This window comes from Bacillus sp. RC51, from assembly GCF_044908115.1.
GTDB classification, from domain to species: Bacteria; Bacillota; Bacilli; order Bacillales; family Bacillaceae_G; genus Bacillus_A; species Bacillus_A mycoides.
In genome coordinates, this window is record NZ_JBIYCW010000015.1 from 57,672 (window position 1) to 115,342 (window position 57,671).

The 57,671-nt window shown below is 33.2% G+C and carries 52 protein-coding genes, 14 pseudogenes and 1 riboswitch (2 of these 67 cut by a window edge); of the genes and pseudogenes, 38 read left to right on the forward strand and 28 right to left on the reverse strand.

What is annotated here, in order from left to right; genetic code table 11:
• Positions 1–269: the 3' portion of a disulfide bond formation protein B gene (locus ABH959_RS23900; protein WP_201053761.1), read on the forward strand. Its footprint begins 163 nt before the window's first position; the window shows 269 of its 432 coding nt (coding positions 164–432); its start codon lies off the left edge, out of view; its stop codon occupies positions 267–269.
• An 89-nt stretch (positions 270–358) separates the two neighbouring features.
• Positions 359–652, forward strand: coding sequence for an ArsR/SmtB family transcription factor (locus ABH959_RS23905; RefSeq protein ID WP_113937286.1), 294 nt, complete (start codon positions 359–361; stop codon positions 650–652).
• Positions 653–767: 115 nt separating this feature from the next.
• On the opposite strand, the gene ABH959_RS23910 is transcribed toward ABH959_RS23905, so the two are convergent.
• Together ABH959_RS23910 and ABH959_RS23915 are read right to left on the reverse strand one after the other, a co-directional pair.
• The gene (locus tag ABH959_RS23910) at positions 768–899 is read right to left on the reverse strand and encodes a Phr family secreted Rap phosphatase inhibitor (protein WP_113937285.1); all 132 of its coding nucleotides are present in this window, start codon (positions 897–899) and stop codon (positions 768–770) included.
• Positions 896–1,990: a Rap family tetratricopeptide repeat protein gene (locus tag ABH959_RS23915; RefSeq protein ID WP_181777928.1), complete on the reverse strand. Its 1,095-nt coding sequence runs from the start codon at positions 1,988–1,990 to the stop codon at positions 896–898. The genes ABH959_RS23910 and ABH959_RS23915 overlap by 4 nt, the downstream gene beginning before the upstream one ends.
• Positions 1,991–2,276: 286 nt before the next feature.
• Here ABH959_RS23915 and ABH959_RS23920 point away from each other — a divergent pair.
• The 3 genes and pseudogenes from ABH959_RS23920 to ABH959_RS23930 all read left to right on the forward strand — a co-directional run.
• Positions 2,277–2,570 (forward strand): annotated as a pseudogene (locus tag ABH959_RS23920) (tyrosine recombinase XerS); the annotation flags it as partial.
• Between the two features lie 289 nt (positions 2,571–2,859).
• A complete protein-coding gene (locus tag ABH959_RS23925) occupies positions 2,860–4,065 on the forward strand; it encodes a macrolide family glycosyltransferase (protein ID WP_404493268.1) in 1,206 nt (401 codons plus the stop codon).
• A gap of 72 nt (positions 4,066–4,137) precedes the next feature.
• Complete coding sequence (locus tag ABH959_RS23930) at positions 4,138–4,272, forward strand: cytochrome c biogenesis protein ResB (protein WP_215586163.1); 135 nt, start codon at positions 4,138–4,140, stop codon at positions 4,270–4,272.
• Between the two features lie 477 nt (positions 4,273–4,749).
• Here the strand turns inward: ABH959_RS23930 and ABH959_RS23935 are convergent, their stop codons facing one another.
• The 3 genes from ABH959_RS23935 to ABH959_RS23945 all read right to left on the reverse strand — a co-directional run bounded on the left by ABH959_RS23935 (position 4,750) and on the right by ABH959_RS23945 (position 6,691).
• Complete coding sequence (locus tag ABH959_RS23935) at positions 4,750–5,091, reverse strand: YolD-like family protein (RefSeq protein ID WP_404493269.1); 342 nt, start codon at positions 5,089–5,091, stop codon at positions 4,750–4,752.
• Positions 5,088–6,353 (reverse strand): Y-family DNA polymerase, encoded by a 1,266-nt coding sequence (locus ABH959_RS23940; RefSeq protein WP_404493270.1) that lies wholly within the window; start codon positions 6,351–6,353, stop codon positions 5,088–5,090. Before ABH959_RS23940 ends, ABH959_RS23935 begins: the two co-directional genes overlap by 4 nt.
• A gap of 107 nt (positions 6,354–6,460) precedes the next feature.
• A complete protein-coding gene (locus ABH959_RS23945; RefSeq protein WP_002090389.1) occupies positions 6,461–6,691 on the reverse strand; it encodes a helix-turn-helix domain-containing protein in 231 nt (76 codons plus the stop codon).
• A 291-nt stretch (positions 6,692–6,982) separates the two neighbouring features.
• Here ABH959_RS23945 and ABH959_RS23950 point away from each other — a divergent pair, with 291 nt between their 5' ends.
• The 4 genes from ABH959_RS23950 to ABH959_RS23965 all read left to right on the forward strand — a co-directional run bounded on the left by ABH959_RS23950 (position 6,983) and on the right by ABH959_RS23965 (position 10,367).
• Positions 6,983–7,303, forward strand: a complete 321-nt coding sequence (locus tag ABH959_RS23950; protein WP_404493271.1) for a hypothetical protein — start codon at positions 6,983–6,985, stop codon at positions 7,301–7,303.
• A 15-nt stretch (positions 7,304–7,318) separates the two neighbouring features.
• Positions 7,319–8,485 (forward strand): FtsK/SpoIIIE domain-containing protein, encoded by a 1,167-nt coding sequence (locus ABH959_RS23955; RefSeq protein WP_404493272.1) that lies wholly within the window; start codon positions 7,319–7,321, stop codon positions 8,483–8,485.
• Positions 8,486–8,507: 22 nt separating this feature from the next.
• Positions 8,508–9,083: a replication-relaxation family protein gene (locus ABH959_RS23960; RefSeq protein ID WP_404493295.1), complete on the forward strand. Its 576-nt coding sequence runs from the start codon at positions 8,508–8,510 to the stop codon at positions 9,081–9,083.
• Positions 9,084–9,719: 636 nt separating this feature from the next.
• Positions 9,720–10,367, forward strand: coding sequence for a lysozyme family protein (locus ABH959_RS23965; RefSeq protein ID WP_404493274.1), 648 nt, complete (start codon positions 9,720–9,722; stop codon positions 10,365–10,367).
• 115 nt (positions 10,368–10,482) lie between these two features.
• Here ABH959_RS23965 and tnpB read toward each other — a convergent pair.
• Positions 10,483–11,591, reverse strand: a pseudogene (gene tnpB / locus ABH959_RS23970) (IS200/IS605 family element RNA-guided endonuclease TnpB).
• A 292-nt stretch (positions 11,592–11,883) separates the two neighbouring features.
• On the opposite strand from tnpB, the gene ABH959_RS23975 reads away from it, so the two are divergent.
• A complete protein-coding gene (locus ABH959_RS23975) occupies positions 11,884–13,311 on the forward strand; it encodes an ABC transporter permease (protein WP_002090396.1) in 1,428 nt (475 codons plus the stop codon).
• 11 nt (positions 13,312–13,322) lie between these two features.
• A complete protein-coding gene (locus tag ABH959_RS23980) occupies positions 13,323–14,009 on the forward strand; it encodes an ABC transporter ATP-binding protein (protein ID WP_002090397.1) in 687 nt (228 codons plus the stop codon).
• 275 nt (positions 14,010–14,284) lie between these two features.
• On the opposite strand, the pseudogene ABH959_RS23985 reads toward ABH959_RS23980, so the two are convergent.
• Positions 14,285–14,523, reverse strand: a pseudogene (locus ABH959_RS23985) (SunI/YnzG family protein).
• Positions 14,524–15,255: 732 nt separating this feature from the next.
• Positions 15,256–15,705, reverse strand: a complete 450-nt coding sequence (locus ABH959_RS23990; RefSeq protein WP_201055213.1) for a MarR family winged helix-turn-helix transcriptional regulator — start codon at positions 15,703–15,705, stop codon at positions 15,256–15,258.
• 262 nt (positions 15,706–15,967) lie between these two features.
• On the opposite strand from ABH959_RS23990, the gene ABH959_RS23995 reads away from it, so the two are divergent.
• The gene (locus tag ABH959_RS23995) at positions 15,968–17,242 is read left to right on the forward strand and encodes an alpha/beta hydrolase (protein ID WP_151304105.1); all 1,275 of its coding nucleotides are present in this window, start codon (positions 15,968–15,970) and stop codon (positions 17,240–17,242) included.
• A 163-nt stretch (positions 17,243–17,405) separates the two neighbouring features.
• Here the strand turns inward: ABH959_RS23995 and ABH959_RS24000 are convergent, their stop codons facing one another.
• Positions 17,406–18,278: a LysR family transcriptional regulator gene (locus ABH959_RS24000; protein ID WP_404493275.1), complete on the reverse strand. Its 873-nt coding sequence runs from the start codon at positions 18,276–18,278 to the stop codon at positions 17,406–17,408.
• A gap of 109 nt (positions 18,279–18,387) precedes the next feature.
• Between ABH959_RS24000 and ABH959_RS24005 the strand changes: the two genes are divergently transcribed.
• Both ABH959_RS24005 and ABH959_RS24010 read left to right on the forward strand, forming a co-directional pair.
• The gene (locus tag ABH959_RS24005) at positions 18,388–18,792 is read left to right on the forward strand and encodes a tautomerase family protein (RefSeq protein ID WP_201055215.1); all 405 of its coding nucleotides are present in this window, start codon (positions 18,388–18,390) and stop codon (positions 18,790–18,792) included.
• A 7-nt stretch (positions 18,793–18,799) separates the two neighbouring features.
• The gene (locus ABH959_RS24010; protein WP_012259796.1) at positions 18,800–19,132 is read left to right on the forward strand and encodes a carboxymuconolactone decarboxylase family protein; all 333 of its coding nucleotides are present in this window, start codon (positions 18,800–18,802) and stop codon (positions 19,130–19,132) included.
• A 50-nt stretch (positions 19,133–19,182) separates the two neighbouring features.
• On the opposite strand, the pseudogene ABH959_RS24015 reads toward ABH959_RS24010, so the two are convergent.
• A pseudogene (locus tag ABH959_RS24015) lies at positions 19,183–19,347 on the reverse strand (IS4 family transposase); the annotation flags it as partial.
• A gap of 343 nt (positions 19,348–19,690) precedes the next feature.
• Positions 19,691–19,798: riboswitch (SAM riboswitch) on the forward strand.
• Positions 19,799–19,882: 84 nt separating this feature from the next.
• Between ABH959_RS24015 and mmuP the strand changes: the two are divergent.
• Complete coding sequence (mmuP, locus tag ABH959_RS24020) at positions 19,883–21,292, forward strand: S-methylmethionine permease (RefSeq protein WP_078205350.1); 1,410 nt, start codon at positions 19,883–19,885, stop codon at positions 21,290–21,292.
• Positions 21,267–22,244, forward strand: coding sequence for a homocysteine S-methyltransferase (mmuM, locus tag ABH959_RS24025; RefSeq protein ID WP_201055218.1), 978 nt, complete (start codon positions 21,267–21,269; stop codon positions 22,242–22,244). The genes mmuP and mmuM overlap by 26 nt, the downstream gene beginning before the upstream one ends.
• 871 nt (positions 22,245–23,115) lie before the next feature.
• On the opposite strand, the gene ABH959_RS24030 is transcribed toward mmuM, so the two are convergent.
• Positions 23,116–24,546: an IS4 family transposase gene (locus ABH959_RS24030; protein WP_404493276.1), complete on the reverse strand. Its 1,431-nt coding sequence runs from the start codon at positions 24,544–24,546 to the stop codon at positions 23,116–23,118.
• Positions 24,547–25,198: 652 nt separating this feature from the next.
• Between ABH959_RS24030 and ABH959_RS24035 the strand changes: the two genes are divergently transcribed.
• The gene (locus ABH959_RS24035) at positions 25,199–25,492 is read left to right on the forward strand and encodes an ArsR/SmtB family transcription factor (protein ID WP_078205348.1); all 294 of its coding nucleotides are present in this window, start codon (positions 25,199–25,201) and stop codon (positions 25,490–25,492) included.
• 125 nt (positions 25,493–25,617) lie between these two features.
• Here the strand turns inward: ABH959_RS24035 and ABH959_RS24040 are convergent.
• A pseudogene (locus tag ABH959_RS24040) lies at positions 25,618–25,743 on the reverse strand (IS6 family transposase); the annotation flags it as partial.
• Positions 25,744–25,954: 211 nt separating this feature from the next.
• Between ABH959_RS24040 and ABH959_RS24045 the strand changes: the two are divergent.
• On the forward strand, positions 25,955–27,154 hold the full coding sequence (locus tag ABH959_RS24045; RefSeq protein ID WP_404493278.1) for a S1C family serine protease: 1,200 nt from the start codon (positions 25,955–25,957) through the stop codon (positions 27,152–27,154).
• 350 nt (positions 27,155–27,504) lie between these two features.
• Here ABH959_RS24045 and ABH959_RS24050 read toward each other — a convergent pair.
• From ABH959_RS24050 to ABH959_RS24060, 3 genes and pseudogenes are all read right to left on the reverse strand, one after another.
• Positions 27,505–28,554: pseudogene (locus ABH959_RS24050) on the reverse strand (sensor histidine kinase); the annotation flags it as partial.
• A 116-nt stretch (positions 28,555–28,670) separates the two neighbouring features.
• Positions 28,671–28,929 (reverse strand): annotated as a pseudogene (locus ABH959_RS24055) (two-component sensor histidine kinase); the annotation flags it as partial.
• Positions 28,922–29,587: a response regulator transcription factor gene (locus ABH959_RS24060; protein WP_201055223.1), complete on the reverse strand. Its 666-nt coding sequence runs from the start codon at positions 29,585–29,587 to the stop codon at positions 28,922–28,924. The pseudogene ABH959_RS24055 and the gene ABH959_RS24060, both read right to left, overlap by 8 nt.
• 168 nt (positions 29,588–29,755) lie before the next feature.
• On the opposite strand from ABH959_RS24060, the gene ABH959_RS24065 reads away from it, so the two are divergent.
• The gene (locus tag ABH959_RS24065) at positions 29,756–29,935 is read left to right on the forward strand and encodes a hypothetical protein (RefSeq protein WP_404493280.1); all 180 of its coding nucleotides are present in this window, start codon (positions 29,756–29,758) and stop codon (positions 29,933–29,935) included.
• Between the two features lie 303 nt (positions 29,936–30,238).
• Here the strand turns inward: ABH959_RS24065 and ABH959_RS24070 are convergent, their stop codons facing one another.
• Positions 30,239–31,144 (reverse strand): TetR/AcrR family transcriptional regulator, encoded by a 906-nt coding sequence (locus tag ABH959_RS24070; RefSeq protein ID WP_404493282.1) that lies wholly within the window; start codon positions 31,142–31,144, stop codon positions 30,239–30,241.
• Between the two features lie 185 nt (positions 31,145–31,329).
• Between ABH959_RS24070 and ABH959_RS24075 the strand changes: the two genes are divergently transcribed.
• From ABH959_RS24075 to ABH959_RS24100, 6 genes and pseudogenes are all read left to right on the forward strand, one after another.
• On the forward strand, positions 31,330–32,829 hold the full coding sequence (locus tag ABH959_RS24075) for a DHA2 family efflux MFS transporter permease subunit (RefSeq protein ID WP_404493283.1): 1,500 nt from the start codon (positions 31,330–31,332) through the stop codon (positions 32,827–32,829).
• Between the two features lie 126 nt (positions 32,830–32,955).
• The gene (locus ABH959_RS24080; RefSeq protein ID WP_016096720.1) at positions 32,956–33,567 is read left to right on the forward strand and encodes a GTP pyrophosphokinase; all 612 of its coding nucleotides are present in this window, start codon (positions 32,956–32,958) and stop codon (positions 33,565–33,567) included.
• Between the two features lie 1,617 nt (positions 33,568–35,184).
• Positions 35,185–37,548 (forward strand): putative mucin/carbohydrate-binding domain-containing protein, encoded by a 2,364-nt coding sequence (locus ABH959_RS24085; RefSeq protein ID WP_404468093.1) that lies wholly within the window; start codon positions 35,185–35,187, stop codon positions 37,546–37,548.
• A gap of 183 nt (positions 37,549–37,731) precedes the next feature.
• A pseudogene (locus ABH959_RS24090) lies at positions 37,732–38,439 on the forward strand (IS6 family transposase).
• Positions 38,440–38,568: 129 nt separating this feature from the next.
• Positions 38,569–38,931, forward strand: coding sequence for a cell division protein SepF (locus ABH959_RS24095; protein ID WP_078179031.1), 363 nt, complete (start codon positions 38,569–38,571; stop codon positions 38,929–38,931).
• A gap of 74 nt (positions 38,932–39,005) precedes the next feature.
• The gene (locus ABH959_RS24100; protein WP_404493285.1) at positions 39,006–39,164 is read left to right on the forward strand and encodes a DUF3954 domain-containing protein; all 159 of its coding nucleotides are present in this window, start codon (positions 39,006–39,008) and stop codon (positions 39,162–39,164) included.
• Positions 39,165–39,602: 438 nt separating this feature from the next.
• Here ABH959_RS24100 and ABH959_RS24105 read toward each other — a convergent pair whose 3' ends face one another.
• Positions 39,603–40,202, reverse strand: coding sequence for an undecaprenyl-diphosphatase (locus ABH959_RS24105; protein ID WP_016096718.1), 600 nt, complete (start codon positions 40,200–40,202; stop codon positions 39,603–39,605).
• A 193-nt stretch (positions 40,203–40,395) separates the two neighbouring features.
• A complete protein-coding gene (locus ABH959_RS24110; RefSeq protein ID WP_000141885.1) occupies positions 40,396–40,644 on the reverse strand; it encodes a hypothetical protein in 249 nt (82 codons plus the stop codon).
• A 1,580-nt stretch (positions 40,645–42,224) separates the two neighbouring features.
• Here ABH959_RS24110 and ABH959_RS29430 point away from each other — a divergent pair.
• From ABH959_RS29430 to ABH959_RS24125, 4 genes and pseudogenes are all read left to right on the forward strand, one after another.
• Positions 42,225–42,293, forward strand: a pseudogene (locus ABH959_RS29430) (DUF6944 family repetitive protein); the annotation flags it as partial.
• Positions 42,294–42,471: 178 nt separating this feature from the next.
• Complete coding sequence (locus ABH959_RS24115; protein ID WP_002204055.1) at positions 42,472–42,681, forward strand: hypothetical protein; 210 nt, start codon at positions 42,472–42,474, stop codon at positions 42,679–42,681.
• 385 nt (positions 42,682–43,066) lie between these two features.
• Complete coding sequence (locus ABH959_RS24120) at positions 43,067–43,261, forward strand: hypothetical protein (protein WP_229168235.1); 195 nt, start codon at positions 43,067–43,069, stop codon at positions 43,259–43,261.
• Between the two features lie 380 nt (positions 43,262–43,641).
• A pseudogene (locus tag ABH959_RS24125) lies at positions 43,642–43,862 on the forward strand (recombinase family protein); the annotation flags it as partial.
• 143 nt (positions 43,863–44,005) lie between these two features.
• On the opposite strand, the gene ABH959_RS24130 reads toward ABH959_RS24125, so the two are convergent.
• Entirely contained in the window at positions 44,006–44,200 is a 195-nt protein-coding gene (locus ABH959_RS24130; RefSeq protein WP_404476817.1) for a hypothetical protein, read from the reverse strand.
• Positions 44,201–45,017: 817 nt separating this feature from the next.
• Here ABH959_RS24130 and ABH959_RS24135 point away from each other — a divergent pair.
• Positions 45,018–45,185, forward strand: coding sequence for a hypothetical protein (locus ABH959_RS24135; RefSeq protein ID WP_154214060.1), 168 nt, complete (start codon positions 45,018–45,020; stop codon positions 45,183–45,185).
• A 135-nt stretch (positions 45,186–45,320) separates the two neighbouring features.
• The gene (locus ABH959_RS24140) at positions 45,321–45,560 is read left to right on the forward strand and encodes a hypothetical protein (protein WP_404493286.1); all 240 of its coding nucleotides are present in this window, start codon (positions 45,321–45,323) and stop codon (positions 45,558–45,560) included.
• Between the two features lie 1,401 nt (positions 45,561–46,961).
• Here ABH959_RS24140 and ABH959_RS24145 read toward each other — a convergent pair.
• Together ABH959_RS24145 and ABH959_RS24150 are read right to left on the reverse strand one after the other, a co-directional pair.
• Positions 46,962–47,657: an IS6 family transposase gene (locus ABH959_RS24145; protein ID WP_404493296.1), complete on the reverse strand. Its 696-nt coding sequence runs from the start codon at positions 47,655–47,657 to the stop codon at positions 46,962–46,964.
• A 100-nt stretch (positions 47,658–47,757) separates the two neighbouring features.
• Positions 47,758–48,615 carry a glycine betaine ABC transporter substrate-binding protein gene (locus ABH959_RS24150; RefSeq protein ID WP_002187328.1) on the reverse strand — a complete coding sequence of 286 codons (858 nt, stop codon included), beginning with the start codon at positions 48,613–48,615 and terminating at the stop codon, positions 47,758–47,760.
• A gap of 247 nt (positions 48,616–48,862) precedes the next feature.
• On the opposite strand from ABH959_RS24150, the gene ABH959_RS24155 reads away from it, so the two are divergent.
• Positions 48,863–50,068: a quaternary amine ABC transporter ATP-binding protein gene (locus ABH959_RS24155; RefSeq protein ID WP_113937273.1), complete on the forward strand. Its 1,206-nt coding sequence runs from the start codon at positions 48,863–48,865 to the stop codon at positions 50,066–50,068.
• Positions 50,061–50,891, forward strand: coding sequence for an ABC transporter permease (locus ABH959_RS24160; protein ID WP_404493288.1), 831 nt, complete (start codon positions 50,061–50,063; stop codon positions 50,889–50,891). Before ABH959_RS24155 ends, ABH959_RS24160 begins: the two co-directional genes overlap by 8 nt.
• A 252-nt stretch (positions 50,892–51,143) precedes the next feature.
• Here the strand turns inward: ABH959_RS24160 and ABH959_RS24165 are convergent, their stop codons facing one another.
• The 3 genes and pseudogenes from ABH959_RS24165 to ABH959_RS24175 all read right to left on the reverse strand — a co-directional run bounded on the left by ABH959_RS24165 (position 51,144) and on the right by ABH959_RS24175 (position 52,469).
• Entirely contained in the window at positions 51,144–51,374 is a 231-nt protein-coding gene (locus ABH959_RS24165) for a transposase (RefSeq protein WP_404493289.1), read from the reverse strand.
• A gap of 62 nt (positions 51,375–51,436) precedes the next feature.
• Positions 51,437–51,632: pseudogene (locus ABH959_RS24170) on the reverse strand (IS3 family transposase); the annotation flags it as partial.
• Positions 51,633–52,093: 461 nt separating this feature from the next.
• Positions 52,094–52,469: pseudogene (locus tag ABH959_RS24175) on the reverse strand (hypothetical protein).
• A gap of 203 nt (positions 52,470–52,672) precedes the next feature.
• Here ABH959_RS24175 and ABH959_RS24180 point away from each other — a divergent pair.
• The 4 genes and pseudogenes from ABH959_RS24180 to ABH959_RS24195 all read left to right on the forward strand — a co-directional run.
• A pseudogene (locus ABH959_RS24180) lies at positions 52,673–53,230 on the forward strand (recombinase family protein); the annotation flags it as partial.
• 84 nt (positions 53,231–53,314) lie between these two features.
• Entirely contained in the window at positions 53,315–54,205 is an 891-nt protein-coding gene (locus tag ABH959_RS24185) for an Rpn family recombination-promoting nuclease/putative transposase (RefSeq protein ID WP_404493290.1), read from the forward strand.
• A 524-nt stretch (positions 54,206–54,729) separates the two neighbouring features.
• Positions 54,730–55,182 (forward strand): hypothetical protein, encoded by a 453-nt coding sequence (locus tag ABH959_RS24190; protein ID WP_113937269.1) that lies wholly within the window; start codon positions 54,730–54,732, stop codon positions 55,180–55,182.
• A gap of 15 nt (positions 55,183–55,197) precedes the next feature.
• A pseudogene (locus ABH959_RS24195) lies at positions 55,198–55,320 on the forward strand (recombinase family protein); the annotation flags it as partial.
• Between the two features lie 122 nt (positions 55,321–55,442).
• On the opposite strand, the gene ABH959_RS24200 reads toward ABH959_RS24195, so the two are convergent.
• From ABH959_RS24200 to ABH959_RS24215, 4 genes are all read right to left on the reverse strand, one after another.
• Entirely contained in the window at positions 55,443–55,787 is a 345-nt protein-coding gene (locus tag ABH959_RS24200) for a DUF378 domain-containing protein (RefSeq protein ID WP_404493291.1), read from the reverse strand.
• A 544-nt stretch (positions 55,788–56,331) separates the two neighbouring features.
• Positions 56,332–56,535 carry a homing endonuclease associated repeat-containing protein gene (locus tag ABH959_RS24205; RefSeq protein ID WP_113937267.1) on the reverse strand — a complete coding sequence of 68 codons (204 nt, stop codon included), beginning with the start codon at positions 56,533–56,535 and terminating at the stop codon, positions 56,332–56,334.
• Between the two features lie 111 nt (positions 56,536–56,646).
• A complete protein-coding gene (locus tag ABH959_RS24210; protein WP_001025956.1) occupies positions 56,647–56,820 on the reverse strand; it encodes a hypothetical protein in 174 nt (57 codons plus the stop codon).
• A gap of 154 nt (positions 56,821–56,974) precedes the next feature.
• Complete coding sequence (locus ABH959_RS24215) at positions 56,975–57,403, reverse strand: ferritin-like domain-containing protein (protein WP_201055228.1); 429 nt, start codon at positions 57,401–57,403, stop codon at positions 56,975–56,977.
• Between the two features lie 217 nt (positions 57,404–57,620).
• On the opposite strand from ABH959_RS24215, the gene ABH959_RS24220 reads away from it, so the two are divergent.
• Positions 57,621–57,671 carry the 5' end (the start) of a carboxymuconolactone decarboxylase family protein gene (locus ABH959_RS24220; protein ID WP_113937265.1) on the forward strand. It continues 306 nt past the right edge of the window, so the window shows 51 of its 357 coding nt (coding positions 1–51); it begins with the start codon at positions 57,621–57,623; its stop codon lies off the right edge, out of view.

Below are 57,671 nucleotides of genomic sequence, written 5' to 3' on the forward strand. Positions count from 1 at the left end.
GTATGTATAGAAAAGACCCATTGGTAAGTACATATGCATTCCCATTTGCACTTTGTGGTTTATTGCTAGCTGTTTATCAAATAACGATTCAAACCTTCCCTGCGAGTGAGATGAAAATATGTTCTGTAGGAGTTTCTTGTACGGAAGATCGCTTAAATTTATTTGGTTTCATCTCAATACCTATGCTATCTTTTGTTGGATTTTTAGCCATTATAATACTTCTATATATTAAACCTGACAGAGAGACAAAAGACCAAATAAAACACTGATTATTATCTAAATACACTTGTACAAATATAAAATGCTCATAAATTGATATTAAAAATAAAAAAGGAATTTAGAAAAGGAGAAATTAAAAATGACAACAATGCAAGTAAGTAATGAAATGTACAAAATCCCAGAGGCGGATGTAGAATTATTAAAGATTATGGCTCATCCAGTTAGATTACAAATTGTGAAGGAACTAGAACGTCACAAAATCTGTAATGTAACACAGTTAACAGAGTTATTAGATGTGCCTCAATCTACCGTATCTCAGCATTTATCTAAAATGCGAGGGAAGATTTTGCGTTCAGAAAGAAGGGGATTAGAGATGTACTATCATATTGTAAATTCCAAAGCATGCCAGATTGTTAGTGTACTAGGTTTATAGGGTGAGAGAATAAATAATAATAGTATATAAAAGATAAAACAATCTAAAAAAGGGAAGAAATTTTTCTTCCCTTTTTATAATGCATTAACCATTCTAAATTCATTAAATCTAAATTTTAACCACCATGATTTCCGTGTGCGTATTGAACAACATCAATAGCTTTTTGCGTTTCCATAGGGGATTGGGCACCAAACATTAAAGTTAAAGCAGTAATTACACCAACTAAACCAAAAAATGTTTTTTTCATTTTAATGCCTCCTTCTCAAAAGCTTTTTTTCCTGCCTGAGAACTTGAATAAAAATATTGACTTGCTTTAACATGATTATCTTCTTTATAGAGTGCAATAGCAAGATTTTCTTCATATTCTTTGATGTATTCAAAAAGTTCTTGCTCTTTAAAATATGATACGCCTTCTAGCACTGTTCTTTCAAGCGCTTCGGCAGGAAAATCTGCATTCATTGCGTCTAAGATTTTAAAATGGTGAAGATATTCTATATTATCAACCTCTTCACAAATAGAATATCCTTTTGCTATGAGATCTTTTGCAACGGAATGATCCCCATTCTTCATATGCTCTCTTGCCTCAATAAAAAGTGCCTTATAATTGTTAGGCATTTTTTGATTTACTTCTGAGAGATATCTAATAGCTAATGGTGAAAGGTTTTGAGTAGCATACATTAACCCTAAATTTTGACGCACCATTAAAATGAATTGCTCTTCATCTGTTTTTTGGAACATATCCATTGCTTTCGTGAAATATTCTTCGGCTAGTTCCCATTCTCTCAAATGAGTACAAGCTAAGCCTATAAGATTATCACAAAACGCTACATTAATCTCATACCCAGCATGTTGAGCAAAGATTTCTCGTGCCTCTGTTACCTTTTTGTAAGACAGGAGCCCTTGATATATATCATAATGAAAAGCTCCAACTTTATAATAAAATTCAGCTTTTTCTAATTCATCAGGAACGCAGTCTAAAAGTGTTTCCGCTTTTTCATAACTCTCTTTTGCGATTTGATATTCGCCAATAGTAGAGGCATGAATCCCTTTGAAAAAGTGATAATAATAGGCTAAGAAATTATCTGTAGGCATATCAAAAGCCTCAACTTTGTCAAAACTTCTTTTTGAAACGCTTAAATTATCAATGACAAATTGATATCTAAAATCTAGTAGTGAGTAGTAGAGCAATAAATTCTGATCTTCTTCGATGCTATGAATCTTAGAATCAATTAATTCTTTCAATCGATGAGCATTTCCTATACGTCTTGAGCGGATTTCAATATACCACTCATTTAAAAGTTTTGTAATTTCATTATTCCCCTTTGTAGAAACAATCATTATATATTCCCCCATCCTATAGAAGTATCTTAATACTATTTATTACCATCATAGCAAACTAGCAACATTATTTGAGTGATTTCAATTTATTTTTCAACAAAATTCAGAAAAAATAGTTATTTTATATTTTTTCTTATATTAATATTTTGACCTATACCAATTCACGTTTGCTTGAAAAGAGAGTGTTTAAAAAATTATTAGAGATTTCAAAACAAAGTCCTAAAATATGAACTCCCCCTAATTGTTAGACACAATCTGATAATTAGGGGGAGTTTTGTATGACTAGAATAAAATAAAGACAGTTATACGAACATCTTTAGCTCTAAAGTTATTATTTAACTATCTAACAAGCAACATTGAAGATAATAATGGAAAGTGTTACTTTTATAGAAATGTTAAGGCCAAAATGGAAATTCATAAAGAAAAAATTGACGCTGCAGCGAGAGCAAAAGAAATTTCATAAGTTATTTTCCGCAATATTGGTGACATTAAATTTATGCGCTTTTTTTCTAATTAATATGAGCAAATGCTGCAAGAAAACGCTTCTGGTAAGTTAAGAATCTTCAAACGCGATAGAGAACTTGGCGGTACCTTAATTATTGTTAGAATTATAAAAATAACTATTTATATATAAATGGTTTAAAATATACAAGTCTTATATACGGGATATAAAAAGTAAAGGTTGAATTTATTAGGTGTTATTAAGATCTTGTGCTCGTAATAGTATTAGTAGTAGCAGTAGAAAATATTTCTCAATAGTAAAATGAAGAGAAATATATGAAGGAATAGAATAGATTGGTTTATAATAGATATTGATTAACATAATTAATTATTAATTTAACTATATTAAATGAAAGAGAGAGAGTGTAATGGCGAATGTACTCGTAATAAATTTTCCCGGAGAAGGTCATATTAATCCGACATTAGCAATTGTTAGTGAGTTAATTCAGCGTGGAGAAACAGTTGTTGCATATTGTATTGAGGATTATAGAAAGAAGATTGAAGCAACAGGTGCGGAATTTCGAGCATTTGAGAATTTTCTTTCACAAATCAATATTATGGAACGAGTGAATGAAGGCGGTAGTCCTTTAACGATGCTATCTCATATGATAGAAGCATCAGAACGTATTGTTACTCAAATTGTAGATGAAACAGAAGGAGAAAAGTACAATTATTTGATATATGATAATCATTTTCCAGTAGGACGTATTATAGCGAATATCTTACAATTACCAAGCGTTTCTTCCTGTACGACTTTTGCTTTTAATCAATACATTACATTTAATGATGAACAAGAATCGAGACAAATAGATGAAAATGATCCACTATACCAATCGTGTTTAGCTGGAATGGAACAATGGAAAGAGCGATATGGAATGGACTGTAATAGTCTATATGATATTATGAATCATCCTGGAGATATTACAATTGTATATACTTCTAAAGAGTATCAGCCGTATTCGGATGTATTTGATGAATCGTATAAATTTATCGGTCCATCAATTGCCACTCGTAAAGAGATAGGAAGTTTTCCTATTGAAGATTTAAAGAACAAAAAAGTTGTTTTCATTTCTATGGGAACAGTTTTTAATGAGCAGCCAGAGTTTTATGAGAAATGTTTTGAAGCTTTTAAAGGTATCGATGCGACTGTTATATTAGTTGTTGGGAAAAAAATAAATATAAACCAATTTAAGGATATTCCCTATAACTTTAAAGTGTATAATTATGTCCCGCAATTAGAAGTATTGAAACATACTGATGTATTTGTTACACATGGCGGTATGAATAGCTCAAGTGAAGCATTATATTATGGTGTTCCGTTAGTTGTAGTTCCAGTGACAGGAGATCAACCATTAGTTGCACAACGAGTAGCCGAGGTAGGGGCTGGAATAAGACTGGATCGTAAAGAATTAACGCCGGAGTTGTTACGTGAAGCTGTAAAGAAAGTAATGGATGATGCAACATTTAAGGAGAAGAGTCGTAAAGTCGGAGAGACGCTTCGAGATGCTGGAGGATACAAAAAAGCTATTGAAGAAATTGAGAAATTTGTTTCTAATTACCAAATTTCGAAATAATATAAATTTCAATCTAAGATGACAACTAGAAATCTACTCTAACTAAAATATATAGAAATGGAGAGATTTTTTATGTCAAAAGCGATAGTTATAAATTTTCCAGCTGAAGGAACTAAGTATGTGTACTTCTTTATAGCAGTTATTTCGCTCATTGGACTTGTGTTGTCATTATTTGTAAAACGCGTGCGTATAGAAAAAATTGATTAGTAAAAGGGAATAAATAAGAATTTTAAACTGCTAATTAACTAACGCACCCTTTAGTTTAGTAAGAGACAGCGATTGCTGTCTCTTTTTTATGTTCTATGTATCAAAGTTTACTTCCATAACTTTATTATAAAATTTTCATATAATTTACTAGTTCTGTACTTACTGTTTTGCGTAATTTTTTGTTTTCATCTTCCAACTCTTCAATTCTTTCTTTAAATTTCTTAATTTTCCGTCTAAAAGAAGCGATCATAGCGTTTTGGTGAACAATTAATTACTTAAGTTGATGGCGATGGGGTATCGCCACATCGCTATCAAGCTAACAAAACAAGAGTCACTTTTGTTATAAGATATTTTTGACTTATGTTTCATTTATTATATCTTTAAAATATAGTTTCATATCCTTAGCTTCGAATTCATTTATTTCAAGGGGGGAGCGCAATCATCACATTTAGTATTTATACTTTGCATTGAATGCTTTTATTTTGCATCAACAACATCCATAAATTTAAGAGTAATCCTGTTATAAAAAGCATCTGTACATAGTATAGAACAATTCAATGGATCAATATCAGTCACGGTCATGTAGTTAGTAAGCAGATAGCCATCTTCGTAATATGTAATCAACACCTCTTCTTCAGATAGTAATGAGCATAATAACATGTTCTCGATAAGTTCTATTTCTTCAGAAGTTAAGATTGGACGTGCTACTTTATTCTTTTCCTTAATAATCTCACGTATACCGTCAAATTGTTCTGTCATTGCAGTAAAGGGCGTCCATTTCACCATTCCTCGTCCCTTTGGCATATTAGTGTTGTTCATGATTTGTGTCCTCCTAACAATGTGTTTCTGTATCTTGCTGTAGCACTATTTGTATAAGAAATTCCTCTTAATATGCTGTTCTTACCAAACTTAGTGCGTATTTCATCCATTACCTTCGTTAATTTCATTTCTTTTTCTCGTTGTATTACATTGTCAAAAAGAGATATTTGTTCTTCACCTTCATTGATTAAATTGGTTAAAGAAACATTGATAGATCTAATTGGTTCCCCGGTATAAAACTTATGTAAAAAATATGTACAAATATGATAGATATCCATTGTTAAATTAGTTGGTCGGTTCATAGTGTGAGTTTTTCTGAAACCACCAGCGTAATTTTTACTGTAACCAATGGAAAAATGGATTGTTTGAGCTAGTTTGTTTTGTCTTCTCATCCGATAACAAATTTCTTCGATATGTTCCAGAAGGATAATTGGAAATTCTTCTATTGTGTAATCACGCATGAGTATTTGGCTCTTACCCATTGAAGTTGTTGTTGGTATGTATTTTTCTGCAATACGGCTAAAATCAATGCCGTTGCTATGTAAGTGTAATTCTTCGCCAATAACCCCAAAGCTTTGTTTTAAGTATTTGAGCGGGTATTGCGCTAAGTCTCCAATTGAATGTATTCCTTTTCGATTTAACTTTACTTCTGTTTTACTCGAAATCCCCCAAAACTTACTAAGTGGTCGTATCGGCCATAATTTTATGGGTACATCTTCGTACTTCCAATATGCGATGCAGTCTTTTGTCTTCTTCGCTTCCACATCTAAAGCAATCTTACTCATTAAAGGATTAGGCCCAATCCCAATTGTGCATTCAATTCTTGTTTTCTCATATATTTCACGTTTGAATTTCAACGCAAATTCATATGGCTCATTCGCAAACAGATGGATACTATTTGTAATATCCATAAAGAATTCATCGATGCTGTATTGGTGGGAATCCTCAATCGGAACGTATTGTAAAGCTAATTTTGTTATGTAATTTGAGCATTTTATATAAGTTCCCATGATTGGGTTTACTACAAGAATGTCTTTACGCCGTGGTATTTCGTACAACCTTGCCATTTTCTTAACACCTAATGCCTTTAATGGTGGTGTTGCAGCCAAAACAATGGAGCCACTCCTGTTCACATCTCCTACTACAGCTAATTTAGTATGCAGTGGATCTAAGCCCATCTTGATACAGGACACGCTTGCATAAAAGCTGCGAAGATCTACACATAAAACAATTCGATTTGGCAAAATTGAGTAGTCATACACCGTTATGCCTCCTTAAATAAGAACGTCTGTTCTTATTATATACGAATATGCGTTCTGTTATAAAGGTTTTTTTAAAAAAAATAAAACTGACTCTAGTTAGCCAGTTTTTACATATCCCAAAAATCGGTGGATTTAACGTTGGGCTTTATTTGCCTAATAACTTTTAAAATTTTTTTCATTACAGTTGGACTAGGTATGTATTCTTTATCATTGCACGCCTTTGAAACTGTAGGGCGACTTAATTTCGCGTTCTTTTCTAAATCATTTTGGGTGAAGCCATTCCGATCTAAAAAATTACCTAATTTCGTTCGGTTTTTACCTCCGAATTTCCAAAACACTTAAATCCCTCCTGAACCCATTTTCAACATTGTGGACATAAATGTAAAAAACTATTCGCATAGACGGAAAAAGTTTTTTACATAATGTACAAGCTGTCCACAATATGATGTATCAAAGCAGCTACCACGGTATTTATTAAGGTAGAAGAATAAGAGGTTACCAAAGTAAGTTGCGAATGATTACCACATTATTTATCAAGATTTCTACCAAGGTAAAACTACCACGGTATTAAGTAGATGAAGCTATGTAATATCTATATTCTAAATTCTGTTTATAAAGGGGGCATTTAAATGCGTGCTAGGAAAGAAACAATTCCTTTTCGCGAGTTTATGGATCGGTCATACAAAGATAAAGAAAAGAAAATACGTAAATACAATTCATTAAGTCCTTTCGCATTCCTTCATATGTCGGATCGGGTATTACATACTTACATTGCATTAGGAGTTATGGGAACGATTTTAATCGGAGCAGTCATGTTAGAAAAATACTTGGTGCGACATGACTATATATCGGCAGCTAAATTTGTAAGTGAAGGTATTTATCACGGAACGCGAATTGGTGGAGTTTGCTTGATTGGATATGTATTTGTTCGTATCGTAATCATGTTTTAAGGAGGGAAGGGAGTAATGGGGATTATAAAGGAGTGGCTTCGTACGCAAAGGTTAAGGAATCAGCTTATGGAGGTGTTCGGAAAAGCAGGTTTATATACGGAACATCAAACACGCGGGGGAAAAGTGTCTATTTATCCAAAGGTACATAATGTTTCTTCTTCAGCAGAAAGCGTGAGGTATGTTTTTACCATACCAAGCGGATTAGATCCACAGAAGATTGAAAAGAAGTGGTTTTGTTTTCAGCAAATATTAGGACGGAATATTACGATTGAAGGTGATGTGAAAAGATTTGTCCTACATGTATTCCGTTCAAATGCTGGGCTAAAATCGTACAATTATTGTTATAAAGAGTGGCAGCCACTATTAAAAGGTTACCGTTTACCTGTTGTGGTTGGCAGGGACCAATTCGGAAAAATGATTGCGTACGATATGATTGACTCCAATTCACCGCACTTATTAATTGCAGGGGAAACGGGAAGCGGGAAAAGTAGTATGGTACGTGTTGTACTATCCACACTCATTCAATATATGTCTCCTGATACGTTGCATTTGTATCTTGGAGATTTAAAAAACTCTGAATTTCATTTCTTGCGAAGAGTGAAGCATGTAAAAGAAGTTTGTATGGAAGAAATTGAAATGAAAATAATGCTTCAAAAGGTGTGGAAGGAAATTAGAGAACGAAGAAAACTTATGGAAGAATATGAGGTTGATCATATTGATGCCTACAACAAATTAAATCCAGATCATCAAAAACCATATATTCTACTTGCTATCGATGAAGTGGCTATGCTTAAAGATGAAAAAGAGTGTATGACTACAATTGAAAAGATTTCAGCAGTCGGTCGATCACTTGGAGTTTTTCTTATGCTTAGTATGCAGCGGCCAGATGCGAAAGTGTTAGATGGTAAGTTAAAACTAAATATGACCGTTAGAATCGGCTTTAAATGTGATAGTGCAATTAATAGTAATATCATGGGTACTCCTGGTTCAGAGCACTTAGAGCAATCTGGCCAAATGATTTTAAAACGCAATGGATTAAAGAAAGTGCAAGCTCCTTATTTGGAATTAAGTAAGGCGAAACAAATTGTTAAACCATATTGCACGTCTAAAGAGGAGAAAATACTTCAGAATTCATCGCAAGAAGAAATTCCGTTATTTGGGGTGTTAGATGATGAAGAGTAGAGATAAAGGGATTTTGAATGATTTGAAGCGATTTAGATGCATGTCCCGTGATGATATTATTGACTTGCATTTTCAAGGCTTAAAGAATGCGGTAACTTGCTGTAATACGGTTATGAAACGATTAAGAAGAGATGGCTATGTTGATGCGAATGTTTGGCAGCACCCATACATTTATTTTCCGCAACCGAGTTCTATCAGAAAGACAAGTCAAAAAACCCCTCATTTCCTTGGTATTGTGGACGTATACAAACAACTCGTTCATTATGAAAATCCTAAACTATTCAAAGTTGAACCAAAGTATGGGAAAGAATATATGGAGCCGGATGCTTTTACTATATGGCGTAGATCACCATTCTTTATTGAAGTTCAAAAATCAGTGTACAGTAAAAAAATAATGCAAGATAAGATAAACAGATACGAGTTATACTTCCATAGCCAAGAATGGCACAATGAATCTTGGCAACCGAAAACTTCTAAATTCTTTCCTTCAATCCTTATCATTACTGACAAGCATTACGACGTTCAATCTTCTTATTTCCGTGTATTCCAGGCGAATTCTATAGAGAGTTTTATAAAAAATTTAGCGGTAAAATCATAAAGAAAGCCTGCATAGTGTAGAACTGTTTCTTTTCAATAATGTATTAAGTCATGTGTGATGATGATTGTTAGACGGCAATAAATGCGATGAGTAAATTTGAAGCAAGTTATGAAATAGTAAAAAAATGAAGAAAGTAATCCTTTAAATAATTTTTAATGGTTAAACGAATATCTCATTGTATAGCGCTAAGGGTGATAATATCTCAAGTATGAAATAATTAGTTATTTGTGATGGCTGATTCTCTTACGTGGAGGGTTAGCCGTTTTTTATTATATTTTATCTCTTAATTTTCTATATAAAGTATATTAAAAAGACAGGGTAAATCTTCTTCTAAAATGATATCTCCAAAACTAATAACTTGTACGATAACCTCTCGCTTATCACTATATCCATTCATATCAACAAGTTGTCCCACATATTTGTTTGTACCAATACCTTTTTAAAGTACGCTAAAAAATGCCCTTTATCTTAACTTTATCTTATCTTCACCTTATCTTTAAATTTTTATATTAAACTTTAAACCTTAAAGAATTGATGTTTCAGTCTAAAAAGGAGCGGGGGATAGATGGTCACTACATATTTTATAAATAACCAATTGCCATTGAAAAATAGAATTTCTTATACGAGGAGGAATATATGAAGAATACGAGTAAAATACGAATTATTATATTATTATTTATTAGTATTTTAGGTTTAGGAACAATGCTTGGAATACTATATTTTAATCATAAAACCAATATTCATAAAAATAAAGTGCTTGCTACCGAAAAACGTTTATTGCAATATGAGCCTACCTTGAAAAAAGAATTAGAAAAATATGATTTAGGAGGGAAAACTGCAGTTTTGTTAGGAATTATGTACCAAGAGAGTAGAGGTGAGGGCAACGACCCTATGCAGTCTTCTGAGTCACTTGGATTAAGGCCAAATGAACTTCAAGAGATAAGCCTGAGTATTAAACAAGGGGTAAAACACTTTGCTCAAATGTACAAATATGGAACGGAAAAAGATGTTAGCATGGATACAATTATTCAAAGCTATAATATGGGACCAGGGTATATTGATTTTATTGCCAGCCAAGAAGATAAACAACACTCGGAAGATTCGGCTAAAAAGTTTTCTAAGATGAAAGTTGATCAAAATCCAGAGATGTACACTTGTGGTGGAAATCAAAATAATTTTAGGTATCCATATTGTTATGGTGATTTCACATATGCATCAAAGGTGAATGAAAAAACAAAACTTATTCAAGAACGTCTTCGAAATGTACATGACTCTTCTAAATAAGCTGTAGAATTAAATATTATGATACCGTCAGTTATCAACATTGAACTACCCCCATTTTTACTTCGTTTAGAAGAGGGGGATTCCTAAGTAAAGAGTTCTATCGAACTCTAATTTATTAGGCTAGCTCCACAGTCCTTGCGGTTAGAAGCCTTATCGCTTCATTCTTTAGATTGATACTTGCGTTAATATCCCTATCATGATGTGTATGACAAGAAGGGCAACCCCATTTGCGTAGGTTTAGATTTTTAACGTCTTTGTTTTGATATCCACAACAAGAACATAATTGGCTTGAAGCAAATGTTTTCGATACGACAATGATTTGTTTGCCGTACCATTTCGCTTTATATTCCAACATGGTTCGAAACTGTGACCATGATACCTCACTAATCGCTTTTGCTAACTTATGATTCTTTAACATATTCGATACTTGCAAATCTTCTATACCGATAACATCGTGGTTTTTGATGATTTCAGTTGAGATTTTGTCCAAGTAATCTTTTCTGGCATTTGCCATGTATTCATGAATTCTAGCTACCTTTACTCGTTGTTTATTCCAGCGAGAAGATCCATTCATTCTTCTAGAAAGAACACGCTGTGCTTTTACCAACTTCTCTTCTAACGATCGAAAAAACTTTGGATTTTTATAGATTGTTCCATCTGACAAAATGGCGAAATCTTTTAGTCCCACATCCATTCCAATGTAAGAATTTGTTTTCGGAAGTTCTTGCACTTCTGTTTCAACTAACAATGACACAAAGTATTTGCCAGAAGGGTTTCGTCTAACTGTAGCATTTAAAATACGTCCCTTTACTTCACGACTTTTGGCAAATCGAACAAGACCGAGTTTTGGCAATTTCATTTTGTTTCCTACAACGGCAATGTTTTCATTTGTTTGTTTTGTGGTGTAAGATTGTACGTTGTTTTTCTTAGATTTGAAATGCGGGGCACTGTTTTGTTTTTTGAAAAAGCGTGTATAAGCATCCGCAAGGTTGCGAACAGACGACTGAATCGCAATACTATCCACTTCTTTTAGCCAAACAAACTCTTTCTTCATGGCAGGAAGTTACCATATGTCAAACCTTTTCCTGTTTCTTTGTATGCATTATCCCATAGAGATAGGAAATGATTGAATACAAAACGAGAACAGCCAATTGTTTTATTGATTAGGTTCGCTTGTGCTTTATTTGGATAGATACGAAATTTATATGCTTTATTGATTATCATTCGTTTCACCCCCCATTTCGATATGTGTCTATTATACAACAAACGTATATTCGATAGGTAGTGAAGTAACAGTTTATGTATGTCGAACAATTAAGATGGCTTCCTGCCATCCCTTGTCCGAAGCAAATTCATCTCCCACCTACTCACTTCGCATTCCTGGAGGAAGGAGTCTTCTTGGCTAAAATGATAAATACACATAAACTCCTTATATCTCCAGATAAACTATGGAATAGCTCCATACAAACTCCAGATAGCGTATATACAATAACAACTATCAAGGAGGTTAGGAAAAATGAATTTTATAAAACGCGCAATTCTCAGTATGAAAAAAAGAATAGGAACATCATTAATTTTGATGGCGGTCTTTCTGATTGTTACAAACTTAGTGCTGGCAGGATTCACAATCCAAAATGCATCAAAAAAAGCTGCTGATTCAGCAAGAAAAAAACTGGGTGCTGATGTTACTTTAGGTCTTGATTTTGATAAATTAGGAAAACAAGCAAGGGAAACTGGAGAAGCGCCTAATCCGCCGCAGCTCAATACAAAAGAAACAGATCAATTAGCGAAGTCCAAGCATGTAAAAGACTATAATTATATAACCCATAATTTCGGAATTGCAGATGGATTTAAATTAGTAGGAGTTTCAGAAGGCGAAGGAGAAGGAAAAGGAAATGCTAGAGTGGCAACGGCGGGAGGATCAGGTTCAGGTACAGAAATAGATATGAATTCTTCTCTTATGATAGAAGGAGTTCGCAAGACTTTATTACAAGAAAGCTTTGAAAATGGAAAAAATAAAATCGTTGATGGAAAACCAATTACAGAACAGATGCAAGATCAGAATGTAGCTTTAATGGAAAAACGATTAGCGGAACAAAACAATTTGAAAGTAGGAGATAAAGTTAAAGTTCAATCAGGGGATAAAAAGGAAACTCTTGAAATTGAAATTATCGGTATTTACGAAACGAATGAGCAACCAATGGGTCAAAATCCCCCTCCTATGATGAATCCAGCTAATAAACTATATATGCCTTACTCTACTTTAAAAAAATTAGAAGTAGATGAAGGTATGAGTAGTATTCAAGTTGTGTACTTATTGAACGACCCACAATACATTGATGCATTTAAAAAAGAAGCAAAAAAATCTGATATTGATTTTAATTATTTTAAGTTAGATGCACATGATTCATTGTACAAACAAATGATTGGTCCTATCGAAAATATCGCTTCTACTTCTCAAATGATTATCTATATGGTATCTATTGCAGGTGCGATTATCTTAGGATTAATCATTATGTTATCGATTAAAGCACGTCGTAAGGAAATGGGGATTTTATTGTCCATTGGAGAGAAAAAATGGAAACTGATGGCGCAGTTCGTAGTAGAAGTAGTATGTATTGCTATTTTAGCATTTGGATTATCCATAACAACAGGAGCTAAAGTTTCTCAATTCGTAGGGAATAACTTACTTTCGAGTGAAATTGCTACAGCAAGCGAAGAAACAGACACCCCACAAAATGGTACTGTAATGATGTCTGGACCTGGTGGTACGCTACAAGACCAAAAAGAAGATCCAATTGATAAAATTGATGTAAGTGTAACAGGAGAAGATGTAGGGAAAATGGGGGGAATTGGACTAGCTATTGCTATATTAGCAACGCTTCTTCCAGCATTATCTATTCTACGCTTAAATCCAAAACAAATCCTTTTAAAAGATGAATAAGGAGGCTCGACATGGAGACGATTTTACAATTTAAAAACTTAGATTATTACTATGAAAGTAACGGAAAAAAAGTAACGATACTAGATAATGTTAATTTTTCTTTTCAAAAAGGGCATTTCTACACGATTTTAGGGCCATCTGGATCTGGTAAAACCACAACTCTTAGCTTAGGTTGTGGTCTAGATATACCTAAAAATGGTTATGTACTGTTTAATGGCAAGGATATTCGAAAAATTGGCTTGGATCGATACCGTAATCAAAATGTATCCGTAATTTTCCAATCCTATAATTTGATTACCTATATGACTGCTCTTCAAAATGTACTAACGGCAATGGAAATTACAGGTGTGAAGGTACAGAATAAAAAAGCAAGAGCATTAGAATTATTAGAGAAGGTAGGACTCACAGAAGTAGAAGCGAAACGAAACGTCTTGCAACTAAGTGGCGGGCAACAACAGCGTGTAGCAATTGCTAGGGCACTATCTTGCAATGTTGATTTACTTATTGCGGATGAACCAACAGGAAACCTTGATGGAGAAACAGCAAAAGAGATTATTGAGTTGTTTCAAGAGCTTGCTCATCAAGAGAATAAATGTGTAATTGTTGTTACGCATTCACAAGAAGTTGCAAAAAAATCGGATCGAGCAGTGTATTTAAGTAAAAAGAAGTTAGTAGTAAACGAAATTAATAATAGCTAAGAAAAAAGCTACTTTCGTTCTTAATTCACATAATTTTCAAAATTAAAATCTATGGATGTTAATATTTGTTATATAATATATTTGTCAAAGCATTACCCCTGTAGTTTCTATGATGAATCTGTAAGATAGTTTGTTTGTCCCGTATATTCACCTGAAACTAAAAAGAACTTGTAGAGATTCCTACAAGTTCTTTTTGTTTTAAGGGTTAAATGTGGATTTGAAATAAAGTTACGATTTTTTGAAGAGGGAAAGTAAATGGGTTCTGTTGCAAAAGTTTAGCTTAGTTTTAAACACTGTGCAACAGAACATAGATAAGTATACTTTATGATTTTAATTAAACTACGATCAGTTGTCCCGTATGCTGTTCCAATTCGGAATACTTCTGCTTTTTCAACACCAGCATACGTATTATCTTCGGTTACCTCAATAATTTCACTCAATGGAATACAAACCTTTGCTAATTGCAATATAATTAGTAATTTTTCTTCTATGTTTTTACATCAATACCTAGCACTTTACCAAAACCTTACCATATTTAAATTACAAATTGATTATCTAGTTATATAAATTGATTAATTAAAAAACAAACTTTTTGCGCTCTTAAATTCAATTTTCAGGTTCTTTAAGCAACAAAGCATCCTTCGAAAAAAGGAAGAAAGATAGTACTGGGGCAATGGTAAACTGTAAGGGAAGAATCGTATAAGTGGGGGGAGTTCAAATGAATAGGAATTGGAGCGATTTTATCGATTTCTAAAAAAAGACTCCTTTCTTAAAAATGTGAAGGTGTAAAACGTCAATTTTAAGTGGGGGATGCATGTCGGTTGGTGTAAGCCAAAATGTTTTTTACCATATACTTGTACAGATTGATCTTTGAAAACTGAAGATATGAGGTTGGTTGCAGAAAATTCGTTGCAATCGTAAAATTTTCAACGTCCTATCGTCCCGCGCTTGCCGAAATTGCGAAAATCAAGCTAAAGTAGGAAGCGTGGTGAGGCAACGTAAAAGACACTTCAGTTCCCACCATAGGAACTACGGACGGATCCTGCTAAGATAACTGGTGGATACACCGATGTTCACAGAAATCTCCCACTTCAAAAAGGCCGCAAAGTCGTTAAGTGGGAGTAGTTCAAAATCTTACAGTTATATTTGAGTATTCAGCCCATTTTTCAATTTTGCTGGTGATATATTGCTTAACTTAATGGCGATGGAGTTAGTTCTAAGAACCTAAGAAAGCTTTAGAATACTATTATAGTTGATCAAGCACATGAACTAGGCACCTAATTATTTCAGAAGATTTCTCGATTTGTTCTGCATCAAAATCTGAAAGGTTCGCATTAAGAATATGTTTTAGTTTTTCCTCCCTTTCTAAATGACAATTTAAACCACTAGGCGTAAGCCGGACTTTGACAACTCTCCGGTCGTTATTTGAACGAACACGCTCAACGTAGCCTGCTTGTTGTAATCCATTGATTAATTGAGTAATACCAGCGGCGGTAGTTTCTGCTCGATCAGCTAATTCTTTGACTGATAATTCGCCTTCTTCAGCTAATACTTTAAGAGTTCGAGCATGGACCATTGAAACTGCTCCTAATGTACGAGTAGCTCGCCCTCTTAAACGTCCATCGGCTGCAGTCAGACTATATATAGCCTGACTAAGTTCGTCTATTGCATTTATCTTATTTATAGAATTTGTCATAATATCACCATTTTCTTATTAACTAAGTACTTAATTATATGGAGTTAACAATAACATATGGAAAAGAGTAGAGTCAAATTAAGTATAGATTTGCTGTTCTTTTCCAAGCAATAGTATATCTACTTATTTTGAATCCTAAATAAAACGACTTAGTTTATAGACTTGACAAAAGTAGATAGTATACTTCATCATATTAATTAAGTACTTAATAATTAAGTACTTAATTATTAAGTACTTAATTATATTGTAAAGGATGATTATTATGACTCAACGTTCACAATCTCAAGGATGGGCTTTAGATATAGCTCTTGCACTTGGTGGTTTTGATGCTTTGCACCCTGAAGCAAAGGCAACTATGGAACAGTTAGGACACGACCACACTGATTTTGATAAAGTATTTTCTCAAGTAAAGAGTGGAGCAATGATACCAAAAGCATGGGCCACGGTTGCTGCTCAAGCTCAAGAACGAGCAAAACATTATGAACAAAAAGGATTTACAGTTACTGCCCGTGATTTGTATCAGCGAGCTGCTGTTATGTGGGGACGTGCACAATATTCATATTTTAATGATGATCCACGAAAGTTAGCGTTTCGAGAGCGTTGTAACGAATGTGTGGCAGCTATTTCGTCACTTGGAGGGGGAACGGTACAACGTATAGTATTAGAATTTGAAGGCAAACAGATATATGCACTACTTCATTTACCTTCAGGTGAAATTCGTAATGCACCAGCAGTAATATTAGGCCCAGGTATGGATATGATTAAGGAAGACTATATACAGATTGCGCAACGCTATTATACGTCTCGTGGTATCGTAGCTCTATCAATTGAAGGACCAGGTCAAGGTGAATCTGTATCAGGAGGTCTAAAAGTTGATTTGACTAATTACGAACGCGCCGTTAGTTGTTATATCGATTTTCTATCCAAACGACCTGAGGTTGATTCAAATCGGATTGGATTTTTTGGTATCAGTATGAGTGGGTATTGGGGGATGCGCGCTGCTGCGAGTGATAATCGTATAAACGCTATAGCAACCTTTGAAGGTGTATATGGCGAATTTGATACCATCTTCAACCGAGCACAGCCGAGTTTCAAAGCAAACTTTATGTACATGTCTGGCTACACTGATGAGGTTGCCTTTGAAAACGAGCTGAGTAGCCAGATGAACCTATGGAAATTGGCTCCAAAGATTACTTGTCCAGTCTTCATGGGTATAGGAGAATTTGATGAACTAACCCGTTTGGAAGAAGCATTAAGTCTTTATGAGCTTGTAGAAGCACCAAAGGAGCTGCGCGTCTACGAGAATGAATTCCATCCGCTTGGTGGAGTAGCTGCAGAAATTTTCCGTTTTGGTGCAGAATGGGTAGAACTTGCACTTGAAGGGAACTTTAAAAATGATTATGATGAACGTTATTACATGCATCGTGATGGCGGTGTCACCGAGGGGACTGCATTTCCAACTTATTGGCTTGGTGCTCAGCCGGCTGAAATTAAAGCACGTAAAAAATGTAACACATTAAACGCTTGTAAGAGTTAACAAATGTACACCGATTCAAAAAAGGATCTGCAGTAAGTAGCAGATCCTTTTTTGTTGTGTATCTATTATTTAATTGCTGTTTTAATTATTCTCCGGCTTTAAAAGCTGTTTTGAAAAATTAATCAAACAAATATAGATAATTATTAAGAGAAATCATTATTTATCACAATAACGATTCAATTAATTTCATAAGTCGTTGTTTTGTCTGGCTCAAATAATTGTTGTTTTTAGAAGAAATTAATAATCCTATAGGCATCTGGGGATCAAATCCTTTAACCTTAAATGATATATTACCTTTGTTTAAAATAGTTCCCTTAGGAATAATACCTATTGCATTTCCAAAAACCATTTGTGGAATAAGATGTAATGCACTACAATTGTAAACTCTTTTAAAAGATAAATTATTTTCTGATAAAAAGGCATTCACAGATTGATAATAATAACAACTATTCTCTCCAATTAAAATAGGATAATTAATGATATCGAATACTTCAATTGACTCTTTGTGTAATATTGGATGGTGAGGGTTATTGACAATAAATTCAATTTGTTCATTGTAAAGTGGAGTGAAGTTCATATTGGAACTATTTTTGTTGTTTCCGCAAACAGCAAAATCAATTTTATTTTGTTCTAATAGTTGTGATAAAAGTGCTGTATTCCCTACAACAAAATCACAATGTATATATGGTTTCTCATTGTCTAAATAGTTTAATATAGGTGGCATCAACTTTTTTGCAACAGATTCTGTTAGCCCTATTCTTATTCTCCCTTTTTCCTCATTACTTATGCGCTGTGCTTGAGATATTGAATAATCCCAATGCATTAATAAGTTATCTACCTCCTTTGCAAATAAAGTACCTTCCTCTGTTAATCGCGCATCCCACCCTCGATCAAATAGAAGGAAGCCAAGTTCATTCTCCAGCTTTTTTATATGTGTTGTTACAGTTGATTGAGCATAGTTTAATTTTTTTGCTGCCAGTGAAAAAGTACCTTCTTCGACAATCATCTTAAATGTATTTAACTCTTTTATTTCCATCTTCACACCCCATCTTCATCGGTTTTATTGATAATTATACGATGTATTTTCAATTATACAAATCGAGGTAATGGAAGTAAAATAAGGTCATAAGAAAGGGAGTGAAAATATGCCGTTTGTTAATGTTTATTATCCAGATGGTCAATTGAATAAAGAAGAGCTAAAAACGGTAAGTAATAGTATTCATCATTCATTGATTGAACATTTTAAAATCCCAGAAAATGATTACTTTCAAATGTTTTTACCTTACCCCCCTAATCAATTTTTTTACGATCCACATTATCTCTTAGAAGGAGAGGAAAAGAGAACAGAAAAAATAATGCATGTTTCTATTACATGTGGGCTAGGAAGAACAATAAATCAGAAAAAGAGTTTGTATCAATCCATATCAAAAACTATTTCTAATCATTTAAACATCTCTACAACAGATATTTTTATTACATTAAACGAGACATCTGTTGAAAACTGGTCATTTGGTCAAGGTATAGCACAAATGGTTAATATAAGGGAGTGAAAAAATAGTGAATGATCGTATCGAGTCCAATATACGAAAGAAAATGAGAGATATGGCTCCCGATTTTGTTGATTATAGTGAAAACATATTATTCGAAAAAGTATGGAGAGATCCTATTTTAACATCCAGAGAAAGAAGTTTATGTACACTATCTGCTCTAATTAGTATCGGTAATACTGAGCAACTACCATTTCATCTACAATTAGCTGAAAAGAATGGAATTAACGAAACGGAAATTATTGCTTTGATAACACATATGGCCTTTTACGTTGGATGGCCTAAAGCGGCTGCAACGCTAAACATGATATTGAACAAAAATGAGAATACGGTATCTAAATAATCAATCTTCTATAAAAAACAAAAATGAAATCTGCTAGATAAGAAACTAGTTTGACTAATCCAAATGCAAATAGCAGCTAATTCTGATCCAGAAAACTTACGTTTTCGCTTTATAAATCCTATTTCTCTTGCAAGTTCTTCTAAGAATACAGGTGTAACATATCGTTGTAATTCTTCTGCAAATGGTAATAATTCATCTTGAATCGAGAGATTCATAAGAAAACATCATCCTTTCTAATTTAGCTTGTTTAGAAAGGATAACGTTTTTTGATATTGGAGGGTATTAAAATCTCCTGAGTTGATGGTTATGTATGGTGACCCCATAGCCAAAGAAGTAAGAAGATATTTAGAAGTGCATTAAATTTTGAGGAAGTGCTTGTGAACCGTATCATAAATAAATGAGGTTTTGTATGTTCGATTTTTAAATAATACCCAAGAAGGAGTGGGTTGCAGTTATAGTAATACTCTATTTTTTGTATTTCTATAATAGATAATTTTTTAAAAAAACAGAATTATCTTGACAGTTATTGAATGGATTGATAAGGTTATAAAAAAATATTTCTTATCCAGAGAGGTGGAGGGACTGGCCTTATGAAACCTCAGCAACAGGTCTGCTTAAGTAGACACTGTGCTAATTCCAGCGGGTGATAATCCTGATAGATGAGAGCTTCCGTTTTTATTTGTCAGTAGCGCCCTCTTTTTTAGAGTGCGCTTTTATTTTTTTCTGGATAGTAACTAAAGGAGAGTAGAAATGGAGAATAAAAATGGGCGAGAATTTCAAAGGAAAATGCAAGCACGTCATTTAGTCATGCTATCACTTGGTGGGGTGATTGGAACTGGCTTATTCTTAAGCTCGGGTTACACTATTCAACAAGCTGGCCCGTTTGGAACAATTCTATCCTATCTGATTGGTGCGCTAGTGGTTTATCTAGTTATGCTATGTTTAGGAGAGCTTTCCGTACATATGCCTGAAACGGGCGCATTTCATAGTTATGCAGTTAAATACATTGGACCGGGTACAGGGTATACAGTAGCCTGGTTGTATTGGTTAACTTGGACTGTTGCTTTAGGTTCTGAATTTACAGCCGCAGGATTACTTATGAAGCGATGGTTTCCATCGGTTAATGTTTGGGTATGGAGTGCTCTTTTTGCCATTTTGATCTTTGTATTAAATGTCCTGACTGTTAAATTTTTCGCCGAATCCGAATTTTGGTTTTCATCGATAAAGGTTATAGCTATTGTGTTTTTTATTGTTTTAGGAGTAGCGGCAATGCTAGGGTTTCTTCCGATGACTCATTCAAAAGCAGCACCATTCTTTTCTAATTTTACAAGTGGAGGTTTATTTCCTCATGGTGCTACGGCCATTATGATGACCATGCTTGCGGTTAATTTTGCTTTTTCGGGAACAGAATTAATAGGCATTGCAGCTGGAGAAACAGCGAACCCGGAAAAAATGATACCGAAGGCCATTCGAATTACTCTGTGGAGATTAATCATCTTTTTTGTAGGAACGATTGTTGTTTTATCTGCGTTATTGCCTATTTCCGATGCAGGGGTATTAGAGAGCCCTTTTGTTGCAGTTCTAGAACGAATTGGGGTGCCATATTCAGCTGACATAATGAATTTCGTTATCTTAACAGCCATTTTATCTGCGGCAAACTCAGGCCTTTATGCCTCTTCTAGAATGCTTTGGTCGCTTGCTAATAAGAAAACGATATCCCCGATTTTTGGGAAAATGACGAAGCAAGGTGTTCCAATCAACGCCGTCATTTTCAGCATGGTGGGTGGAGCGTTGGCTTTGCTCTCAAGTATTGTGGCACCAGATACTGTCTATATCGTACTTGTTTCCATTTCCGGTCTAGCAGTAGTTATAGTTTGGATGAGTATTAGTGCTTCCCAGTTCCTATTTCGCAGACAATTTTTGAAAGAAGGAAATTCTGAAAAGGACTTGATTTATCGCACACCACTATATCCATTAGTACCAATTGCTTCTTTTATCCTTTGTCTGGCATCGTGTATTGGAATTGCATTCGATCCAACACAGAGAATTGCCTTATATTGCGGCATACCGTTTATTTTATTTTGCTATGGAAGTTATTATCTAACAAAAAATCTAAAAAAGAGGGGCGTAGATTATGTCGAACAAAATCAACCCAATTGATGCTATTTTATCCCAACATTCCATTATGCTTCTTGACGGAGCATTAGCTACTGAATTGGAGGCGCATGGATGTAATTTGGACGATCCCCTTTGGTCGGCACGTGTGTTACTAGAAAATCCGGAACTAATCTATCAGGTTCATTCGGACTATTTTCGTGCTGGAGCGGACTGTGCCATAACAGCAAGCTATCAAGCTACTATTAGTGGTTTTTCCGCGCGTGGAATACAAGAACAGGAAGCTTTGGAATTAATTAAGAAAACGGTGTTACTCGCAAGAAGGGCAAGAGATGATTTTTGGAAGGAAAATACGCGAACGAATAGGCCTAAACCATTGGTTGTTGCATCAGTTGGACCGTACGGGGCTTACCTTGCAGATGGTTCAGAGTATGTAGGCAACTATGGTGTGACAGATAAAACATTAGCAGACTTTCACCGTTCGAGAATGTCTGCGTTAATCGAAGCAGGTGCAGATCTATTGGCATTTGAAACGATCCCTTCCCTGCAAGAAGCAAGAGTATTAGATACATTATTGCGTGAATTTCCAGCAACATATGCGTGGCTTTCCTTTTCGCTAAAAAATGAGAAAGAGGTTAGTGAAGGTTTGAAACTCGTGGAGTGTGCACGAGTTTTTGAGAAAAGTGAACAAATTGTAGCGATAGGCATCAATTGTGCGCCAGTAACCGTTGTGACTGGTGCAATCCAAGAGTTGAGGGCAAACACCAAAAAACCGATTATTGTTTATCCAAACTCTGGTGAAACTTATAATCCAGAAACAAAAACATGGCATGGTCATGAACAATGTAACGCGTTGGATATTCAATCTGAAGAGTGGTACCAAGCAGGTGCACGTTTAATAGGTGGATGCTGTAGAACGACACCTTATCACATTGAGGAGATATCGAACAAGTGGCGTTCTTCCGAGTTTTTCTATTCGAACGAAGCAAAACAGTAATGTAATGGATGATAATCTAACTTTGTGTGTATTTTCGTGATTTTGCTTGTTCAGAAATCTACAGTTACGTCTAGTGGCACAAAATGTCTTTTCAGAGACACAAATGTGGATGGTAGCCTCGGGAATCCAGTGGACTTTTGGGTACCTTAGGTATGGAAAGGAATCAGGGAAAATAAAAACCGCTAGTTTAATAGATATGGTAGACAACACGCTGAATCTTTTAATGAAGATGTAGTTGATCCAATTGAAGGTGAAGGGGACCATTTATTCGTAATTAAAGTTAACGAAGAGGTTAATTTAGTTATTCAAAAAATAGTTCAGTAACTATATGAAAATTTGTTGTAGTAGTAAATGTGGTCATATTGTTGTAAAAAAGGATAGATGTAAACAGGTATACTCTCCTGTTCATCTATCCTTTCCTTTTTACCTTATAAAATGTGTGACATTATATTCAATCGCATAAATATAGAATTTCATTACTATTTCCTTGACTTTTAATAAAACGATAGGGTTTATTTGGTATGCGTATTATTAAGAGTATGCTTCTATTTTAGGAATGCTTTACCCCACAAAATGAAAGTACACTTTGTTTCCATTCTTAAGTTGATGGGTATCACCACATTAACTTAAAAACTTTATAACGCCCCTAAAACAAAAAATTGTACATTTTCATCTGGACATGTCAATTTTCTCGTTAGGGGGTATTTGCTTTTCTTATCTTGATAGCGATGTGGTGCTATCCCATCGCCATCAAGATAAGCTCATACAACGTCAATTATAGTAGTGGCTGTTTCCTTTTTCTAAAGGCTACATGTAGGAAATTTAAAGATTTGCATACGAAATAAACCCTAACGGGTTTCCTTTTTTTGAATTAAGCCGCTTGATTATCAGACATGGCACAATTGTAAACGACACCTAATATATCAAAGACCGTTTTTTTCTCATATCGATGAGATTTCCGCCCGTTTTGCTGTAGGAGATTGAACAGGCGAAGTAACACCTTTGATAGCTCTTGGGTGTTTTTTTGTATAGTTTGGAATAGAAGAAGAAAATAATCTTTAATCATATATATGGCTTTATACTCACTAAGCTCTCGTTTTTTCTTCCTGAGGAGCAATTGGCGCATTTGAAACATGATAGAAGAACAGATTAGAATGGCAATCAATTGACCATATAAATGGCACTCCAATCGTTCTGGTTTTATCTTTTTACAATGATGAATTTGAAAGAATGACTTCCACGTTTTAAATAAAATTTCGATTTGCCAACGCAAAGAATACCAGTCATGTACCTGTCCCATCGGGACAATATCTGTAGGGGTGTTTGTCATATATACATTGATACCACTGAGTCGTTTACTACGAGGAGAATACTTCATTCCTTTCTTTTTTTCTCTTACAGCTTGATCTTGTAATCGTTTTTGTTGCTGTTGTTTTGTTAATCGATGAACAATTACACGAGCTGGCACTTTATCAATCATTCCTACATAAGCATCAGCTATTTCACATGTTTGTCCTGGTTGCAGGGAGTTCATTAACATCTCCATATCTATCTGTATATACTCTGTACCTTTCTTAATTCTTCCATCTTGAAAATAATCAGGGTTAGGATTTTTTTGATAAATACGTGTATTCGACTTGATACGAGAGATATAGTAGGCCTCTTTATCTTGTATATATTGAAGGTCTTTTAAATGAAAATAACCTAAATCTCGGATACATAAATCATTCGCTGTCACAGTTGGGGCACACAGAGAGCCGTAAGTACGATCATGTTGTTTACCTGGACCTGTATGAATATGAAGGAACTGCCCACTTAACAAATCATACTCAAGTTGAATTGTTATCCCAGCTGTATGGCTGCAGCCTCCTGCACCTGGATAAACCGTTGAAAATACATCCGGGAGTTGAAATGCAGTTGAATCTAAAATACGAATACGTTTGAAAACAGAAGTGTATGGAGAAGAAACCGGCATAGATGCGGCCAATTTTTTGCTTAGTAGTTCGGCAAGTAGGTGTTGTAAAAGTTGGACGGCCTCCTTATTAAATCGTTGATTCAGTCCCTCAGGACTGATGAGCACTGCTGTTGATGCTTCTAAACAGCTAGATAACTCAGTTAAAGAAGTCATAGCTACATTTTGGTTCACCCATACACATAAAGCTACTAAATCTTTTGCTTGATACTTACTGGTTCGTTGTACAAAACCAACATCTCTAGCAAGATCTCGTAAGGTATTTGGAGATAAAAAACTTTGAATCTCTTGAGCAAATAGTTGTAATTCGTCAGACACAGAAACAGACATAAAAACGCCATCCTTTCCTATGATTCTACAGAAAGAATAGCGTATTTTTTCATTTTAAGGAAATTTAATTTTGCTACCAAGCTAAGATTTTAAAGTATCCCCTAAACGTGAATTTTTTGTTTTTTTGAACTTTTATTTATTTTTCGTATATGACGTAATACTTCTTAAGAAGATTCCTAACCCTGCAAAAAAGAATCCTAAGCATAATAAGCTGGCTGGCGTTCCCCAAGTGATTTGATCTAGCATTTTTATCCCCTCCCATTTATTATTATATAGTATTTATTAGAATTCATCCATATTTTCCCTTAAATAGGTGCCACAACATGCCCATCAAGCTAATATTTTGAGAAACCTTCCATAACAAAAATTTTACCCTTTCACAGTTATTTATAAGAGTTTGGCTCAATTTTTCTTTTTTGGGGGTATTTGCTGTTCTTAGCTTGATGGCGATGTGGTGCTATCCCTATATATAAAAATTGAAGAGATTACTTCTTTGGTGGAAGAACGTATAACTTAATAAATATGTAGTTCTTTTCCTTTATTTAATCTAAAGAGCGGATAGTGAATTTATTTTCTCAACAGGACAAAAGGTATTTATATATGAGTACTATTTATAAGGATAATAGAAATAAATAATAAAGGAGAATATAAAATGATAGCATTAAAAAGTGATCGAGATGTAATAGGAATTCCAGAAGAGGATGTAGATTTATTAAAGGTAATGGCACATCCAGTACGATTACAAATTGTAAATGAGTTAATGCATCATAAAATGCGTAATGTTACACTGTTAGCAGAAATATTAAGACTTCCGCAATCCACTGTTTCACAGTATTTATCAAAATTGAGAGGAACCGTACTCCGTGCGGAAAGAAGAGGATTAGAGATGCATTATTATATTGATAATTCTAAAGCTCGTCAGATTGTAGGGATTTTAGATTTGTAGGTTAATAATATGCAAAAAAGTTCCCTATTATAAAGCAGGGAACTTTTTGTATGTTTATTAGAGGGTTCTGGTGCAAAGATTGTATTTATTTGAAGAGGTATATAGATTCCTAATGGAATCTACTCTTATGCAGCCATTCCGAATAGTTGATGAATAAACTTCACTTCATTTTGGACAGACTTGCCCCGTAAAATAAGTTGGCCTTTTTTAATGATATGCATCGCTTCTATTCCTGAAAGAATAGATTTAGCTTTTCCATACCAATCAGATCCTTTTTTAGAATAATAGTATCAGTATGTCCAAGTCTGAAAGACTTTTTTTAGATATTTTGAAGCTTTTGCACCAGAACCAGATTTACAACTCTTGATAAACTACTGATTATCTCCATGTACACTCCAGATTTAGGGCTTATAGTGAAAATATTAAGTTGGGAATATCCAGGTGACATAAAAGGAGAAAGGAGTGTTCATAATGGGACACTATGATACAAAACAAACAGGAAAGAACATAAGTAGAGACGGTAAAAAAACTGGTTATTTTTTTATCGGAATAATTGGTGCAATGATCGGGTCAATTACTATTGGCTTGACCACTCCATATATAGATGAGATCAAAGGAGGTACAGGTCAATCCGCTAAAAATAACGAGGTGAATCAGGTTACTCCTGTCTCGCACAAACCAGAAGGTGTGAATAGTCTTCAAAATATGATTGAAGATGCAAAAGAAGTTGTAGTAGGTGTCATTAACTATCAAAAAAATTCAGATCCATTTGCTATGCAAGCACAATCAGAAGAAGCTGGTTCAGGATCAGGCGTCATATATAAAAAAACAGGTAATAAGGTTTTCATTGTCACAAATAATCATGTGATAGACGGTGCAAGTAAAATAGAAGTGAAATTGAATAATGGTAAAAATCTTATTGCTAAAGTAGTAGGGAAAGATCCATTATTAGATTTAGCTGTATTAGAAATTGATGGAACAGATGTGAAAAAAGTAGCAACTCTAGGAGATTCAGAAAAAATTCGTACGGGGGAATCTGTGATAGCTATTGGTAATCCATTAGGGTTAGAAGGAAGTGTAACAAAGGGGATTATTAGTAGCAAGGATCGAGTAATACCTGTTAGTACACTTGGAAATCAGCAAGTGGATTGGCAGGCACAGGTGATTCAAACAGATGCAGCTATTAATCCTGGGAATAGCGGCGGAGCTTTGTTTAATGAGCAGGGTGAGGTCATTGGAATTAATTCAAGTAAAATTGCACAACAAGCAGTTGAAGGAATTGGATTCGCAATTCCGATTAATATAGCTAAAACAGTTCTAGAGTCTCTTGAAAAAGAGGGGATAGTTAAACGTCCAATGATAGGTGTACAACTATTTGATGTAGAGAAAATTACAAATTCTGCACGTGATCAATTAAAATTGCCAAAAGAGATAACAAATGGTGTTGTTTTGGGGAATATCTCAAATCAGTCACCAGCAGAAAAAGGAGGATTACAACAGCATGATGTTGTGAGTGCATTGGATGAACAACAAATAGAAAATGTTGTTCAATTCCGCAAGTATTTATATGAAAAGAAAAAATCGGGGGACACAATTAAAGTAACAGTTTATCGTAATGGTGAAAAAATAACAAAAATGGTGAAATTAACGGATCAAAAATAGTCTGATTTTGATCAGACTAATCCGGTAAATTGATTAAACCTTTTTTGATTATATACACATGAATTCAATTCTAGTTCAAACTATTTTAGGATCATCTGAATCTGATAAAGTTAAAACTCATAGCTAAGTTTGTAGGTTGGATACATCTAAAAATGGGTATTCGTATTTTTCCAATCGAGTAATCTATTCATCTGAAAATGTTCTTCAGAATGTACTAATATCAATGGGAATTACAGGTGCAAAGGGTACAAAATAAAAAGGTAAGCGCACTAAAATTGTTAGAGAAACTAGTAGTAAGAGATATTAGCAAACTCTAATAAACAACCTCCCGAATTGGTAGGGGAGGTTGTTTATTGTTCAGATATTGGAATGCTAACAACAAATTGTACACCTTGTTCTACATTATTAATAACGTACTCTAAACCTAGTGCTTCAAAAATTTGTTTTACAATATATAATCCTAAGCCACTCCCACCAGTATTTCGATTTCTTGATTTTTCAATTCGATAAAATGGTTCGAAGACATGTTGTATATCATTTTCTTTAATTTGTACACCTGTATTGATAATTTGAATTAAGATACAATTTTGTTTTGAGTCCTGAGTTAGCTGTATATATACCTTCTCATTATTCGGTGAATACATAATTGCATTATGAATAATATTTTTACAGGCTTTTTCTAAAAGAACCCGATCTGTATAGACAGAAAAGTGAGAATCAATCTGTTTTATGATTTGAATGTCTTTTTGAGAAGCAAAAAAACTGAGATCTTTTGTGATTATATCTATTAATTCGGAGAGATTTATTTCTTTTAATTGTGGTTTAAATGTATGTTGTTCTAATTTCGACATGCTTAGAATCTCACGAACCAGCTGTTCCATTCTTTCAATAATTTGGTGGTTTTTCTTTAAATATTGGTCACGATCCTGATAGGGACCAATATTATATATCATCCCTTCTAAGTACCCTTTCATAACAGTAAGAGGGGTCTTTAATTCATGTGATACAGTTGCAAAAAATTCTCTGCGTTTTGTTTCTATTTCTCTTTCTTTTTCAATATCACTTTTTAATTGCTGATTTGCTTTTTGTAAATCAAACATAGTTTGTTGTAAATTAATGGACATATCATTCAAGCTATTAGATAGTTCCCCTAATTCATCCATAGAACGAATCTCAATTTTTTCGGAAAAGTCTAAGTCCGCCATTTTTTGTGCCCCTCGATTAATATAAATGAGTGGCTTTGTAATGAACCTTGAAAATAAATAAGCACTTCCTATCCCAATAACAACTACAATAATACTGATATAGGGAAGGAAACGTACCAAAACTTTGGAAGCCTCATCAATAGGTTGAAATGTTGCGTATACTATGACGGTTTGGTTACCATCCTGAAATGGAATATCATATGATTTGTTCAGGCTATTTGAACTCCCTATTCGTGCTGTTTGAGTAACACTTCCTTGAATAAATGTATAAGGAGTAGAATAAACGTTTACTCTTTCGTAATCTGGAAATCTGAGTATTGCATTATTTTTTTGCATATACTCCTCAAAAAGCGGTTGTGCATTTTGAAAAGTAAGATTCTTAGATTTATCAATTATTTCTTCCATTCCGTTTTCAAGCTGCTCTGTTTTATATTGCTCATAAAATGTAGGAAGAAAGAAGTATAAAGTTAAATAAATTAGGACTGCAAAGGCTAACAAAATGAGGGATGTAGTCATAAAGAGTTTATAAGTAATTCGCTTCATCTTCATGATTTTTACGATCCTATTCATCGATTTTATAACCTATACCCTTTATGGTTTTAATATAAGGGATATCTAATTTCTTTCGTATGTTTTTAATATGCGTATCGATTATTCGTGATTCCCCAATATAATCGTAGCCCCAAACTTTTTCTACGATGCTTTCTCTTAGGAGTACTTTTCTCTCATTTTGTAGTAGTAGTTGCAGAATTTCGAATTCTTTCGTTGTTAAGGAGATTTCAACTTCATTTACATATACTTTATAGGCGTCGGCATCGACACGCAATTCTTTAAAGACGAAATGATTATCTAAGCTTTTATCATTGCTTCTTCTTAGTACTGCTTCGACTCGTCTAATCAAAACATGAAAAGAGAATGGTTTTGTAATATAATCATCGATTCCAAGATCAAATCCTTTCATTTGATCTTGTTCTTCTTCTAACGCAGTCAGCATAATAACTGGCACATTTGATTGACTTCGAATCATTTTCGCAACTTCAAATCCGTTAAGGTTTGGCATCATCACATCCAAAAGAATCAAATCAAAGGATTGCTTATTAAATTGTATCATTCCTTCTAATCCATCTGATGCAACTTCAACTGTATACTGTTGTGTCAATAAAAATTGTTTAATTAATTCCTGAATTTCTTGGTCGTCTTCTATTACAAGAATATGATGGTTGATCATTATATCACCTCTAGTAGCCATTATAACTTTACTATCTGGAGTTTGTATGGAGAATTACTAGAAAACAATATAAAGACTTCACAGGAAAACTATATATCTTTCAAATCAGCTCCAGATTTAAAAGATATTATGTATACATAACACTTAAGAAAGAAGGAGGTAAGCAAAATGTCACTTGAAACAGACATAATTCTTTCTTTATTAGATATAAAATTGTGGATAATCCATCATTCGGAACATAGTCGTATAAAAATAAAAATAAAAATAAAAAAACAAAAAGTAAAATCATCACCGTATCTATATAAGTACGCAAGTGTAAATAAAAGAAACCTATATAAACCGAGTTAACAAAAATCCAGAAATTAGTTCCTTATCTCTATCAGATGTGAGTTAAACGTTAAAATACTTTTCAAAAGGAATGAAGCCAGAGTAAGAACAGATATCTTTTTTGTAAGAGGGATTAACTTAATTCAAATGGGTAAAGAAACTTTTGAAAGGCCAGAGAGGAATAGCTGAGAAATATCATCCAACGTTAAATATGATGATAAAAAACATATATTGGAAGACCCTATATATACAGGGTATAGGGTCTTTTCATTATAAGAATACCTTTAAATTTGTGTATATAGTTTAGATTGAAGAAAATGAAATTTATGAAATCGGAAAATAGTCCATTTTCCCTAAAATTTGTTCATATTGTATATATTCCTGAGTGGCATTGATTTCTGGACTATTTTTTAAAGTTGTTAAAGCACTTTCAATTAAAAATTTTCTTGAATCTGCTTTATTATACATAATCTCTTCTTGAATAAAGTACAACAGGTTTAAACATGTTGTCATTTTCTGCTTTTCGAAACCATTTTTTTTCTCAATCACTTTTTTTAAGTTTAGCGTAGCAATTGAAAATTCATTGTTAAAAAAATCATTATAATCTGATTGAGGTAAAAATTCATTTATATATGCGGGTGTAAATAATTGAATGCTTTTTTCACTAATATCTTCCAAAATGATAATTATCCGATCCATACAATAAGTAACAATTTGCTTTATGGTAATTGTTTGATTCCATGCATTACTGGTATGAAGAATATTCTGCATCATACCTATGAAAATAACCGCACAATCCACTAAATAATTTGATTTATCCTCGGGGAAAATATTTGTAAAGCGTTTATACACCCAACTTAAAAATAAGTATTTAGACTGCTTAATAAATTGTATGAGATCTGGATCGTTTGATACAAGCACATCTTCAATTAATTGCATTAACTTGTTTTTTTTATTAAGTTCCATCATGAGGCTGACTTGTTCTATATAGATAGCAATATCTTTACAATCTTCTCCAATAAGTAATTTGTCTCTTTCCACTTGCATCTCTTCTTGGATAAGTTTAAATACAGCTTTGAATAGTTCGCCTTTGGAAGAAAAATAATTATAAAAAGAACCTTTGGAAATATTGCTATGATTTAAAATATCTTGAATAGATGTCGCGTGATATCCCTGTTCTATAAATAGCGCATGTGCTTTATCTAAAACGTCTCTTTTCTTCTTATTCATATTCTAAGCTCCTTTAGAGGTAATGCTCTTATATTAATAAATATATTGTAACAAAGAAAATACAACTAGTACAATTTTGGACAACCGGTACATTTTTGTTGATAATTAATTGCTAATGAGATATCATTAACCTTGTTGGACTTGAGGTATAAAAATAAACCGATAGTACAGAAGGGGGCATATACATGAAAGAAAAACAAACAAAAGCTTCTTTTAGCTTATTAGCGATTTTAATGATAGGAGCATTTGTAGCGTTATTAAGTAATACATTGCTCAATATAGCTTTACCATCTATCATGAAGGATTTTGATGTGAGTGCTTCAACCGTACAATGGTTATCGACAGGATATATGCTAGTAAATGGAATTTTAATTCCCACTACTGCATTTTTAATAAAAAAATATACGGCTAGACGATTATTTTTAACCTCTATGGGGTTGTTTACAATTGGTACATTAGTAGGTGGATTTGCACCAAGTTTTTCAGTCTTACTTTCGGCTCGTATGATTCAAGCTTCAGGAGCGGCTTTAATTATGCCACTACTAATGAATGTTTTATATACAACATTTCCACCTGAAAAACGTGGCTCAGCAATGGGGATTTTTGGTTTAGTAATGATTTTTGCACCTGCTATTGGACCAACATTATCGGGGTGGGTTATCCAACATTATGATTGGCCGGTACTTTTCTTAATGATGGCTCCTATAATGGCTTTAGTCTGGATTTTGGGATACTTTAAATTACATGATCACAAAGAAAAAAGCAATGACAATATTGATGGATTATCTGTTGTCTTATCAGCCTTGGCTTTTGGTGGTATTTTATATGGATTCAGCTCTGCTGGTAACAGTGGATGGAGTGCACCTAATGTTTATTTAACCATTATTATTGGACTAGCATCGTTGGTAGGGTTAATTGTTCGTCAATTTAATCTTCAGGAGCCTATGCTCGACTTTAGAGTATATAAATACCCAATGTTTGCTTTATCGTCAATTATTTCAGTGGCTTTAAACATGGCGATGTTCTCTGCCATGCTGTTATTACCGATTTATTTACAAAATATCCGTGGTATTTCCGCAATGGATTCTGGTTTACTAATGTTACCTGGCGCATTAATCATGGGGATTATGATGCCTATTACAGGAAAATTATTCGATAAATATGGTCCGAAATTGTTGGCGTTTATTGGCTTAGCTATTGTAATCGTTACAACATTTTTATTTAGTCAACTAACGGGATCCACTGAGTATACACATTTAGTTGTGTTATATGCAACTCGTATGCTTGGTATCTCAATGGTTATGATGCCGATTATGACGAATGGTTTAAATCAATTACCACCAGAATTCACACCACACGGAACAGCAATGAATAGTACGATTCAACAGGTTTCAGGAGCAATTGGTGGTAGCCTACTCGTTACAATTATGTCTAATCGAACAGTAATACATGTAGAAGAAATGATGTCTAATGCTATAAATAAGCTAACAAATGCACCTACTGGTGAAGCCTTAGCAAAAATACAGCAGCACATCTCCATGGAAGCAACTATTTCAGGAATCAATGATGCATTTTTAGTATCAGCTGTTATTGCTGGTGTAGCATTTATTCTATCGTTCTTTCTTAAAAGAACAACAGTTCCAATTTCAAATCAAGTAGATGATCGACTTGAGAACATAAATTAGTTGTTTAAAAAATGAAGAATTTTTAGAGTTAAGGCATCTTCTTTCTGTCTATCTGATGAACGTTTTTAATGTGATTGATTCAATTGAACAATACATGTGAAAAGTTGAAATAAGAGGGGGATTAACATGGAAGATGTAAGAAAATGGGGTCAATTTTTACTACCATATAAGTTTGCTTTAGATGAAATGACAACCAAAATTAATATAATAGCTGAAGAAGCAAAGTATTTAAAAAACCATAATCAAATTGAGCATATTAAGACGAGACTTAAATCATTCGAAAGTATTCAACTAAAACTTGATAGAAAAGGAATTACTCCTACAATGTCAAACTCAAGAGAACAGTTGTATGATATTGCAGGTATGAGAATCATTTGTTCTTTTGTAAATGACATTTATGATATATATTCTCAGCTATCCAAACGAAATGATATTAAAATTGTACAGGTGAAAGACTATATTGAAAATCCAAAATCAAATGGGTATCAGAGTTTACATGTAATTGTACAAATACCTGTAACACTATCCCAAAAAGTAGAGACTGTTTATGTTGAAATACAGCTTCGAACCTTAGCGATGGATTTTTGGGCTAGCCTAGAACATAAAATTTATTATAAGTATGACAAAAAAATCCCTTTCTATCTGGAGCAAGAGCTTATTGACGCGGCCAAAACTGCAAAATCTTTGGATGAAAAGATGAGGGACATTCATGTAAGAGTGGAAGGTTTGAAAGGTTAAAGAGGCATGTTAAGAATAAATAGGATCGCATGAAACAACTTGTTATATAAAAAGGACGCATATGCTTGATTGCAGCTGAGGAAATAAAGATTCAACACCAATGATTATCAATAATTGAAATACTAATGATTAAAATAAAAAAGAACCTTCAGTAGGTTCTTTTTTATAGTTGGTAAATATGTGATCAACAATAGATAGTAATTTAGATGCTTTTTATTAATTGGCTCAGTTTTCTTAGGGAAGAAATCATTTTCTCATGACTTATTACTAGATATAACCAGACATTTCATTTATTAATTTGGGTGGGTGATTTAGTTTTTTGGGTTTACCACGCTAAAATGTAAATTTTGCTTAGGGACAAAATGTTAAAGTTCTACATTCTGAATTAACAGAAAATTTAGGTGGTAAAAATCCCTTTGAATATTTTATCAGGTAGTTCATATTTCTTTGACCATAATTTCATGTTGTTACCGAACGTTTATATGTGTCTAATGGAAAGAAATATTTTAAGTTTGTTACCATCTATTGTTTGATTAAGATGGTAACACGAAAATAAAACGTTTACAACAAAAAGATAAAGGAAAAATATGAAAATTCGACTTTTTTCGACAAAATGATTGAGAGAGAAAAAATCTAAATTAAGTAAATCTTATATGTAGAAAGATTCTTTATCTCATAAATAACAGTTATAACATATGTAAATGTTCTATAAGTAATTAAAACGTCGAAGATAAAATTATATTGTGACAATTATAAACAAAACATACTTAATAATTCATACTTAGACTAACAAATCAATTCATAATAAGTTAAATACGCTATATTTAATAGAGTATAATATGGAATATTTAACTATAATATTCCATATTATATATAATTATAAATCATTTAACATATTAGTTGCGGGAAATTTTGACATAAGATATTTTAAATATTAAGCACAGAAACATTTTAAAGAAAAAGAGCTATTTTAAAATGTACCCTAAAAACGTTTTTCCTAAAAAGTAGTAAGAATTTTTAAATTGTTTCTGTGCCTAATTAGATGAAAATAATACAATAAATTGTTTAAAAAAGATAAAAGCAAGTTACTTTTACGGAGAAATATACATTCCATACCATTAGAATTATGTCAGATCGTACATACAAATTACATTCTTCTATCTCACAAACTGCACAACTACCATTAAAGGTAGCTTGTCTTAGTTTTAACATCACATTCATCATTTTTTTGTCCAATAAGATTAATATGGTTAGAAAAACGTGCCGCCATCTACTATGAAAATATTAGCAATTAGAAAGAATTATTTATAAAGTAATATAGAAATAAAATTATCCGGTTGTTTATAAGTGAATTTTTAATATTTTTGGCGTTTTTCAAAGGGCTTTCACTTATATTTCATATCATGAGGACAATTGTTGTGTTGTTTGAAGGGAAGGGTATAGGTGTTAACAGTTCATTTGTATATAAAAAATAAACAACCTGCTGAGTGTATAATAAAAGATTTTTTAAAATAATTTATGAATACACACAAGTGATGTTGAGTTATTTATTCAAAGTAGAACCTTTAAAAAATCTATAAATTGTAATATAAAGAAATAAGAATAGAGGTATTCATTATGAAATTTATAAAAGGGATATTCGTTTCTACGATTGCACTTACGGCCTTTACAGGATTAGAGCTAATTAAATTTCATGAAAATCCCAATGTAGTGTATGCAGATTCGAAAGGTCCTGTAAAAAATATAACTCAATCTGAGGCAGATATTAAAGAAGAAGATCAAATTATTGTAAAGTTTAAAAGTGAAGTGAATTTCCCGTATAAGGATGGACTTGAGAAACAAATAAAAAACGAAGATAGCGATCTGGAATTAGTAAAAATCTTTTCTGAATTTCCACAGCTAACATTAAAACGTTTATTTACATCTGTGGACCCAAAAGAGATTGAAAATATTGATAAAGATACGAGGGAAACTGAAAAAAAATCATCTTCTAATTTACTAGATTATTATATTGTAGAAGTACCTAATAAAGTAACAGCTGAAACATTGATGGACAAGTTTAAGAAATCTTATCTTGTTGAAGAAGTATATATGCAAGAAAAACCAACTCTTTTACCAGAAGTACAATTACCTACTGTATCGCTTAACCCTTACGACGATCCAAGATTTTTAAACCAGGGATATCTTAAGGAAGCACCATATGGGATTAATGCATCTTATGCATGGAGCATTAAAGGTGGAGATGGAAAAGGAACTACTTTTGTAGATATGGAGTATGGGTGGTTATTAGACCATGAAGATTTAGTAAATCAAAAAGTTGAGCTTATATCTGGTAGAAATATAGATCAACACGTTGGTCACGGAACATCTGTTCTTGGGATTGTTTCTGCTGAAGATAATGAGATTGGTAATATAGGAATTGCACCAAAGGCTAAGGTCAAAGTAGTATCCCAAATAAGAGGTGATGGGTCTTATAATACGGCTGATGCGATAATAAATGCTGTACATAATTTACAAGCTGGGGATATTTTATTATTAGAGGCACAAGCTTCATATGATGGATATGGAGATAAATATTTACCTGTTGAAGTACAGCCAGATATCTTTGATGCAATACGAGCTGGAACGGATAAAGGAATTATTGTGATAGAAGCCGGGGCAAATGGTTCTAATGACCTTGATCAATTTAGAGATCGGAATGGAAAACAGGTATTAAATCGCAATAGTCCGGACTTTAAAGATTCAGGAGCTATAATGATTGGAGCCGCATCGTCAACTGTTCCTCATAAACGTTTATGGTTTTCAAATTATGGTAGTAGAATTGATGTTTATGGTTGGGGAGAAAACGTAGATACAACTCGTGCTGAGCCTAATAGGATTACTAAAAATCTCTATACAACAGGCTTTAGTGGTACATCTAGTGCTTCTCCAATTATTGCTGGAGCAGCGACTTCAATACAAGGTGTGGCTAAAGAACATTTAGGTCGTCCATATAAACCAGCTGAATTAAGAAATATACTAAGTAATCAAAATACAGGTACCAAATCCCAAAATCCGTTAACAGATAAAATCGGTGTTTTGCCAGATTTAAAGTCAATCCTGTCAAATTTGGGATATAGTCCAGATATATCAAATAATGTTTTAGAGGGAAACCAATTTGTATGGTCAATGAAAGGAATAGGAGATTTTGAGTTTGCAAAATTGGATTTTAATAAGACAAAAGAAGAAATGCAAATTCAATTAAAAGCAGGTGTACCACATCATTACTTTGATAGTACATATGCGAGTGTGAAAGTCCAAAATTCATCTGGAAAAGTGGTATATAATAAAGATATTTATGGAAACAGGCAACAAAATGCTGAAACACAAAAAATTCCGATGAAAGTCGGAGACTATATTGAGTTTACACATTTAGAGGGTGGAAACCGGGCGACTCTTATAAATGTGGATAAAAATATACAGGAGAGCTTTGGTAAGAAGATAGTGTATCAAGTTACAGTTAATGGTCTTAAGAAAGTTGATCAAATTATTAACCCTAGCCCAGATACGGAAGCTCCTACACGGCCTGAAGGATTACAAGCAGCCAACATTACTACAAATAGCGTAGAGTTAAAATGGAATTCATCAACAGATAACGTAGGTGTGAAAGAATATCAAATATTACGTGACGGAAGATTCATTCAAACGGTACAGGGAACCACATTTACTGATAGTAAACTGACTGCTAACATGGAATACAAATATACTGTGAAGGCTATAGATGCAGCTGGAAATCAGTCTATTCAAAGTAGTGTTCTTAGTATAAAAACAAAAGAGCAAAATACCTCTTATGAAAAATGGGATCCGAGGAAAGCATATACAAAAGGGGATAGAGTAGAGTATCAAGGGAAAATCTATGAAGCTGTTCAAAGTTACCAAGGAAATGGAGATTCGAATTGGATATTCTCGTTATCCTTATGGAAAACAATTTCAATAAGTTGATGATATCGTCTATTTGAGAGAATAATTATTTCATAACTAGCTAAATAATTTTTATCTCATAAGAAGAAGGCGCCTTTTAGGTGCCTTTTTCTGGTTCTGGTGCGAAAACTTCAAGATAATTTCAAGTAATCTCTAAATCTTGGACATACTGATACGATTACTCTAAAAAGGTGCGTGATCAGTATGGAAAAGCGAAATTTATTCAAGTGGAAGCATTATCATCATGATATTATTTTGCAAACAGTAAGATGGTACCTACGGTACAACTTGAGATTTCGTGATTTGGTGGAAATGATGGAGGAACGGGGCTTATCCGTTGCTCATACAACGATTATGCGTTGGGTTCATCAGTATGGTCCTGAATTAGACAAAAGAATCCGTCGTCATCTCAAGCAAACCAATGACTCTTGGAGAGTTGATGAAACATATATCAAATTAAAAAGTCAATGGATGTTACCTGTATCGTGCTGTCGATTCGAAAGGAAATACCATCGATTTTTACCTAAGCAAAGCAAGAAACCACAAGACTGCAAAGCGATTCTTCAAGAAAGCTTTGCAGTCTTTTCATATTTCTGAGCCTCGTGTCGAGACAGTCGATAAGAACCCAGCTTATCCTATAGCAGTTGAAGAATTGAGAAAAGAAAAAAAGATGCCATTAGGCATCCAACTAAGGCAAGTGAAATATCTCAATAACATAGTGGAACAAGATCATCGATTTATTAAAAAGCGAGTTCGTTCGATGCTAGGATTGAAATCCTTTCGTACAGCTACAGCCATTATTTCTGGAATAGAAGCTATGCATATGGTAAAAAAAGGTAACTTATTTTACTGGACAAGTCTGCCCAAAATCAAGTGGAGTTCATCCATCAACTATTTGGAATTGTTGCTTAAGACTAGATTCCACTAGGAAACTTTTCGCCTCTTTATATCTTTCCCAAGTATTTGCACCAGAACCACTAACGTTAACGCAGCGTGAAGGAATCTTAATTGCAAGCTTGCACGTATTGGAGGGGAAAAGCAATGCCAAAGCAGTTAACAATCTTTGATGTTGAACCAGTTGTATCATTTGATTTTAAGAAGGCTCATGATCATCGATTAAATTCTAAACTACGTTTTGCCGACGTTGTTGTACAAATACCACGTCAAGCCAAAGCGATTGATGAATTAAAACCAACGACAGCGCCTGATGAGCGTTATGAGTTATTTGAAGATTACACAATTGGAATTTGGCGTTATAAGCGAGTGGAGGGTAAACAATTTGATTGGGAAGAAGCAGAGGAAATGTGTAAGCGAGCACGGGATGAAAAAAAGCCTATTCCAATACGGCTGCATTTATCACTTGAACAATCATTTGTTCCAGAAAATGTTGTGCGATATTTGTAGACAAACAAAAAAGCCGAGATTGCTCTCGACATAATTATTCGAAAAAGTAATTATAACATATGGGAGTGATCTTGGTGGGAATTAGAAAAGAAAATCTTGTAGAAATGACAGCTGAAATAGATTTGAAAATAAACGGAATATATGTTGTTAAAAATGGTCATGTCCAACTAATACAACCACCTCAAAGTGGAAAAGTAATCCGTATGGAAGAACGAAAAACACAGTTACTTTAATCAAATTTGAATTTTATTAAGAAATTGGACTGAAAGCATCGATAATTAGATGGGATAAAGAGCATCATCACTGAAATGAAAAAGCCCTGCACACAGGGCATCTAAAAAGATACCTTAGCTATAACAACGATTAGGGGGAGGTATTAGCTAAGGTATCTGGATGGATGATTGCATACTAAGTATGCAATCAAGAGCATTGTTGAATGTATTGGGTTATTCAACAAGTTCAGAATAACACGAAATTTCCGCTAATTCACCCGGTAAATTTGTCCAAAAAAGGTGTTTCTATAAAAGTTTTTCACCTAAGAAATGGATTCATAGATTTTAATCAAAGCGTTATTTTAAAATTAAAGAGCGCCCAAGGGAGCGCTCTTCGATCAAGACAATATTGAAAAATACTCGGTAGTATATGTAATCTTTTTAGCTTTGTGAGATTAATCAAAAGTTTTTCGACTTGTTTTTGGAGGGTATTACATTTTGTTCTATTTTTTCGTAAAGATTAAGTAATTGTTTGATGAATGTAATTTTCGGTGTTAACCAATATGAAAATAGTGCTGAAATAATTCCTATTAAAGCTCCTGTTATGACATCAAAAGGATAATGAACTCCTACCCAAATACGAGAAATAGCTACGCAGAATGCAAGTACAAGCCATAACCATCTAGCCTTTTTACGAACAAGCCAGAATGAAAAACAAATTGAAAAAAATAGAATCGTATGGTCGCTAGGAAATGAATTATCTACTGCATGATCGACAAGTTTATTAACATTAGGTAATACTGCAAATGGTTGATAATTCAAATGCAAATTCCCTGCTAATTTTCCAATTATTTCAGCAGTTACGAAAGCAACTATTGCTTGAATAATCATCATTTTGTTTTTTCTAGATTGAGTAAACCAATAAGCAATAATAATTAAACCTAAAAAATACACCATATATTCCGCTAAAAATACCATAGTGGAGTTTAGGGATGAATATTGCTTCCCTAAATTATTGATAGCTCGAAAAGCATCAATATTTAATTGAGAAAAAAACATTTTTAAATCGCTCCTTATTGTTTGTGTATAAGGAAAATTATAGTAAAGAGTTTATAGTGAAAAAAATTGATTTTAGTGACAGTAGTCTTACAAAACTGTAAGGATTAGCACATTAAAGATTTTTAATAAAATAGTTATTTGAAACTATTCACGAAAAAAGAGCACTAAAGAAAGTGCTCTTAGGAAATACATTTTATATTCTGTTTTGAGCTACGATTTTAATATTCTCTGGTGGAATGATATCTTGAATTTTTTCTTTTAAATCTACTTGGACCATTTCTTCAAGATGTTCAAGTGAAACTTCAAAGTTTATGCATTCCGCAGTTGCGATGTTTAATAAAGAATAATTTTCATTCTTTTTAACAACAAGATATTGTGATTGATCTGTTATTACTATACATCCTTGTTGAATTCCTAATTTACGATTATCTTCAAAAGTCATAAATAAATCTCCTAACGTTTTTCTGATAGGAATTGTACTACATAAAAAAGTTAGTGTCTAGTCGGTTTTATGTAAGAACTAGAGTCAAACAAAATCCTTATTTAAAAACAAGAAGCCCTAGAGTTAGGGTTCTAGGACTGCTTGTTTTGGTATATCTCACACGGTTTTATAAAAAGAATAGAACGTACTGAAGATAACATATGAATGTTTCATAAATGTATCGAAAAAGTGAACAAAATTGCTATTGCAGAAGAAGCAGAAATGAAGTTTCTAATAGTTAAGTGCGTGAAAGGTATTATTTCCAGTGGATAAAATGCGCGTGGGGCACCTAATCATTATTTTATTGGAGGAAAAGAATATGTTATGAACTTGGTTGAATAAAAAAATGAAAATTTTACTTTAAGCGAAGTTAATGAAATATATTTTTGGGGTTATATCAATGATTGTTATCTCGATGGACACTTTAACTTTATAAAAGTCCTAGAAGAAAAACACAACTATGAGGAATAGTAAGCTATAAAAGTGAACAAAATCGTTATTTTGTACATCAAGGTAGTCAGCGCAATCAATTAACGGTTTTTTGAAAAAAAGAAGCCCCGCAAATATTGCAGAGCTTCATAGGGTTGAGTTATGTCGTATTCACAAGGGATTTTAACATGAATTTCGAGGTGAATAAATTGGTAAATGTGTCCAAGTAATTTGGAGCTATTTTATAAAAAAAGAGAAGCGCTTAATCAGGACGCTCCTCTTAATGCCAATACACAATAACTATCCCATTATACTGTATAAGCGTAAAATATTTAACAATTACCTTTATGGTAAATATTTCATTTTGTAGAAAAGGGGGATGGATATGCGGATGTATAGATGGAGGGCTACATTAACCGCTGGTGGAGAATATGAACGGCGTGAACTACTCGCCACTTAGCAAAGCTTGAAGTGGGAGCTTCTCAGTTCCACGACGAAAGTACCCTTTCGTCTCCCTGAGCGTTACTTTGGGGTGTTCCACCCCTAGATGTCCAACGCTTGGATGCTCTTTTGGTACGGTTGATATTTTACGCAGGAACCGAATGGCTTGGTTTTCGCACTCTATTTTCTTCCTGCAACCTCATATATCAGGTTATCAAAGAACTTCATATAGCTAGTTTATCAAAAGTTTTTGGCTATGCCAAACCGAAATTCATCTCCCACCTACCGTTGGGCTACGCCCTTCACATGCTTGAGGAAGGAGAATTCTTTCGGGGAATTCGTTAAAAAACTCAAAGCGCGTAGCCGAAAGCGAAAATTACATCGAAACTTCACTATAGAAAAGCAAGAATGGCCTTCCGTGTGGATTGGTTGGATGGATTCGATATGGATTGCAAAAAGAGAAGACAGAAGAAGTAACAGACGGAAATTTAAAAGAGCAGCTAGCAAAAGCTAACTGCTCACCCAAGAAAAACAGAGGAAAGATAACCATGTGTCTATATTATTGACGAAATATTGAGTTTTATTCATGGGGGAGAAAAATAGGCTATTAACATGAAGATGCTCCAATACATATCTTGCAAGTAGTAAATTAATGACGGGATAGATTGAGAATGGATGATCCGATTAAGGAGATAGTTGGCGCATGGTTTGTTGCAGTAGGGACAATTATTGCTGCGGTGATTTGGAGAAGAGTAAGAACATTACTTTTAAATTGATTCATCTCGAAATTCCTCTTTCGTGAATGTTTCTCCAATCCCCTTGAAAGCTGTCACTTCGGAGATGGCTTTTTGTTTATTCAGATAAAAGGATGATAAGGTCTTTTGTCGAATAGATAGATTTGGAGAGGAGGGGGCATATATGCTGATTTCTTTTAAAGACGAAACAAAAAAACTAAAAGCTTCAATAGACAGCCATGATCTAGCAGGATTAATAGCAGTGCTAGAAAAAAATAAAAAAGTAAAAATAGGACATGATCGTTATGAAGTTGTCGAAGTGAGTTTAGAAATCAACAAGTACACAAATAGTGATGATTTAGCAGAGGTTATAGTAACTGTGAAAGAGGCTTAAAGTAGCAAATAAATCAGAAATAGCATCCATAACGGGTGCTTTTTTCTTTGTTATATAGAAATTATATATTAAACTAGTAAAACTTTGAATGAGACAAGCATATACTAATAACTGACACGACGTATTCATTCTTTATAATCGTATCGGACGAGTACCTTATAGGGCTCTTTTTTTATTGCACATAAGGAATTCCCAAACATACAATATCGAGTCAATGCCAACCAACTTATTCCTTTTCCGATAGCTATATATATTCCGCTATAAAGTTCTTTTATGTTGCACCATTAGAACGGGCAGGGCATTGTCGTATATTTAATACTCAGAAGCTTAGGGCACTTTATAGTGTTCTTTTTTTATTGAACAAAATGGATATTTGGATAGGAGGATGAAGAAGTTAATGGAAACAATTAATAAATTTGCAGACTATATGAAACGTCTTGGTGAAAATAAAAAGGTAGTCGTTGAGGAAGAGGATGTAAAAGATATTACTGAAGATATCGAAGCGTATTTAAGTAATAACGGCCATACTTATTCTTATAGTGAGAATATGGCAGGACAAGTGTTAATCATTGTTCATTAAACCAATAGCAATTATCGTAGGCGTTGCCGTGATTTTGGTTTAGCGTCTTGTTTGTTGTTAAGGGGTGAGGGCATGGAAGTTATTTACGAACATCCTTGGTTAACTACATGGTTTATTTTATGATTTGTATTTGTGCATCTAGTGTTGTATCTATGGAAAAGAAGTAACAAAACAAACGAACACAACGAACGAAAATAGAGGATTAAACGTACGTAATGGGTGTACTTATTTTGAATTATGTTTGTTCACAAATTAGACATATTTAGAACCCTTATTTTCCAACAACCTATTTGTTCGGTTTACATGTACGGAAATTAAATGCTGTTATTAAGCTATAGTTAATTTACGGACACTTAAACGGACAAAAGGGGAGAAACGGAATGATTCTCGGATATGCTCGTGTACCAACACAAGATCAGAACTTAGCAAGGTAACTCAAACAATTGAGTGATTATGGATGTGATTATGTGTTTGAAAAAAAGTTAGTGGAGCTACAACAGACGGACCAGAGTTATTACGCATGTTAGAGAATCTGCGTGAAGGTGATGTAATTGTAGTTACTGAATTAGCACGTATTACAAGAAGTACACAGGACTTATTTAATTAAGCTCGTTTCTAATCAAGACATAAAATACTCATTAAAAAATCGATTTCTTAACGTACAGGAAATCGATTTTTTATTTATAATCCCTTCATCCAATTCTTTCTACATTTTAGGCATCTTTGCAGCAGGACCATCTAGAATTAGAGTGTAAAAAATGTATCTTGAATAGCAGAACGAAAAGATTGGCAACGAATTTGTTTTGCCCAAAATGCCGTTTCTGCTTCTCTTTCTTGTAATGTCATGTTAGTTCTAAAGGGAGAAGGAAGAATAAGAGCAGTTACAGCTGGTATTGAATGAAAAGTTATATTATCTAGCTTTAGAAATTTTCGCCACATATTAAGATCACTCCACACATCCTCTGGTCCAGGGCTCCATCCTTCAAGAAGACGAGGGTAGGTATCTATGCGGTATCCAGCAATCGTAGGACTAAAAATTTATATGACTCTTTCAACATACGATCGCGAGTCTCAAGTTCCTCAAATGATCCCTGAATGGCCATCATTTGTTACTTATTCACAATAGCCATATAGCGGCTATGTACAAAATCTGCTTTGGATAAAGCTTGCTCCATGTATTGTAAGTGATCAGGAAACCATGAATCATCGTCACTCAGATAACATACAAATTTTCCTTTTGCCAATTGTAATGCCTCATGTCGATAAATTTCTCCGTTCCTTGCACTTGAGCCTATAAAAACAGAGAAGAAATCTTTAATCAAGCTCCTGCTTTTCAGCATGAAATACACCAAAACAATTACTTGAAATATTATTCATTTATTAATCTGAGTATGCTTTTTTAACTTTGCAACAGCAACCATAAATGCTCCTCATAATAAATATAAGGTTATTTTATATATACATAGATTTTATTCATCGTAAGCCTACTGAAAATAAGAAAAGACGTAAAAAGACAGTGGCTTATATTGTCATGCAATTTAAACTTTTAAAAGGGTGAATGGGGTATCGAAAGCTGTACAGTTACCTTTTAAACAAAGGAGTCAAAGTTACTCTGTCTCAAGTAAGACACGCCTTATGTAAGGTCAGCTCAAAGTGAAAAATTGTCACTTATTATAAGAAACAAAAGCAAGAACTCAATACGTTTCCGAATATATTAGAACGCTCTTTTATACCTAGTACGAAGGAAAGACCAACAGTGGTTGAGGAAATACAAATTATATTAGGTAGATTGGCAATAAATAGTGATTTATCACAGCTAACAGAGGAAGAAAAGCGGCAATATTACCATTTTGTATGCAGAAAATATGGACTAGATCCATTTACAGAGTCGTTTGCTTTTATTCGGTTTAAGGGAAGTAAGTGAACTACAGCTATAGGTGCAGTTCCTATTAGTACAGAAGTTGGAAGAAAACTTAGTCCCGCTCAGTTAGCTCATACACTGATGACTTGTGCAACCAAAGTAAAGAGACGAGCGACAGTATCACTGTGTTGTTTAGCTATGATGGATGAAACAGAAGTAGGTATACTTTTGGGTGTAAAACGATTTGATATACAATCCGTCATCGAAAATAAAGATTTACCTCTACAATCCAAACAATCTTATGGCGGTTATACATTTATGGTAAAAGAATCAATGGGAAAATCAGAACTATTTGTGAAAGAAAAAATAAAAAAAAGAAGTGACTGTTTTGACAGAATTGAGAGAGTCATAATGGTACATCAAAAACTTCATGAATAGAAGAAGTGCACCTATTATCATATAGAATTTGTTGTGAAAGATGAAAGAAACAAGCAAGCATACAATAATGATGAAGTATGGCATTATATATATTTCTTATATTAGCACTTATTTATTTGTCAATTCTCCTTTGTGTGAAAGTAGAGTGCACGAAAATGAAAGCGGAACGAATCTTGAGATTACTATTGAAGAGGGTGTGCTTATTTATTGAGTTGTAGTGCATAGATACTATAAGAGAGTATAGGATACACATATTTTTAGAGGAATTATGTAATAAGTGACATATGAAGAAGACAATATTGCAAATATGAGAGGTTGAAAAGAAAGCTCACAAATCAATGTAGTTTTAAGAATAGTAGTAAATAAAAAACTGTATCTAGCCTGAAAAATACATCGAAGGGATAGCAACGGTATTTAAAGTATCTGGGGATATATTGTAAGGAAGGCAGATGTTCAATGAGTATATGCTTATAAAAAATACTGTAAAAAAACTATTGTATGTTAAAAATTTATATGTTACATTGATGTTACAAAATTATTACTTTATGTGACTTTTGTTTCATTTTGTTTTCTTGTTATTTATTTTTTGTTACAAACCATATACTAAAAGCGTTATTTCTATGTGCGTAAGAGTGTGTGTAGTAAGAAGTCTGAGTTAGAACTTCATACATTATATTAAAAATCCTTTCTGTCTTAAAAGAAGAAGAATACCAACTATATAGGGGTTTTTAGGTAATGAGATTATATAAAATGTACTTCCTTCCCCACACAATTTAGTACATATTTAAGGTTCAGTCTAATTGCTGCACAGCTACTTTTACATATGAGTGTATCGAAATAAATGAAGAGATTGGTAATTATAAACAGCATTAAAAAATTAATCTCGAGATGGATTTAAATAGAGTGATTGAGGTATATAAAGTGAAAAATTCTTATAAAGTGTTTATATGTATTTGGATAATTATTTTGTTGTTTTTTGTAATTTATTTTGGATACAAAATGACATCTGATAATAATCAGGTATCAATACAAGAAAAACAGGTAAAACAAGAAGTTCAAAAAATGTCAGAATAATCAAATGAGAGAGAAATAGAATCCTTTGAAATATTCTAAAAGAAATCAGTAATAAAAAGAGGGCAGTTACGTACTAGCGGGTTCCCTTTTGAGGTGCAAACATTGCAAATCACATCACATTTTTGTCACTAATATCAATGGGATTCTCTAATTAAGTAACAATAATAAACGCAGAGGAGGGATAGCTTAATAGCTATCCCTTCATCATAATATCATTTAAATAAATCTTCTATTATATTAGCAGGGGATAGTGATAGAAAAGTGGGTTCTGGTGCAAAGGTTGTATTTATTTGAAAGAGGTATATAGATTCCTAATGGAATCTATTCTTATGCAGCCATTCCGAATAGTTGATGAATAAACTTCACTTCATTTTGGACAGACTTGTCCCGTAAAATAAGTTGGCCTTTTTTAATGATATGCATCGCTTCTATTCCTGAAAGAATAGATTTAGCTGTACGAAAAGAGTTCAATCCTAGCATTGAACGAACTCTCTTTTTAATAAAACGATGATCTTGCTCTACAATGTTATTAAGGTATTTTACCTGCCTTATTCGGATGCCCACAGGCATCTTTTTCTCTGTCTTCAACTCTTCAATCGCTATAGGAAAGGCCGGGTTTTTGTCCACTGTAATCACACGGGGCTTTGAAACATGAAAAGACTGCAAAGCTTTCTTGAAAAAACGCTTTGCAGCCCTATGATCTCTTGTTTTACTTAAATGAAAATCAATTGTATATCCTTTTGAATCAACAGCACGATATAGGTACATCCATTGACCTTTGACTTTCACATACGTCTCATCGACTCGCCAAGAATCATTGGTTGACTTAAGATGACGTCGTACTCGCTTATCTAATTCGGGACCATATTGATGAACCCATCGCATGATAGTTGTATGAGCCAGGGATAGCCCGCGTTCTTCCATCATTTCGACTAAATCACGAAAACTGAGGTTGTACCGTAGGTACCATCTCACGGTTAATAAAATAACATCCGGTTGATAATGTTTCCACTTGAATATAATAAAAAGAAAGAGAAATGATTATATGAAAACATCACTTCTCTTTCTTTGTATTTACAAGTGGCTCCAAAAAGAAGGAATGGTTGCCGTACCCCATAAATGATTACTTTTTCATCCATGTATCTACTAATTTTTTATTCTTTTTTATCCATTTTTCAGCGGCCTGTTCAGGGTCATTCGATTCATTAATCATGGTCATCAACGTTCCGAGTTGCTCATCGGTCATGTTCCAGTTATCAAAATACTTTATAAGCTCTGGATAATCTTTTTCAAATCCTTTACGAACAGAGTAATAAATATCATCTTTTTCTCCATACACCTTTTTAGGATCTTTTAAATATTTAAGATCAAACTCTGAAAAAGCCCAATGTGGATTCCATAATGTTACTGCAATGGGTTTCTTTTGATTATATGCTTTTTTTAATTCACTCATCATAGCGGCTTCTGAAGATTGAACAAGATTTAGCTCTATCCCATATTTGTGTATCGCTTTATCTGTTAAGCCCATTAAACTGCTGCCAGGTTCAATACCAATGATTTTATTGTTAAATTTATCCTTATTCGCATTCAAATCCTCAATACTATTGATATCTGTCATGTATGAAGGAACAACTAAACCAAGACCAGTACCTTTATACCACGCTGACTTTATTACAACATCATCCTTATATTTTTCATATAATGGCTTATCAGTAATTGGTAGCCAGACCTCTAAGTTGGCGTCCACATCTCCTCGTGCTACCCCGGTCCAAACGGCTGCCTTTTCTAAATATAACAATTCAACTTTATAACCTTTTTCCTCAAGTAATACTTTCCACATATTTGCGGTAGCTATGTTTTCTTTCCAACTCGTTACACCAATTTTAATTTTTCCCTTTGCATTACTGTTCGCGCCACTACAAGAAGTAGTAATTATGCTAATTAATAATAGTATGCACAGAAGCCATATTTTTTTCTTCATCAAGCTCCTCCTAGTCTCTATGATTAGATATTTCTTCTTTAACTAACGTAGAAAATTATTTCAGTAAAGCTAAATACTTTATAATTATAAATAAATATTTTATAATTATAACTATGAATAATATAAACTAACTATTAATAGCTTAACAAAAAAATAAAAAAAAGTCTTTGATGAACTATTGTAATGTACTATTTGGTTTAGAAATAGTTACAGTATTTGTTTAGAGTCAAAGAAAAGGAGTGAAAGAATGAAAGAAACGAAATTACGTGTTGAAAACGTTACGAAAGTATTTGGAAAGAATCCTTCTAAAGGAATCGCTTTACTAAAAGAGGGAAAAAGCAAAGCTGCTATATTAAAAGAAACTGGTATGAATATTGGCGTGAACCAGGCAAAATTCGATGTTTATGCTGGTGAAATATTTGTCATTATGGGATTATCCGGTAGTGGGAAATCTACACTTGTTCGTATGTTAAATCAGTTAATCAAACCGACTTCTGGCCATATATATATTGATGGTGAAGATATCGCAACAATGGGAAAAGAATCTCTTCGAAAAGTAAGAAGAAACAAAATGAGTATGGTATTTCAAAAATTCGCCTTATTCCCTCATCGAACGGTTTTACAAAATGTTGCATATGGTTTAGAAATACAAAAAGTATCAAAAGAAGAACGAGAAACAAAAGCGTTAGAATCTCTAAAATTAGTAGGTCTAGAAAACAATAAAGATAGTTATCCGGAACAACTTAGCGGTGGTATGCAGCAGCGTGTTGGTATCGCAAGAGCACTAACAAATAATCCAGATGTCCTACTGATGGATGAATCATTTAGTGCTTTAGATCCGATTATTCGAAAAGAAATGCAAAATGAATTATTAGAACTGCAAGATAAAATGAAAAAAACGATTATTTTTATTACACACGATCTAGATGAAGCACTCCGAATTGGTGATCGTATTGCTTTAATGAAAGACGGAGAAATTGTTCAAATTGGAACACCAGAAGAAATTATGGTGAGCCCTGCAAATGAATTTGTAGAGCAATTTGTTGCTGATGTAAATTTAGGAAAAGTTTTAACCTCTGAATCCATTATGAAAAGACCGGAAACCTTATTAATTGATCGCGGTCCACGTGTTGCACTCCAAATCATGAAAAATGCTAGTGTTTCTAGCGTATATGTAGTGAATAAGAAACATGAGTTTTTAGGTGTCTTAACTGCTGATAATGCTAGTAAAGCTGTTAAAAGACAGGTTCCGATAGCGGATTTATTAGTAACAGACATTCCTCCTGTTTATTTAGATACTCTATTAGAAGAAATGTATATAAAAATGGTTAAGGCAAAGTTACCTCTTCCTGTTCTAGATGATAAACATAGATTACGAGGGATAATAAAGCGTGAAAGTATTATTCAAGCTTTAGCAGGAAATGTAGAGGAAGAGGTGAATGATAATGAATAGTATTCCACGTATTCCTTTAGGAGAATGGGTTGATACACTTGTTACAAGTTTGTATCAGCATTTCGAAGGGTTTTTCAAAGGATTTTCTTTTATTATCGGAGGATTTGTTGATTTATTAACAAATCTATTAATATTTATCCCAGCCATTATTTTTATTACAATCACATGCCTATTAGTTTGGTACACCTCCCGTAAAATTTCACTTATAGTATTTTCTTTAATTGGATTTCTGTTTATCCTTAACGTTAACTATTGGGAACAGACCATGCAAACACTAGCGCTTGTCTTGACGTCTGTTATTATCTCTATCATGATAGGTATACCAATTGGGATTTTGGCATCTCAGAACGAAAGGTTTTCCAAATTTTTAAAACCAACTCTTGATTTTATGCAAACAATGCCTGCATTTGTTTATCTTATTCCGGCAATTACATTCTTTGGTGTTGGAGTAGTACCAGGTATTATTGCATCTGTTATTTTTGCAATGCCACCTACTATTCGCTTTACTGAGTTAGGGATTAGGCAAGTACCAGAAGATTTAATTGAAGCAGCTAATGCCTTTGGTTCAACATCGTCACAGAAACTATTCAAAGTACAGCTTCCACTTGCAACTGGAACAATCATGGCTGGTGTAAATCAGAGTATTATGCTTTCTCTATCAATGGTTGTCACTGCATCTCTTGTCGGTGCACCAGGTCTTGGCGTAGACGTTTATCGGTCGGTTACACAAGTTAATATAGGTATGGGCTTTGAAGCAGGCCTTGCTATTGTAGTAATTGCAATTATATTAGATCGAATTACACAAGGTTTTCATAAAAAATAATTATAATGTACATACTAAAAGTTATCATTTGAAACCGCGAGAAATTTATTGCTTAAAGCTGGTGCAAGTAAGGTAATATTAGTTGGTATTATCCCTTTTAAGTAGACAGTGTAAAAAGACTACATTCTTAATGTGGAATGTTACACTATACTTGAAGGGATATTTTAATGGCAAAAAAAGAACAACATTTCAAAAATATGCAGAGACATTTAAATTGAAAGCTGTACATTTGTATAAAAATGATGGACGGAGCTATGATGCGATTGCTAAAGAACTACGAATGCCAATTGCTACTCTATTGAAAATGTGGGTAAAACAAATTCCCAATGGTAACGCACTTTCTCCATATTCACTTATCCAATGATAAAGAGCATTCGAATGGATAGATAATTCTTTTGAAACCTCTTTCACAAACATATTCTCTTCCAATAGTAATTGGACTGCAGTCAATTTAAATTGACGATTATAGACTTTTCTACTCATAAACTGAATCACCTTTTTCTTTTAACTTAGTGTGCAATTTATTGTAGCATCTCCAATCCTTTTTAATTCCAGTGATATCTATAATGATTAAGGTATGTCATATATTTCTTTATCTCTTGTTTCAACTCAGTAAAACACTCGTAAGGTTTTATATATGCTTTATCTTTCAGATAGTCCAAAAACGATTCTTGTGGTGATTTATCCCAACAGTTTCCTCTTTTTCACTAATTTATGGTGGGTAGGACTTGTGTAGTGAGAATCTTAATCAGATTACCATATTCATGAACAGATACATCCAATTATTAATATCTTAATGAATACGAGATAGACGAAGAGTAATTTCAATTTCTATTAATGTTTCATGAAGTACTGGATATCTAACCACATTAGTATGGCGAGGGTTTAGTTTTTTAAAAATTAAGAATAGTCAGTCTTGATTGTATCAATTTACTATATATTACATTTATGTAAGTATTGTTATAAGAGCATTTTTTAAAACTTTCCCCTAATAAAGTTTTGAAAGAGTTGTCTCAGTATTCTCCATGTTGTAAATATGCCAAGAAAAGAGAATCCATTTGGGTTCTCTTTTTCTTTTAAATTTGAGTCCTTAACCTCAAATTTAAAAGACGCATTAATAATTGTGATAATTTAACAGAAAAATCACCTTAACATACAGCAAATACAAAAAAGACCGGATATAATATCCCGGTCTTTACTTATTATTGATTAATTGGATTTTCACAATATTTCTTTGCAATTGCACTTGCCATATCAATTGCCCTTTGTAGAGTAGCGTGTTTAGAACTAAAATCATAAGGCTCAAATCCAAATTCTTCATAAATTTCAAAGGAGATGCTTGTTACAAGTCTATACTTTGAAGGGATAGCTTCATTATCAATTGTTAAATGGAAATCATAACGATCATCAAAACATAATAGTTCAACTTTGAATGTATTATGTGTGCTTGCTTGGCGAAATTGATAATACTCAACTGGATATAAATAATCACCTTCATTTTTGTAGTTAAAGTCTTTAAAAAAAATCTTAATCAACGCCCCTCGTGTGTTTTTTGGGGATATTCCCTATTTTTATCATAAACTCTTACCTATTACAAAGTACATAATTATTAGATTTATTATTTATAGGTGTTTCAAAAACAATGGTTTTTGATAATTGTGAAATGAACAAAATTTAATCTTTGCAAATCGCTTAACTACGTTATCAAAACTATTGTCAAAATCATATTAACTTTAACTCCCCTTTATGATAAAATTATCTTGTAAAGGTTAGGTGATTTCATGAATTCATACATTTATGGCTACGCAAGGGTAAGTACTCAACAACAAGATTTGATTCGTCAACTAGACATGCTTCAAAATTATAACTGTACTGAAATTTTAACTGAAAAAGTAACAGGTACGAAAAGTGATCGTCCAGAGCTTACTCGATTAAAAGATAAAATTAGACCAGGTGATACATTAGTTGTTGAAAGCTTTTCTAGATTAGGAAGAAGTACCAAAGATTTAATTGAACTTGTTGATTTTTTTGAGAATAAGGGAGTTAAGCTAATTAGTATCAAAGAGCAATTTGATACTAATACACCTCAAGGAAAATTAATGTTAACAGTATTTCAAGCATTCAGCCAGTTTGAAAGAGACTTAATTTCTCAACGTACACAAGAGGGACTTGAAAGTGCAAGAGCAAGGGGGAGAGTCGGTGGACGTCCTCGTGTTAAGAATAGCTTCATTCAAAGGGCATTAAAGTTATATGATTCTAAAGAATATAGCATACAAGAAATTGTAAACATGACAGGTATTAGTCAGGCTACGCTTTACCGATACATACGAAAAAATAAATAAACTGAAAAAGATGAATTTGCTTATATAAAGAATTATATTATAAAATAGTAAGAAGAATAGAAAGACAGGGAGAGGAAACCCATGTCCACAAAATTAGTAAATTTACGTATTGATTTCGCTTTTAAACAGTTATTCGGAACGAAGGGAAACGAAGAGATTTTAACTGGATTTCTAAACGCTATCCTAGAAGAATCTTTAGATGTACCTATTGTATCTCTACAACTAGAAGATCCACATCTTCATAAATCTTATGAAGATGATAAGTTATCCATATTAGACTTATTAGCAACACTAGATAACGGAACACAAGTTAATATCGAGATTCAATTACGGAACACACATGATATGGTCAAACGCTCTTTATATTACTGGAGTAAACTCTATACATCCCAAATGCAAGAAGGGATGCCGTATCGTTCACTACGGAAAACAATTACCATTAACTTATTAGATTTTATATTATTCTCCCAGGATGATTCATTTCACACCATAGGACAATTATGGAATCCCCAAAAGCAACAGATACTAAGCGATGATATTGAAATTCATTTTGTAGAAATTCCAAAATTGGTCAAACAATGGCGTGAAGAAAAAGTAAATCCATGGGAAAATGCATTTGTTCGCTGGATGTTACTATTACCAGCACATGAAGATGAACATTTAACTCAAACATTGGAGGAGATTGCAATGAATCAAGATCCAATTTTACAAAAAGCGATGAATAAGTGGGAAAATATGAGCCATGACTCTTCTTTCCGAACAGCTTATGAAGCTCGTGAAAAGTTACTTCTAGATGAGCAAGCTAAGTTAGCACATGCTCGAGAAGAGGGCTTAGAGGAAGGCATTGAAAAAGGTATTGAGAAAGGGAAAATTCAATTAATTCGTGGTATGCATAAAAATGGTATGCCATTAGAAGACATTGCAAAATTCACAGGTCTAAGTACAGAAGAAATACGAAAATTACTATTGTAATACGTATTATTACAAAAACTTTGCGAAAAATATCGCAAAGTTTTTTATTTAGTCCTTTAAACATCAACTCCTTAAAATGTTTTTCCTTTTTTATACAGTTCGCTTTTAATTTATATTAGTGTGATTTTAAAAGTAAGTTGTACCGTTGGTAAAAAGTTTGATTAAAAATCCTATATAAGGGTTCACCATATATCATAAAGTTTACTATGTAAAAATGTTATATTCTTAAATACATCGTAGACTTTCTAATCTAATTATTGCTCTTTATGCTATAAAACAAGACTTCATAACAGAATAAAATCATATTCTCCTATAGCTATAGTGAAAAGTTTTCATATTAAATATTGGTAATTTTCTGCATAAATATTATCAATTTACATTTTTTTGTATTGATGCTAATGTGATTGTAATGCGTATCGTTCGCAAAAATATAATGATTTGCAATTATATGAAAAACACCCTTGTCTACTACAAATAATTGTATATTATTTGTGTACCATAATTATTTAAGGGGGATTAAAAATATGAAACGATTTAATCATAATTTAGACATAAAAAAATTAACAGGGATTGCATTAGCGAGTGCTATCGGTTTTAGTGGTCTTGGTGTTTTGGGGACGAGTGTAAGTGCCGCTGAAAATACAAATTATGTAACTGTAAACCAAGGAATTAAAGCTGAAGATATGTCTATGAGACAATTACAAGATGCTGTACAACAAAAAAATGACCCTTTTATTAATCAAGTTAAAATATTCATAAATAAGCATTTTCAAGAATCTGAATTTTTATGGGGGAAAGTAAGTAAACAGTTAAAAATTGATATAGTCGATTTATTGGTAGGAAATGAAAAAGATTACTCCAAGAAAGTCGATGCTGGCCTTAAAAATCATTTTAAAGAAGTACCCGCTTTATTAAAATTAGCTAGCCCTGGATTCGTAAAAGATTTAATTAAATTACTAGATTACTTACCAGAATAAAATGCAGCTATATTTTTAGAAGAAACTCATTCGAATTGGAAGAGTGGAGAAATAACAGCTGTTATCTTTATGGAAAAGTTAGAACTAAAGAAAAACACACTTTATAAAATAATGAAAGAACATAGAGAAGCAACGTAACATCTATCTTATAAGAATTGCTACTTTACTCCTATTAGTAAGTAAGCAGGTACTCCCATGAATTATCCAAAATAAAAAAGTCAAAGCCATGTGGTATACATGGCTTTGGCTTTTTTATTGTATTAATCTTCATCTTCATCTAATGTATTATGGTTATTCTTATAAACGTCCGTAGAAGTTCTGTTTAAATTTGTTATATGTGTTTCCTCACCAAATTCAGTACTATAATTAGGTTTTCCATATTCTTTACGATTCATCTCTTGATTCGCATCTTTCATCGGTTGAAACAACTGTGTTAAGCACATTAATCCACTTAGTCCAACAAGAGCAAAGATTACTCTTGCTAAAAAGGCATTCTGTCCACCAAATATTGTTCCTACTAAATCAAACTTAAAGAAACCAATTAGCCCCCAATTAATAGCACCAATAATAACTAAAGCTAAGGCAATTCGCTGTATAGTTCTCATGGATATAACACCTCCTTCTGTCTCAACTTTTAAAACTATGTACAGGAATACTATGTATTATTCCTGCTTGAATCGTTAGCTTTCATCTTCATTTAAAGTGATAGCCCATAATTCAACATAATTACATTCAAATGCCATAATATAAACTTTGACAAATATTTTAATGTTTTTATTGTTTAGTACTGCCATAAGACTGGATGATATTACGGTTATCTGTACTGTAATACTTAATATGGGTACTTTTTGCATCATATTAGCTATCATGTTAGTTGCTAGGATTCAATCTTATCATTAGAAATTAACAATGGTTTCATACACAAAATATCTAATACATACTGAATTTATTATTTTTATTTCTACAAGGGCTTCTTTATATTACAGAAATTAACCTTTCCTAAAACGGCTTGCTTCTTCTATTTTGCATAATATACAGCAGTACGTTCATACTACATATGAGCCGTTAAAAAGCTCATATAAATGGCTAACGTTTCATAACAAGTGGACAAAGCAGACAGTTTATTGAACTGACTGCTTTGTTTATTTTTTATATTTTATCTGCCTTTTTTCTTGGTTGGAAACCAGCTTGCCTTAGGGACTCATTCCAACTGCCAAAATACCTTACATATGTGGATAAGGCAGGCATATTAGGATCTTTTAATATTTCTTTGGCAGTCGGTAATTTTTGATAGGCATGAGCCCATTCCTTTAGCCTGGATAACAAAATCCTTCTTGTATACATATTGAGCATGTAACCGCCTTTTCATAGTTCTTCATTTATGAATTACTTTAATAAATCAAAAAAATAATACATACTGAAGATATTAAAAAGGCAAGCATCAAAATGTGCTTGCCCTTTCTTCTAACGACGATGTTCCACAAGATCAATTACACCTAAAACAACGTGAGCTAAACCAAATCCAAATACTGTATTTGCAATCATCTTATTGGATCCACGAGTTTGCTTCAAAGCATAGCCCGCAGCTGTAACTGCTGTACCTAATGTAGTCGGAATTAATCCTTCACGAATATTCATAGTAACGTCCTCCTAGTATCGCAGTTAGTAATACTGCTTTAATACTTTGGAATTAAAGTACTAAAACAAGTATTAGTATTTTCCTGTCTTGTGAAAATATGTGGAGTTATTTTAAATATCTTCTTTTAATTATGATACAGCGTAACTAAAAATGTTAATGCATAAGTTGTTTTAATACATTTACATGTTCCCTATCTTTATCTAAAATATCATGTATTAACATATGACTTTCTGGATCTAAATCACCTTGTACAATTTCTTCTGATATTTGAACACCATAATAACCTTCGCCCTTTAACGCGCTACTTACAGTTCCTTCTGTTGTATCTGGTACTGTAAATTGACTTATCAAACCTTGAAGAGAGCCAACTATTCCTTCATTATCAACCGGAACTCCTCCAAGATTTTGTATTCTTTCTGCTACTTTTAAGGCATGTTGTTTGTGATCTTGTTGTATTTTTTGAAATTCCTTTTTTATTTCTGGATCTTTTAGCTTCTCTATATAATGCTCATAGGCATGAATACCCATGTACTGCCCTTTTAGAAAGGCATTTAATGTATTGACTACACTCTGTTTTTCCATATCATCACTTCCTTTTTACGTTATCCTTTTACAGAAGTCGATCGATTATCCATACGTGTGTACAATACTATTAGTTAATTTTTTGTTATATCGTGCCTCTAAATCCTTTCTCCTCTTTCACTCACTTTGAAATAAATATCATTTATGTTTAATCACTTCCCATTAGGTTCATACTAACTTTTGTTTAAAAAATATGAGAAATGGAGTTGGATTAAATATGGAATTTGAAGGTAGAAATTCTACTGAATCTTCACTTCTTCATTATAAA

Bases quoted from the DNA above. Each gene is read 5' to 3' on its own strand.
- ABH959_RS23905 (WP_113937286.1), top strand. From the start codon at position 359: ATGACAACAATGCAAGTAAGTAATGAAATGTACAAAATCCCAGAGGCG.
- ABH959_RS23910 (WP_113937285.1), bottom strand. From the start codon at position 899: ATGAAAAAAACATTTTTTGGTTTAGTTGGTGTAATTACTGCTTTAACT.
- ABH959_RS23915 (WP_181777928.1), bottom strand. From the start codon at position 1,990: ATGATTGTTTCTACAAAGGGGAATAATGAAATTACAAAACTTTTAAAT.
- ABH959_RS23925 (WP_404493268.1), top strand. From the start codon at position 2,860: ATGGCGAATGTACTCGTAATAAATTTTCCCGGAGAAGGTCATATTAAT.
- ABH959_RS23930 (WP_215586163.1), top strand. From the start codon at position 4,138: ATGTCAAAAGCGATAGTTATAAATTTTCCAGCTGAAGGAACTAAGTAT.
- ABH959_RS23935 (WP_404493269.1), bottom strand. From the start codon at position 5,091: ATGAACAACACTAATATGCCAAAGGGACGAGGAATGGTGAAATGGACG.
- ABH959_RS23950 (WP_404493271.1), top strand. From the start codon at position 6,983: ATGCGTGCTAGGAAAGAAACAATTCCTTTTCGCGAGTTTATGGATCGG.
- ABH959_RS23955 (WP_404493272.1), top strand. From the start codon at position 7,319: ATGGGGATTATAAAGGAGTGGCTTCGTACGCAAAGGTTAAGGAATCAG.
- ABH959_RS23965 (WP_404493274.1), top strand. From the start codon at position 9,720: ATGAAGAATACGAGTAAAATACGAATTATTATATTATTATTTATTAGT.
- ABH959_RS23975 (WP_002090396.1), top strand. From the start codon at position 11,884: ATGAATTTTATAAAACGCGCAATTCTCAGTATGAAAAAAAGAATAGGA.
- ABH959_RS23980 (WP_002090397.1), top strand. From the start codon at position 13,323: ATGGAGACGATTTTACAATTTAAAAACTTAGATTATTACTATGAAAGT.
- ABH959_RS23990 (WP_201055213.1), bottom strand. From the start codon at position 15,705: ATGACAAATTCTATAAATAAGATAAATGCAATAGACGAACTTAGTCAG.
- ABH959_RS23995 (WP_151304105.1), top strand. From the start codon at position 15,968: ATGACTCAACGTTCACAATCTCAAGGATGGGCTTTAGATATAGCTCTT.
- ABH959_RS24000 (WP_404493275.1), bottom strand. From the start codon at position 18,278: ATGGAAATAAAAGAGTTAAATACATTTAAGATGATTGTCGAAGAAGGT.
- ABH959_RS24005 (WP_201055215.1), top strand. From the start codon at position 18,388: ATGCCGTTTGTTAATGTTTATTATCCAGATGGTCAATTGAATAAAGAA.
- mmuP (WP_078205350.1), top strand. From the start codon at position 19,883: ATGGAGAATAAAAATGGGCGAGAATTTCAAAGGAAAATGCAAGCACGT.
- mmuM (WP_201055218.1), top strand. From the start codon at position 21,267: ATGTCGAACAAAATCAACCCAATTGATGCTATTTTATCCCAACATTCC.
- ABH959_RS24030 (WP_404493276.1), bottom strand. From the start codon at position 24,546: ATGTCTGTTTCTGTGTCTGACGAATTACAACTATTTGCTCAAGAGATT.
- ABH959_RS24035 (WP_078205348.1), top strand. From the start codon at position 25,199: ATGATAGCATTAAAAAGTGATCGAGATGTAATAGGAATTCCAGAAGAG.
- ABH959_RS24060 (WP_201055223.1), bottom strand. From the start codon at position 29,587: ATGATCAACCATCATATTCTTGTAATAGAAGACGACCAAGAAATTCAG.
- ABH959_RS24065 (WP_404493280.1), top strand. From the start codon at position 29,756: ATGTCACTTGAAACAGACATAATTCTTTCTTTATTAGATATAAAATTG.
- ABH959_RS24070 (WP_404493282.1), bottom strand. From the start codon at position 31,144: ATGAATAAGAAGAAAAGAGACGTTTTAGATAAAGCACATGCGCTATTT.
- ABH959_RS24075 (WP_404493283.1), top strand. From the start codon at position 31,330: ATGAAAGAAAAACAAACAAAAGCTTCTTTTAGCTTATTAGCGATTTTA.
- ABH959_RS24080 (WP_016096720.1), top strand. From the start codon at position 32,956: ATGGAAGATGTAAGAAAATGGGGTCAATTTTTACTACCATATAAGTTT.
- ABH959_RS24085 (WP_404468093.1), top strand. From the start codon at position 35,185: ATGAAATTTATAAAAGGGATATTCGTTTCTACGATTGCACTTACGGCC.
- ABH959_RS24095 (WP_078179031.1), top strand. From the start codon at position 38,569: ATGCCAAAGCAGTTAACAATCTTTGATGTTGAACCAGTTGTATCATTT.
- ABH959_RS24105 (WP_016096718.1), bottom strand. From the start codon at position 40,202: ATGTTTTTTTCTCAATTAAATATTGATGCTTTTCGAGCTATCAATAAT.
- ABH959_RS24110 (WP_000141885.1), bottom strand. From the start codon at position 40,644: ATGACTTTTGAAGATAATCGTAAATTAGGAATTCAACAAGGATGTATA.
- ABH959_RS24115 (WP_002204055.1), top strand. From the start codon at position 42,472: ATGCTGATTTCTTTTAAAGACGAAACAAAAAAACTAAAAGCTTCAATA.
- ABH959_RS24120 (WP_229168235.1), top strand. From the start codon at position 43,067: ATGAAGAAGTTAATGGAAACAATTAATAAATTTGCAGACTATATGAAA.
- ABH959_RS24130 (WP_404476817.1), bottom strand. From the start codon at position 44,200: ATGTGGCGAAAATTTCTAAAGCTAGATAATATAACTTTTCATTCAATA.
- ABH959_RS24140 (WP_404493286.1), top strand. From the start codon at position 45,321: ATGATGGATGAAACAGAAGTAGGTATACTTTTGGGTGTAAAACGATTT.
- ABH959_RS24150 (WP_002187328.1), bottom strand. From the start codon at position 48,615: ATGAAGAAAAAAATATGGCTTCTGTGCATACTATTATTAATTAGCATA.
- ABH959_RS24155 (WP_113937273.1), top strand. From the start codon at position 48,863: ATGAAAGAAACGAAATTACGTGTTGAAAACGTTACGAAAGTATTTGGA.
- ABH959_RS24160 (WP_404493288.1), top strand. From the start codon at position 50,061: ATGAATAGTATTCCACGTATTCCTTTAGGAGAATGGGTTGATACACTT.
- ABH959_RS24165 (WP_404493289.1), bottom strand. From the start codon at position 51,374: ATGAGTAGAAAAGTCTATAATCGTCAATTTAAATTGACTGCAGTCCAA.
- ABH959_RS24185 (WP_404493290.1), top strand. From the start codon at position 53,315: ATGTCCACAAAATTAGTAAATTTACGTATTGATTTCGCTTTTAAACAG.
- ABH959_RS24190 (WP_113937269.1), top strand. From the start codon at position 54,730: ATGAAACGATTTAATCATAATTTAGACATAAAAAAATTAACAGGGATT.
- ABH959_RS24200 (WP_404493291.1), bottom strand. From the start codon at position 55,787: ATGAGAACTATACAGCGAATTGCCTTAGCTTTAGTTATTATTGGTGCT.
- ABH959_RS24205 (WP_113937267.1), bottom strand. From the start codon at position 56,535: ATGCTCAATATGTATACAAGAAGGATTTTGTTATCCAGGCTAAAGGAA.
- ABH959_RS24210 (WP_001025956.1), bottom strand. From the start codon at position 56,820: ATGAATATTCGTGAAGGATTAATTCCGACTACATTAGGTACAGCAGTT.
- ABH959_RS24215 (WP_201055228.1), bottom strand. From the start codon at position 57,403: ATGGAAAAACAGAGTGTAGTCAATACATTAAATGCCTTTCTAAAAGGG.